Source organism: Pseudobutyrivibrio ruminis AD2017, assembly GCF_000424305.1.
GTDB classification, from domain to species: domain Bacteria; phylum Bacillota; class Clostridia; order Lachnospirales; family Lachnospiraceae; genus Pseudobutyrivibrio; species Pseudobutyrivibrio ruminis_B.
Map to the genome: position 1 here is coordinate 57672 of NZ_AUJQ01000009.1, position 57671 is coordinate 115342.

At 39.4% G+C, this 57671-nt stretch carries 61 protein-coding genes (2 of these 61 cut by a window edge); 55 read left to right on the plus strand and 6 right to left on the minus strand.

Annotated features, from left to right (window positions below; genetic code table 11):
- The 29 genes from G611_RS0107850 to G611_RS0107990 all read left to right on the plus strand — a co-directional run.
- Nucleotides 1-1078, plus strand: partial view of an aminotransferase class I/II-fold pyridoxal phosphate-dependent enzyme gene (locus tag G611_RS0107850; protein ID WP_028243151.1) — the 3' portion only. 287 nt of this gene lie to the left of the window's left edge; only the last 1078 of its 1365 coding nucleotides appear in the window; its start codon lies off the left edge, out of view; its stop codon occupies nucleotides 1076-1078.
- A 46-nt stretch (nucleotides 1079-1124) separates the two neighbouring features.
- The gene (locus G611_RS0107855) at nucleotides 1125-1718 is read left to right on the plus strand and encodes a guanylate kinase (protein WP_028243152.1); all 594 of its coding nucleotides are present in this window, start codon (nucleotides 1125-1127) and stop codon (nucleotides 1716-1718) included.
- A 1-nt stretch (nucleotide 1719) separates the two neighbouring features.
- Nucleotides 1720-2160, plus strand: coding sequence for a YaaR family protein (locus G611_RS0107860; protein ID WP_028243153.1), 441 nt, complete (start codon nucleotides 1720-1722; stop codon nucleotides 2158-2160).
- 20 nt (nucleotides 2161-2180) lie between these two features.
- Complete coding sequence (locus G611_RS0107865; protein WP_028243154.1) at nucleotides 2181-3215, plus strand: ATP-binding protein; 1035 nt, start codon at nucleotides 2181-2183, stop codon at nucleotides 3213-3215.
- The gene (locus tag G611_RS0107870) at nucleotides 3212-4090 is read left to right on the plus strand and encodes a PSP1 domain-containing protein (RefSeq protein ID WP_028243155.1); all 879 of its coding nucleotides are present in this window, start codon (nucleotides 3212-3214) and stop codon (nucleotides 4088-4090) included. The genes G611_RS0107865 and G611_RS0107870 overlap by 4 nt, the downstream gene beginning before the upstream one ends.
- The gene (locus tag G611_RS0107875; RefSeq protein ID WP_028243156.1) at nucleotides 4090-4830 is read left to right on the plus strand and encodes a tRNA1(Val) (adenine(37)-N6)-methyltransferase; all 741 of its coding nucleotides are present in this window, start codon (nucleotides 4090-4092) and stop codon (nucleotides 4828-4830) included. Before G611_RS0107870 ends, G611_RS0107875 begins: the two co-directional genes overlap by 1 nt.
- A gap of 15 nt (nucleotides 4831-4845) precedes the next feature.
- On the plus strand, nucleotides 4846-5688 hold the full coding sequence (gene rsmI, locus G611_RS0107880) for a 16S rRNA (cytidine(1402)-2'-O)-methyltransferase (protein ID WP_028243157.1): 843 nt from the start codon (nucleotides 4846-4848) through the stop codon (nucleotides 5686-5688).
- A 10-nt stretch (nucleotides 5689-5698) separates the two neighbouring features.
- A complete protein-coding gene (locus G611_RS0107885; RefSeq protein WP_028243158.1) occupies nucleotides 5699-6157 on the plus strand; it encodes a divergent PAP2 family protein in 459 nt (152 codons plus the stop codon).
- A gap of 63 nt (nucleotides 6158-6220) precedes the next feature.
- Nucleotides 6221-6979, plus strand: coding sequence for an NAD-dependent protein deacylase (locus G611_RS0107890; RefSeq protein ID WP_155942272.1), 759 nt, complete (start codon nucleotides 6221-6223; stop codon nucleotides 6977-6979).
- 165 nt (nucleotides 6980-7144) lie between these two features.
- On the plus strand, nucleotides 7145-7435 hold the full coding sequence (gene rpsF / locus G611_RS0107895) for a 30S ribosomal protein S6 (protein ID WP_028234188.1): 291 nt from the start codon (nucleotides 7145-7147) through the stop codon (nucleotides 7433-7435).
- Nucleotides 7436-7459: 24 nt separating this feature from the next.
- Complete coding sequence (locus tag G611_RS0107900; RefSeq protein WP_028243160.1) at nucleotides 7460-7909, plus strand: single-stranded DNA-binding protein; 450 nt, start codon at nucleotides 7460-7462, stop codon at nucleotides 7907-7909.
- A gap of 46 nt (nucleotides 7910-7955) precedes the next feature.
- On the plus strand, nucleotides 7956-8210 hold the full coding sequence (gene rpsR / locus G611_RS0107905) for a 30S ribosomal protein S18 (protein WP_028243161.1): 255 nt from the start codon (nucleotides 7956-7958) through the stop codon (nucleotides 8208-8210).
- A 90-nt stretch (nucleotides 8211-8300) separates the two neighbouring features.
- On the plus strand, nucleotides 8301-8858 hold the full coding sequence (locus G611_RS0107910; RefSeq protein ID WP_036948675.1) for a prolyl-tRNA synthetase associated domain-containing protein: 558 nt from the start codon (nucleotides 8301-8303) through the stop codon (nucleotides 8856-8858).
- Between the two features lie 7 nt (nucleotides 8859-8865).
- Entirely contained in the window at nucleotides 8866-9516 is a 651-nt protein-coding gene (gene sfsA, locus G611_RS0107915; RefSeq protein WP_028243163.1) for a DNA/RNA nuclease SfsA, read from the plus strand.
- Between the two features lie 63 nt (nucleotides 9517-9579).
- Nucleotides 9580-10017: a GatB/YqeY domain-containing protein gene (locus G611_RS0107920; RefSeq protein WP_028243164.1), complete on the plus strand. Its 438-nt coding sequence runs from the start codon at nucleotides 9580-9582 to the stop codon at nucleotides 10015-10017.
- Between the two features lie 90 nt (nucleotides 10018-10107).
- Nucleotides 10108-10377, plus strand: a complete 270-nt coding sequence (locus tag G611_RS0107925) for a DUF1294 domain-containing protein (protein WP_028243165.1) — start codon at nucleotides 10108-10110, stop codon at nucleotides 10375-10377.
- A gap of 79 nt (nucleotides 10378-10456) precedes the next feature.
- Entirely contained in the window at nucleotides 10457-11368 is a 912-nt protein-coding gene (locus G611_RS0107930) for a DMT family transporter (protein ID WP_028243166.1), read from the plus strand.
- Between the two features lie 9 nt (nucleotides 11369-11377).
- Complete coding sequence (locus tag G611_RS14325; RefSeq protein WP_036948677.1) at nucleotides 11378-13837, plus strand: adenosine deaminase; 2460 nt, start codon at nucleotides 11378-11380, stop codon at nucleotides 13835-13837.
- A 223-nt stretch (nucleotides 13838-14060) separates the two neighbouring features.
- Nucleotides 14061-17486 carry a hypothetical protein gene (locus tag G611_RS0107940; protein ID WP_028243167.1) on the plus strand — a complete coding sequence of 1142 codons (3426 nt, stop codon included), beginning with the start codon at nucleotides 14061-14063 and terminating at the stop codon, nucleotides 17484-17486.
- A 75-nt stretch (nucleotides 17487-17561) separates the two neighbouring features.
- The gene (locus tag G611_RS15730; RefSeq protein WP_155942270.1) at nucleotides 17562-17732 is read left to right on the plus strand and encodes a hypothetical protein; all 171 of its coding nucleotides are present in this window, start codon (nucleotides 17562-17564) and stop codon (nucleotides 17730-17732) included.
- Nucleotides 17733-17833: 101 nt separating this feature from the next.
- Nucleotides 17834-18652 (plus strand): LarC family nickel insertion protein, encoded by an 819-nt coding sequence (locus G611_RS14330; RefSeq protein ID WP_036948680.1) that lies wholly within the window; start codon nucleotides 17834-17836, stop codon nucleotides 18650-18652.
- A gap of 84 nt (nucleotides 18653-18736) precedes the next feature.
- Nucleotides 18737-20125: a sensor domain-containing diguanylate cyclase gene (locus G611_RS0107955; RefSeq protein ID WP_028243168.1), complete on the plus strand. Its 1389-nt coding sequence runs from the start codon at nucleotides 18737-18739 to the stop codon at nucleotides 20123-20125.
- Between the two features lie 9 nt (nucleotides 20126-20134).
- Nucleotides 20135-21070 (plus strand): AraC family transcriptional regulator, encoded by a 936-nt coding sequence (locus G611_RS14335; RefSeq protein ID WP_051195164.1) that lies wholly within the window; start codon nucleotides 20135-20137, stop codon nucleotides 21068-21070.
- Nucleotides 21071-21304: 234 nt separating this feature from the next.
- The gene (locus tag G611_RS0107965; RefSeq protein ID WP_028243169.1) at nucleotides 21305-22660 is read left to right on the plus strand and encodes an ABC transporter substrate-binding protein; all 1356 of its coding nucleotides are present in this window, start codon (nucleotides 21305-21307) and stop codon (nucleotides 22658-22660) included.
- Between the two features lie 93 nt (nucleotides 22661-22753).
- Nucleotides 22754-23635, plus strand: coding sequence for a carbohydrate ABC transporter permease (locus G611_RS0107970; RefSeq protein WP_036948720.1), 882 nt, complete (start codon nucleotides 22754-22756; stop codon nucleotides 23633-23635).
- Between the two features lie 16 nt (nucleotides 23636-23651).
- Nucleotides 23652-24464, plus strand: a complete 813-nt coding sequence (locus G611_RS0107975) for a carbohydrate ABC transporter permease (RefSeq protein WP_028243171.1) — start codon at nucleotides 23652-23654, stop codon at nucleotides 24462-24464.
- A 1-nt stretch (nucleotide 24465) separates the two neighbouring features.
- Entirely contained in the window at nucleotides 24466-27483 is a 3018-nt protein-coding gene (locus G611_RS0107980) for a glycoside hydrolase family 2 TIM barrel-domain containing protein (protein ID WP_028243172.1), read from the plus strand.
- A gap of 103 nt (nucleotides 27484-27586) precedes the next feature.
- Nucleotides 27587-28114 (plus strand): DUF6106 family protein, encoded by a 528-nt coding sequence (locus tag G611_RS0107985; RefSeq protein ID WP_028243173.1) that lies wholly within the window; start codon nucleotides 27587-27589, stop codon nucleotides 28112-28114.
- A gap of 10 nt (nucleotides 28115-28124) precedes the next feature.
- On the plus strand, nucleotides 28125-29294 hold the full coding sequence (locus G611_RS0107990; RefSeq protein WP_028243174.1) for a galactokinase: 1170 nt from the start codon (nucleotides 28125-28127) through the stop codon (nucleotides 29292-29294).
- Between the two features lie 14 nt (nucleotides 29295-29308).
- Here the strand turns inward: G611_RS0107990 and G611_RS0107995 are convergent, their stop codons facing one another.
- Entirely contained in the window at nucleotides 29309-30328 is a 1020-nt protein-coding gene (locus G611_RS0107995; RefSeq protein ID WP_028243175.1) for a LacI family DNA-binding transcriptional regulator, read from the minus strand.
- Between the two features lie 188 nt (nucleotides 30329-30516).
- On the opposite strand from G611_RS0107995, the gene G611_RS14340 reads away from it, so the two are divergent.
- On the plus strand, nucleotides 30517-32253 hold the full coding sequence (locus G611_RS14340) for a glycoside hydrolase family 13 protein (RefSeq protein WP_278244507.1): 1737 nt from the start codon (nucleotides 30517-30519) through the stop codon (nucleotides 32251-32253).
- 20 nt (nucleotides 32254-32273) lie between these two features.
- On the opposite strand, the gene G611_RS0108005 is transcribed toward G611_RS14340, so the two are convergent.
- On the minus strand, nucleotides 32274-33170 hold the full coding sequence (locus G611_RS0108005; protein ID WP_028243176.1) for a PucR family transcriptional regulator: 897 nt from the start codon (nucleotides 33168-33170) through the stop codon (nucleotides 32274-32276).
- An 87-nt stretch (nucleotides 33171-33257) separates the two neighbouring features.
- On the minus strand, nucleotides 33258-34364 hold the full coding sequence (locus tag G611_RS0108010) for an ABC transporter ATP-binding protein (protein ID WP_028243177.1): 1107 nt from the start codon (nucleotides 34362-34364) through the stop codon (nucleotides 33258-33260).
- Between the two features lie 275 nt (nucleotides 34365-34639).
- Here G611_RS0108010 and G611_RS0108015 point away from each other — a divergent pair, with 275 nt between their 5' ends.
- The 3 genes from G611_RS0108015 to dnaB are packed head-to-tail and all read left to right on the plus strand — an operon-like array spanning nucleotide 34640 to nucleotide 38507.
- Complete coding sequence (locus G611_RS0108015; protein ID WP_028243178.1) at nucleotides 34640-36697, plus strand: DHH family phosphoesterase; 2058 nt, start codon at nucleotides 34640-34642, stop codon at nucleotides 36695-36697.
- A complete protein-coding gene (gene rplI, locus G611_RS0108020) occupies nucleotides 36694-37140 on the plus strand; it encodes a 50S ribosomal protein L9 (protein ID WP_028243179.1) in 447 nt (148 codons plus the stop codon). The genes G611_RS0108015 and rplI overlap by 4 nt, the downstream gene beginning before the upstream one ends.
- A 17-nt stretch (nucleotides 37141-37157) precedes the next feature.
- Nucleotides 37158-38507: a replicative DNA helicase gene (gene dnaB / locus G611_RS0108025; protein WP_028243180.1), complete on the plus strand. Its 1350-nt coding sequence runs from the start codon at nucleotides 37158-37160 to the stop codon at nucleotides 38505-38507.
- Nucleotides 38508-38581: 74 nt separating this feature from the next.
- Here the strand turns inward: dnaB and G611_RS0108030 are convergent, their stop codons facing one another.
- Nucleotides 38582-38752 (minus strand): DUF362 domain-containing protein, encoded by a 171-nt coding sequence (locus G611_RS0108030; protein WP_028243181.1) that lies wholly within the window; start codon nucleotides 38750-38752, stop codon nucleotides 38582-38584.
- 319 nt (nucleotides 38753-39071) lie between these two features.
- Between G611_RS0108030 and G611_RS0108035 the strand changes: the two genes are divergently transcribed.
- A complete protein-coding gene (locus G611_RS0108035) occupies nucleotides 39072-39278 on the plus strand; it encodes a DUF1858 domain-containing protein (RefSeq protein ID WP_015550586.1) in 207 nt (68 codons plus the stop codon).
- Between the two features lie 46 nt (nucleotides 39279-39324).
- Here G611_RS0108035 and G611_RS0108040 read toward each other — a convergent pair whose 3' ends face one another.
- A complete protein-coding gene (locus tag G611_RS0108040; RefSeq protein ID WP_028243182.1) occupies nucleotides 39325-40074 on the minus strand; it encodes an adaptor protein MecA in 750 nt (249 codons plus the stop codon).
- Between the two features lie 245 nt (nucleotides 40075-40319).
- Between G611_RS0108040 and G611_RS0108045 the strand changes: the two genes are divergently transcribed.
- The 17 genes from G611_RS0108045 (at nucleotide 40320) to G611_RS0108125 (ending at nucleotide 53704) form a co-directional block, all read left to right on the plus strand.
- Entirely contained in the window at nucleotides 40320-41612 is a 1293-nt protein-coding gene (locus G611_RS0108045; protein WP_028243183.1) for a serine/threonine protein kinase, read from the plus strand.
- Nucleotides 41593-42228, plus strand: a complete 636-nt coding sequence (locus G611_RS0108050; protein ID WP_028243184.1) for a hypothetical protein — start codon at nucleotides 41593-41595, stop codon at nucleotides 42226-42228. The genes G611_RS0108045 and G611_RS0108050 overlap by 20 nt, the downstream gene beginning before the upstream one ends.
- A gap of 206 nt (nucleotides 42229-42434) precedes the next feature.
- Entirely contained in the window at nucleotides 42435-44183 is a 1749-nt protein-coding gene (locus G611_RS0108055; RefSeq protein WP_051195166.1) for a glycosyl hydrolase family 18 protein, read from the plus strand.
- A gap of 101 nt (nucleotides 44184-44284) precedes the next feature.
- Nucleotides 44285-45346, plus strand: a complete 1062-nt coding sequence (locus G611_RS0108060) for an L-threonylcarbamoyladenylate synthase (protein WP_028243186.1) — start codon at nucleotides 44285-44287, stop codon at nucleotides 45344-45346.
- Nucleotides 45347-45372: 26 nt separating this feature from the next.
- Nucleotides 45373-45825 carry a phosphotyrosine protein phosphatase gene (locus tag G611_RS0108065; protein ID WP_028243187.1) on the plus strand — a complete coding sequence of 151 codons (453 nt, stop codon included), beginning with the start codon at nucleotides 45373-45375 and terminating at the stop codon, nucleotides 45823-45825.
- 27 nt (nucleotides 45826-45852) lie between these two features.
- Nucleotides 45853-46338 (plus strand): deoxycytidylate deaminase, encoded by a 486-nt coding sequence (locus G611_RS0108070; protein WP_028243188.1) that lies wholly within the window; start codon nucleotides 45853-45855, stop codon nucleotides 46336-46338.
- 40 nt (nucleotides 46339-46378) lie between these two features.
- On the plus strand, nucleotides 46379-46627 hold the full coding sequence (locus tag G611_RS14345) for an AtpZ/AtpI family protein (protein ID WP_036948690.1): 249 nt from the start codon (nucleotides 46379-46381) through the stop codon (nucleotides 46625-46627).
- Nucleotides 46620-47066: a hypothetical protein gene (locus G611_RS14350; RefSeq protein WP_081657008.1), complete on the plus strand. Its 447-nt coding sequence runs from the start codon at nucleotides 46620-46622 to the stop codon at nucleotides 47064-47066. The genes G611_RS14345 and G611_RS14350 overlap by 8 nt, the downstream gene beginning before the upstream one ends.
- Nucleotides 47063-47791, plus strand: coding sequence for a F0F1 ATP synthase subunit A (gene atpB / locus G611_RS0108085; protein ID WP_028243189.1), 729 nt, complete (start codon nucleotides 47063-47065; stop codon nucleotides 47789-47791). Before G611_RS14350 ends, atpB begins: the two co-directional genes overlap by 4 nt.
- 42 nt (nucleotides 47792-47833) lie before the next feature.
- On the plus strand, nucleotides 47834-48091 hold the full coding sequence (atpE, locus tag G611_RS0108090; RefSeq protein ID WP_015550578.1) for an ATP synthase F0 subunit C: 258 nt from the start codon (nucleotides 47834-47836) through the stop codon (nucleotides 48089-48091).
- A 40-nt stretch (nucleotides 48092-48131) separates the two neighbouring features.
- Nucleotides 48132-48647, plus strand: coding sequence for a F0F1 ATP synthase subunit B (atpF, locus tag G611_RS0108095; RefSeq protein ID WP_028243190.1), 516 nt, complete (start codon nucleotides 48132-48134; stop codon nucleotides 48645-48647).
- Nucleotides 48635-49201, plus strand: coding sequence for an ATP synthase F1 subunit delta (atpH, locus tag G611_RS0108100; RefSeq protein WP_028243191.1), 567 nt, complete (start codon nucleotides 48635-48637; stop codon nucleotides 49199-49201). Before atpF ends, atpH begins: the two co-directional genes overlap by 13 nt.
- Nucleotides 49198-50703: a F0F1 ATP synthase subunit alpha gene (gene atpA / locus G611_RS0108105; RefSeq protein ID WP_028243192.1), complete on the plus strand. Its 1506-nt coding sequence runs from the start codon at nucleotides 49198-49200 to the stop codon at nucleotides 50701-50703. Before atpH ends, atpA begins: the two co-directional genes overlap by 4 nt.
- A 15-nt stretch (nucleotides 50704-50718) precedes the next feature.
- A complete protein-coding gene (atpG, locus tag G611_RS0108110; protein ID WP_028243193.1) occupies nucleotides 50719-51585 on the plus strand; it encodes an ATP synthase F1 subunit gamma in 867 nt (288 codons plus the stop codon).
- 25 nt (nucleotides 51586-51610) lie between these two features.
- Nucleotides 51611-53008, plus strand: a complete 1398-nt coding sequence (atpD, locus tag G611_RS0108115) for a F0F1 ATP synthase subunit beta (RefSeq protein ID WP_028243194.1) — start codon at nucleotides 51611-51613, stop codon at nucleotides 53006-53008.
- A gap of 12 nt (nucleotides 53009-53020) precedes the next feature.
- Nucleotides 53021-53428, plus strand: a complete 408-nt coding sequence (atpC, locus tag G611_RS0108120) for an ATP synthase F1 subunit epsilon (protein WP_028243195.1) — start codon at nucleotides 53021-53023, stop codon at nucleotides 53426-53428.
- A 45-nt stretch (nucleotides 53429-53473) separates the two neighbouring features.
- The gene (locus tag G611_RS0108125; protein WP_028243196.1) at nucleotides 53474-53704 is read left to right on the plus strand and encodes a hypothetical protein; all 231 of its coding nucleotides are present in this window, start codon (nucleotides 53474-53476) and stop codon (nucleotides 53702-53704) included.
- Between the two features lie 406 nt (nucleotides 53705-54110).
- On the opposite strand, the gene G611_RS15345 is transcribed toward G611_RS0108125, so the two are convergent.
- Nucleotides 54111-54860 (minus strand): hypothetical protein, encoded by a 750-nt coding sequence (locus tag G611_RS15345; protein ID WP_051195167.1) that lies wholly within the window; start codon nucleotides 54858-54860, stop codon nucleotides 54111-54113.
- 189 nt (nucleotides 54861-55049) lie between these two features.
- On the opposite strand from G611_RS15345, the gene G611_RS14360 reads away from it, so the two are divergent.
- The 4 genes from G611_RS14360 to G611_RS0108150 all read left to right on the plus strand — a co-directional run.
- Nucleotides 55050-55517, plus strand: coding sequence for an NUDIX hydrolase (locus tag G611_RS14360; RefSeq protein ID WP_036948694.1), 468 nt, complete (start codon nucleotides 55050-55052; stop codon nucleotides 55515-55517).
- A 21-nt stretch (nucleotides 55518-55538) separates the two neighbouring features.
- On the plus strand, nucleotides 55539-56042 hold the full coding sequence (locus G611_RS0108140) for a GreA/GreB family elongation factor (RefSeq protein WP_028243197.1): 504 nt from the start codon (nucleotides 55539-55541) through the stop codon (nucleotides 56040-56042).
- 268 nt (nucleotides 56043-56310) lie between these two features.
- A complete protein-coding gene (locus tag G611_RS0108145; protein WP_242824272.1) occupies nucleotides 56311-57402 on the plus strand; it encodes a sensor histidine kinase in 1092 nt (363 codons plus the stop codon).
- A gap of 3 nt (nucleotides 57403-57405) precedes the next feature.
- A protein-coding gene (locus G611_RS0108150) for a LytR/AlgR family response regulator transcription factor (RefSeq protein WP_028243199.1) crosses the window boundary here: on the plus strand, nucleotides 57406-57671 show its start. Its footprint extends 439 nt past the window's final position; the window shows 266 of its 705 coding nt (coding positions 1-266); its start codon is at nucleotides 57406-57408; its stop codon lies off the right edge, out of view.

Sequence of the window (57671 nt, forward strand, 5' to 3'; positions counted from 1 at the left end):
AAATTCCCATAAAAGTGTGTATAACGCAGCAACTCTAAGACATCTTCAGGTTGGATACATATATCCTAAGGTAGATGAAAATGGAATTTATGCGGCAGCAACCTTAGAAGAAATTCAGTTAGCTGTTGATAAGGCTAACAAACCTGTGTCAGCAGTAGTGATAACCTCACCAACCTATGAAGGATATTATTGTGAGGTTGAAAAGATAGCAGATTATTGCCATGAAAATAATATCATCCTTATTGTGGATGAAGCCCACGGAGCTCATCTTGGATTTCATCATGAGTTTCCACATCAAAGCGCGCAAGCTGCTGATATAACAATCACCAGTTTACATAAGACTCTGCCATCTCTTACACAGACAGCGGCAATGCTAGTAAATAAAACCAGGGTTGATGTTAGAAAAATAAGAGAGGCTTTGGATATTTTTGAAACCAGCTCTCCTAGCTATGTACTTATGGATTCAATAAGTAGATGCATAGATATAATGGAAAAATCCACAGATTACTTTGAGGAATACGTGGATAACCTGACGGATTTTTATAAGATAAGTGGAAAGCTTAAGCACATAAAAATCATAGATGAAAATAGCCAGCTTAAGGATAAGGGCAAGCTTGTAATATCAACAAAAAATGCAGGCATTACAGGAGTAGAACTGGCAAAGATTTTAAGAGAAAAATATGAATTAGAGACAGAACTTTCAAGCTTTTCATATCTGCTTGCCATGACTAGTATTATGGATTCAAAAGAGGGCTTTGAAAGATTAAAAAAAGCTCTAATAGAAATAGATGAAAATCTTGCTGATGGGGAGATTTGTGTACCAATCACAAAAGTCATGAAGCCTAATAAGAAGCTAGAGCTTTGGGAGGCAAAGAATGCCAAAAGTGAAGAGCTTGAAATAGAAAAAGCATCAGGTAGAATCAGCACATCAATGGTATGCCTATATCCACCGGGAGCACCAGTGATTGTTCCAGGTGAGGAAATAACAGAAGAGGCTGTAAGTATAATCATAAGCTCCATGAATGAAGGAATCCATGTAACAGGGTTAAATAATGGGCGAATCTGCGTTGTCAAATAGTAGACCGTGAATTATACTTGAGTTAGAAAATAGTAAAGAGGACATTATGGGAAGTATATATTGCATCATGGGCAAAAGCTCATCAGGTAAGGACACAATATTCAAGCTTTTGCTGGGAAGGGACGATTTACAATTGAAGCGAATCGTTTCCTATACAACAAGACCAATCAGAAGCAACGAAAAACCAGGTGAAGAATATAATTACGTTTCGTTAGAAGAAAAGGATGCTCTTGTAGCATCAGGTAAGGTAATTGAACTGCGTAAATACGATACAGTACATGGACCTTGGTTTTATTTCACAGTAGACGACGGGAAAATCGATTTAGAAAAAGATGATTATCTTGTAATAGGCACAGTTGAAAGCTTTGTAAAAATAAGGGATTACTACGGTAGTGACAAAGTTATGCCGATATATATAGAAGTAGATGATGGTCTTCGACTATCAAGAGCTCTTGATAGAGAACGCCAGCAGGCACAGCCAAAATACGAGGAAATGTGTAGACGATTTTTAGCAGACCAGCAGGATTTTTCTGAAGAAAATCTTAAGGCTGCCAAGATAACAACATTGTTTAATAACGACGAGGATAGTCAGAATACAAGCGAAAAAATCGCTCAGTTCATAAAGAACAGAAGGGGTTAGTATGGATATTCGAGTAAGCGATGTAAGTCAGGTACAACCTACAGAGGGTGTGAAGCAGTCGGCGCCAGTGGACGATACTTTTAAGTTTACGTTGGCGGCAGCTATTGATGATGCTGATTTACAGGAAAAGCTCACCAATCTATTGAATGATATAACAACCCAGGGCAAGCTATTGTCGGAGCATATGGATATCAGAGATATGAAACGATACCGCGGACTGGTAAAGGATTTCCTTAATGAAGTGGTAAATCGTAGCCACAAATTTTCAAGAGAAAACTTCCTTGATAGACGTGGACGTCATAGAGTATACGGCATGATAAAGCTTGTTGATGAACAGATGGATGAACTGGCAACAGCACTAGTTCAGGATGAAAAGGACCACATAGATATTTTAAACAAGGTTGATGAAATCAGAGGATTACTACTTGATATTATCACCTAGAAATTGGAGAATTTTGTTAAATGAGTTTTGCAGAAATCGTAGGACAGGAGGATGCTAAAAAGCTTCTGAAAAATGCAGTAATGTCAGGCAATCACAGCCACGCCTATATCCTTAGCGGGGAGAAGGGCTCAGGAAAGATGATGCTTGCAGAAGCTTTTGCCACTATGCTTCAGTGCGAAAATCCTTCAGATGATGCTTGTATGGAATGCCATAGCTGCAAGCAGTCTTTGTCTAGAAACAATCCAGACATCATCTATGTCACACGAGAAGAAGGCAAAGCAAATATAGGTGTAGACGTTGTACGTGAGAAAATCGTAAACGACGTTGATATTAAGCCATACAGCAATAAATATAAAATCTATATAGTAGATGAAGCAGAGCGCATGAATCAGCAGGCTCAAAATGCAATTCTAAAGACAATCGAAGAGCCTCCTGAGTATGCTATCATCATTCTGCTTACAGCAAATCATAATGCATTCCTTCAGACTATTCTTTCTAGATGTGTTCTAATCCAAATGAAATCCGTGGATACAGAAAGCATAAAAAACATTCTTAAGAATAAATACGAAACTGTAGATTATCAGGCAAACATGGTGGCATCCTTTGCACAGGGCAATGTTGGAAAGGCCATAGCGCTTGCAACTGATTCCAGCTTTAACGATGTGAAAAATCGTGTTGTGTCTTTGTGTAAAAAGGCAAGCAAAATGGAAGAGGTCCAGATTGCTGATGAAGTTAAGGCTATCAAAGAGGAAAACGACGCTGATAAAAAGAATGACAATCCAGATAAGTTCGAAGGTTTTATGGACCAAATGCTAGATTTAATCACCCTTTGGTTCAAAGATGTGCTATTATATAAAGCGACAATGAACGATAATCTTATGCTATTTAAAGAGGATTCGTTTGATATACATCAGCAGGCTAATGACTGCACATACCATGGCTTGAACAATATTATCGATGCAATTGCTGCAACTCGAGCCAGATTAAATGCTAATGTCAATTTCGAATTGACGATTATGCTTCTCATAAATGCAATTAAGGAGAATACTAGATGATAAAGGTAATAGGTGTCCGCTTCAGAGGGGGCGGAAAGGTATATTATTTTGATCCAAATGGCGTTGATTTTAAGCGCGAGGATCAGGTTATAGTAGAGACAGTTCGCGGAGTTGAAATCGGAACAGTTTTACTTGTAGATAAGGAAATTTCCGATGATGAGGTTCCAGGACCAATCAAGAAAATCATTCGTAAGGCCACAAATGATGATGTGAAGAAGGCCGAGAAGAATATCGAAAAAGAAAAAGAGGCCATGAAGATTTGCGAGGAGAAAATCGCAAAGAGAGAGCTTGAAATGAAGCTTGTTGGCGCTGAATATACATTTGATAATAATAAGCTTATCTTTTATTTTACAGCTGATGGCCGTATCGATTTTAGAGAGCTTGTTAAGGACCTTGCTGCAGTGTTCCACACACGTATCGAGCTTCGTCAGATTGGTGTTCGTGATGAGACAAAGCTTATGGGCGGAATCGGAATCTGCGGAAGAGAGCTTTGCTGCAAAAGTTGGCTTGGAGATTTTGTTCCAGTTTCCATCAAGATGGCTAAGGAGCAGAACCTGTCTCTTAATCCAACAAAGATTTCGGGAGTATGCGGTAGACTTATGTGCTGCCTTAAGAATGAGCAGGAGACTTACGAATACCTAAATAGTCGATTACCAGGTATTAACGATACAGTAACAACCCCTGAAGGAATCAAGGGAACAGTTCAGTCAGTTAACGTACTTAGACAGACTGTTAGAGTTCTTTTCGAGGATGGAGACTTAAAGGAAGTTAAGGATTACCCTACAACAGAGCTTAAGTTTAAGCCTAGAAAGCGAAAGGTACAGGTATCTAAGGAAGAGGCTAAGGAGCTAGCTGACTTGGAGGATAGAGATTAATGGATAGTCTGATACGCGAAGATGAGCGTTTAGATGACTTGCAAATAAAAGGATATAAAATTATACAGCATCCTGACAAATTCTGTTTTGGCATGGATGCTGTCTTGCTATCAGGATTTGCTACAGTTAACGAAGGAGAAAGAGCCTTAGACTTAGGCACAGGCACGGGAATCCTTCCTATATTATTGGAAGCAAAGAATACGGGTGAGCATTATACAGGTCTTGAGATTCAGCCTGAAAGCGCTGAAATGGCAAGACGCTCAGTTTTATATAACGATTTGCAGGACAGAATTGATATAATAGAAGGTGATATTAAGGAGGCCAGCAAGATATTTGGCAAGGCTTCCATGGAAGTGGTTACCAGCAACCCACCTTACATGACAAATCACCATGGGCTGAAAAATCCTAACGACGCCAAGGCCATAGCAAGACATGAGCTGCTTTGTTCGCTAGATGATGTGGTTAGAGAATCAGCTGCAGTTTTAAAACCAAAGGGTCGATGCTATTTCGTGCATCGTCCATCAAGGCTTGTGGAAATATTCGAAGCCATGCGAAAATATAGAATCGAGCCAAAGCGTATGAGACTTGTGTATCCATACGTTAATAAAGAGCCAAACATGGTGCTCATAGAGGGCGTCAGAGGCGGCAGACCACAGCTTACAGTGGAATCTCCATTAATAGTGTACGATGCACCAGGCAAGTATACTAAGGAAATATTAGAGATATACGGAATGAAATAAAAGTATGAGGTAAAAATGAGCGGAACAGTTTATTTAGTTGCAACTCCAATCGGAAACCTTGAGGATATGACTTTTCGCGCGGTGAGAATCCTTAAAGAGGTAGATTTGATTGCGGCAGAAGATACTAGAAATTCAATAAAGCTATTAAATCATTTTGAGATAGATACACCAATGACCAGCTACCATGAATTCAATAAGGTAGATAAAGCAATCACTCTTATTGAAAAGCTTAAAGAAGGACAAAACATTGCGGTCATTACTGATGCAGGAACTCCTGGCGTATCTGACCCAGGCGAAGAGCTGGTAAAGATGTGTTACGAGGAAGGAATTGAGGTTACATCGGTTCCTGGCCCAGCTGCATGTATCACTGCAGTAACAATGTCCGGACAGGCCTGCAGACGCTTTGCATTTGAGGCATTTTTACCAAAAGACAAAAAAGAACGTCGAAGAGTTCTTGAAGAGACAAAGAATGAAACTAGAACAATCATCATTTATGAGGCGCCACATCATCTGATTGGTACCCTTAAGGAGCTTAGAGACGTCCTTGGTGAGGATAGAGGAATTACCCTTTGTAGAGAACTTACCAAAAAGCATGAGGAAAAAGAAAAGACTACAATTGGCGGAGCACTTAAGTCTTATGAAACTAAAGAGCCAAGAGGAGAATACGTGCTAGTTATCGCTGGCAAGTCAAAGGCCGAGGTAATAGAAGAAGCAAGAGCAGCTTTTGATGAAATGTCCATTGAAGAACACATGCAGATGTATTTAGACCAGGGCATGGATAAGAAAGAAGCTATGAAGGCAGTTGCAAAGGATAGGGGAGTTAGCAAGCGTGATATTTATAATGCGCTTCTAGATTAAAGGAGAAATAATGAATTTTATCGCAGATTTATTTACAAATAAGATTTTTATTGCGCCAGCATCAGCCTGGTTCTTAGCTCAAATATTAAAGGTCATTATTGATACTGTAAAATCAGGCTTCTGTAAGGAGCGTTTAATCGGCGGCGGTGGAATGCCTAGCTCACATGCTGCTACAGTAACAGGACTTGTTGTTATAACAGGAGCAATATATGGAGGCGGCTCATTTGAACTTGTAATGGCTCTGTTTTTCGCATTTATTGTTATATATGATGCGAGAGGTGTTCGCTATGAAACTCAGCGTCAGGGTATAGCATTAAATAATCTTAATGATGAAAGAAAAGAAGAAGGCAAGCAGCCACTTGATATTATCAAGTTCAAGGAAAAGCTTGGACATACTATTCCAGAGCTTGTGGCTGGCATGGTTCTTGGCGTTATTTGCGCTGTGATTGTGTATCATTTACCATTCTAGAAGTGGTTTATAGATAATAGATTTGCATAAGAGAAGGGAAAGGGGGAAGAAGTGTTGGAAAATATGGAAAGCATAAAAGCACTAAAAGAGATGATAGATGAATCGTCTAAAATAGTGTTTTTCGGCGGCGCTGGAGTATCAACAGAAAGCGGTATTCCAGATTTTCGTAGTAAAGATGGTCTTTATAATCAGCATGATGTCAGGTTTGATATGTATCAGCCAGAGTATTTGCTTAGCCATTCTTGTTTGATGCGTGAGCCTAAGGTTTATTTCGAATTCCATCGTCAGAAGATGGACACTAGAAATATCGAGCCGAACAATGCCCACAAATATCTTGCCAAGCTGGAAGAGACAGGAAAGCTGATAGGTGTAGTTACTCAAAACATCGATGGTCTACATCAAAAAGCGGGAAGCAAAAACGTCTACGAGATTCACGGTAGTGCACTTAGAAATTACTGTATGAATTGCGGAACCAGCTATCCGGTAGATTTTATCTTCGATTCAGAGGATGAAATTCCAAAATGTGATTATTGTGGCGGCACAGTTCGTGCAGACATTACATTATATGAAGAGGGATTGCCAGAGGACCAGGTTGAAGGCGCAATCAGTGCTATTTCATCAGCAGATATGTTAATAATTGGTGGCACATCTCTTACTGTTTATCCTGCGGCATCATTTGTTAATTATTTCAGAGGTAAGTATTTGGTAATCATTAATCAGAGTGATTTGGCCGTTAGAAAGGCAGAAAACACATTGATTATCCGAGAGCGAATCGGAGAAGTGTTTACTGAGCTTGCAAAGCTACAGGGTATTGAATTGTAGCTACAAAGTTAATTAGAAAAAATTATTAAATAAATACTATTAAAGCCTTGAAAAACGCATCGGTTCATGTTAATATCTTAATTCGTGGTATAAAATTTATTATATCCTTGCTAGGCTATTAAATAATTAGTAGTTTGGCCAATAGACCAAAAGGAGGTAGAAAGCATGAACAAGTATGAATTAGCACTCGTTGTTAATGCGAAGATCGAAGACGATGCAAGAACTGCCACAGTTGAAAAGGCAAAGGAGTACATCACTCGCTTTGGTGGACAGATCACAGACGTCGATGATTGGGGCAAGAAGAGACTTGCTTATGATATTCAGAAGATGAATGAAGGTTTCTATTACTTCATCCATTTCGATGCTGAGGCAGGCGTTCCTGCACAGATCGAAGAGAATGTTCGCATCATGGACAACGTTCTTCGTTTCTTATGCGTTAGAGCTGACGAGGCTTAATAGTGTAAGACAAGGAGATTAATTATGAATAAAGTTATTCTTATGGGACGTCTCACAAGAGACCCTGAGGTTCGTTACGGTGGAGCAAACAATAGCGCTGTTGCAAGATTTTCACTTGCTGTAGATCGTAGATTCAAGCGTGATGGAGATGAGCAGACAGCTGATTTTATTAACTGTGTTGCATTTGGCAAGACAGCTGAGTTCCTTGAAAAGTATGCTCGCAAGGGCACAAAGTTCGTAGTTGAAGGTCGTATTCAGACAGGTAGCTACACTAACAAGGAAGGTCAGAAGGTTTACACTACTGATGTAGTTTGCGAGAATGTCGAGTTCGCAGAGAGCAAGAATTCTCAGAGTAATGGTGGTGCAGTAAACGGCGGCTTTGACGGTGGCAGCAACTTCACACCAAGCTCTGATGCAGGCGACGGATTTATGAACATCCCTGATGGAATTGACGAGGAATTACCGTTCAACTAAGTCAAGGCAACGAAAGCCTTGGCTAACATCTATAGGAGGTTAAATCATGGCTTTTAATAAGACAAGCGATGGTCAGCAGAGAAGAAGACCAATGCATAGAAGAAAGAAAGTCTGTGTTTTCTGTGGTAAAGATAACGTTATCGACTACAAGGATACAGCAAAGCTTAAGAAGTACATTTCTGAGCGTGGAAAGATTCTTCCACGTCGTATCACAGGCACATGTGCTAAGCACCAGAGAGCTCTTACAGTAGCTATCAAGCGTGCTCGTCACGTTGCACTTATGCCATACGTACAGGATTAATAAGTTTTCAAGGACCAAGTTCATTTGAACTTGGTCTTTTTTTATTTAATTATGTTATAGTATTAGCTATAAATAATTAGGGAGGCAACAATGTCAATAAACACAGAGTTACAGGATGGGCGCCCTGCAGATACTGAGGGCCGATTAGATAGAGAAATACGTGTATATGATTATTTAGATAATCTTGGGATAAATTACAAGCGCGTGGACCATGATGCTGCGGATACTATGGAGGCTTGCGCGGAGGTTGATAAGATTCTTGGTACACTTATGTGCAAGAATTTGTTTCTTTGCAACAGGCAAAAGACTAACTTTTATTTGCTGCTTATGCCGGGTGATAAGAAGTTTAAAACTAAGGAATTATCAAAACAAATAAATTCTGCAAGACTTTCATTCGCAGAGGCTGAGGATATGGTAAAGTATTTGGATATTGAGCCAGGTTCAGTTAGTGTAATGGGACTTATGAATGATAAGGACCATGTAGTGCAGCTTTTGATAGATGAGGATGTGAAAAATAGCGAATATATCGGCTGCCATCCATGCGTAAATACTTCTAGCTTAAAGATAACAACTAAGGATATTTTCGAGGTATTTCTTCCAGCGGTAGGCTATGAACCAAGAATAGTTACATTAGTTGGAGAGGATTAAGCGTCCTATGAGATATAGCAATATTGTAGAAGCCAAATTCATATCAAGGCCTAATCGCTTTATAGCGCAGGTGGAAATTGATGGGCATGCAGTAACTGTGCACGTTAAAAATACTGGTCGTTGCAAGGAACTACTTTTACCAGGAAGGACTGTATACCTTGAAAAAGCAACAAATCCAGACCGAAAGACACCTTATGACCTGATAGCAGTAGACACGCCAATAGGAATAATCAATATAGATTCTCAGGCGCCAAATGCAGTGGTGAAGGAGTGGCTTGAAAAGCAGGATTATGATTATATCGACCCAGAGCATAAATACGGGGAATCCCGAATAGATTTCTTCATGAAAAAGGGTGAAGAAGAGTATTTGCTGGAGGTAAAGGGCTGCACCCTGATAAAGGATGGGGTAGGCTATTTCCCAGATGCTCCAACTGAGCGAGGCGTGAAGCACTTAAGAGAGCTGGCAAAGGCTACAAAATTAGGGTATAAGGCCATGATAGCTTTTGTAATTCAGGTTGATGGGGTTACAGAAGTTCGCCCTAATATAGAGACTCATCCTGAATTCGGCATAGCCCTTAATGAGGCAAGGGACGCAGGGGTAGAAGTGCTATTCTTGCAGTGTCATGTAGAAAAAGATTTATTAGAAATTATAAATTAGATGCAGTACACATAGAATGTGGTAAAATATTTTCAAAATGATTATGGAAAGAAGGGTATTATAATGCAATTTGAAACATTACAAAAAGATATGGTTGCAGCAATGAAGGCTAGAGACAAGGCTAGAAAGGATGCTATTTCATCACTTGTATCGGATGTTAAGAAGGCCGCAATTGATGCTGGAACACGCGATAACATCGCTGATGAATTGGTAGATCAGGTTATCCTTAAATCGCTTAAGACAGCTAAGGAGCAGCTTGATACATGCCCAGCTGATAGAACAGACCTTAAAGAGGAGTATCAGTTCAGATATGATGTAATTAAGGAGTACGCTCCTGCAATGATGTCTGATGATGAAATCAGAGCATTCTTAAATGAGAATTTTGCAGAGGTAATTGCAACAAAGAATAAGGGTGCAATCATGAAAGAGGTTATGCCTGCACTTAAGGGCAAGGCTGATGGTAAGGCTATCAACATGATTGTTGCTGAATTATGTAAATAAAGCGCGCAAAATAATAGAAATTGTGTAAAAGACATGAATGTAAAGGGCGTCAGGTGGATAACTTGGCGTCTTTTTGTTAAAGGGTGGATAATGGATAGATTTCTTTTAATATATTTGATAATAGCTAATATAGTAGGCTTCTTAATAATGGGCGAGGACAAAAGAAGAGCTATTAAAGGAATGTGGCGAATACCCGAGAAAACTTTATTCTTATGCAGCCTTGTGGGCGGAAGCATAGGAACATGGGCAGGAATGTACACGTTTCATCACAAGACAAAGCATTGGTATTTTGTGATTGGAATGCCAGCTATTTTAATTTTGCATTTGGTGATTGCATGCAGAATGTGGATGATTGGATAGGCAAAATGAGACGGAATTTTTGAATGTGGCATTGCTTCTTGCCTATAAAAAGAGTAATAGATTTAGAAAGTAAGTAATAATGAAAGCAAAAAGAGATTATATTGGAATAATGTTAACTATACTGGGAGCCTCATGCTGGGGGCTTTCAGGTTCTGTAGGACAGTATTTGTTTGATGTTCAGCAGATGGATAGCCAGTGGTTGGTGCCAATAAGATTAGGTTTATCAGGCTTAGTACTGATGGTGTACTGCCTGGTTAAATATAAAAAAGAGGTCCTTAAACCTTGGGTGACACCAGGTAGGGCAAAGTACATGTTAGTTTACGGATTTTTAGGTGTAAGCTGCTGTCAGTTTTTGTACTTCCTAACGATTGAATTATCAAATGCAGCTATAGGCACAATCCTACAGGATTTAGCACCAATATTTATATTATTAGTCACATGTATTCACGGTAAAAGATTTCCAAAGGCAGGAGAAATCTGCTCCATCGTTCTTGCAATCCTAGGCGTATTTTTCCTTACAACACATGGAAATATGGAAAACATTTCGGTGCCAACATCGGCCTTGCTTGCAGGTATAGCCAGTGCAGTTGGAGTAATGATATACAACGTGCTTGCCCCAAGGGTAACTGGTGACATGCCAGTAGTAATCGCTCAGGCCTGGTCCTTTTTAATGGGCGGGTTGGCAGGATTTTTGATATTTAGAGTTTGGCAGATTCACTACGTCCCAAATATATATGGCATTCTTGGAATTATATTCGTAGTATTGGTAGGAAATATCGGCGCCTTCACCTTATACATAAGTGGTGTCAAAAGAATCGGCCCACAAAAAGCTATCCTTTACAGCTTTGCAGAGCCTATAACAGCTGCTATAATAGCAACAACTATATTGGGCAGCAAGTTCACAGCATACGATGCGCTGGGCTTCGGATTGATATTTTTAATGCTATGCAGTATAACATTTGTAAATAGCAATAGTAAAAACGCCAGTTAAGGAGATGAAATGACATATTTAACCTGTTTCTTTTTAGATAACGAAAAAGACATCATCGTAAACCTATACAAGGATTTGGATAGGCTATTTTATGTGCTGAAAACACCAAATCACAGTACAGGTAATCTGATACGTAATATTGCTAAAACATGCCAACTGCCATTATCTGAAGATGAGAATGGTATGCTGATTATAAATGGCGAAGTGCCTTGTTTTATAGATGGAAATAATCAGGAAAGCTATATATTTAAGCTTGGCGATACTGAAATTGCCAGCATTTACCCAGACGGAAGCGTTGATGTAAAGGCTACCATTCCAGCTATTGCAAAGACACTGATGAGCCAGACTAAGAATTTTAAGCTAGAGCCAGAAAAGACTATATTCAAAACCTTTATCAGAAAGGATTTGAAGTTTAAGGCAGACTTACACACTCACATGAATGGTAATCTTACTGGAGATATCTTAATAGCCTTAGGTATAGCTCACCAGATAAGATATCCATTGTATTATGTTAAAAAACTGGAGCTTGAGCTTACAAAGGAACAGTGGGAAGTAGTTAACGCCCAAAGAGAAAAGGTAGCCCGCCAGTTTGTATCTTCTGACCTGAAGGGAAAGTACCTGGACAGAAGAATCAACGACAATACCTTTATAAATTTCGCTGATTTAATCTTAAACAATCTGGATAATGCAGAGCTTAATATCGTTAAAATAAGAAATTCCCTGGCAGTAATCAAGGACGGTCAGGCTGTATTCACTAATCTTGAAAAGGTTTACCTGTATAGATACGTATTCTGTAAGGGTAAGGAAAGTGAAGAAAAGATAGATTTAACAAAGGTTGATTTTATCCCTGATGAGGATGTTAGAAATGCAGTAAAACAGATGCTTAGAGATAAGGAAAACCCAGCATACTGCAATAACACCATCTTCCAGGATAAGCTGCTTTGGATTGCCAGAAGCTATAAGAAGCAGGGTGTATCTTACGCAGAAATCAGTGATACCACCCTTGTAAAGAAATACGAATCTATCGAAATGCTAAGACAGGTTCATGAGGTAATGCCTCATATCTATAAAGAAACAGGGGTTATGATTAGATTTTTGGCAGCAATGCGTCGAATCCCTCTTACTATTGTAAAGGATGCGGTTACACCAGCTAACTATTTGGAGCAGAACCTTGAGGTACTGAAGGCAACAGCCTTAGACCCATACGTTGCAGGCTGTGACTTCGTTGGTGAGGAAATCAACGATATTATCACCTTAAAGCCTGCTTTCAAGGAGATTGTAAAGATTGCAAAGGCTGACCCTACATTTGTAATACGAGTTCACGCTGGCGAAAACGACAGCCAAAAGGATAACATTGCTCATTCAATTGCATGTGTTAAGGAATCATTAGAGCCAGGTCAGAAGATGCCTAAAATGCGTCTTGGACATGGTCTATATACCTACAGCCCTACATCGAAAAAGGGAAAGGAAGCCCTTAAGGAGCTGAAGGATAACAACATTGTATTGGAATTCCAGATTACCAGTAATGTGCGCCTTAACAACCTAAATACCCTTGAAAATCATCCATTGAAGCAGTACTTAAAGCAGGGAATTCGATGCGTTCAGGGTACAGATGGAGCCGCACTTTACGGTACAAGCTCAATAGATGAGCAGCTTTCTTTGGCGAAGATGCTTGGTCTTACAGATGATGAGTTAAGACAGATGCGCGATGCCGAAGCAAATATCATAAAAGAAAGCCAAATAGCATATTCTACTAAGAAGGCAGCTTTCACAAAGCTGTTAGCTGGCAGGGATATGGAAGAAGTGCTGCTTGAGAAGATGGAAGCAGTAAAAATATCAAATCATGTGGGTTCAAAGAAGGCTAAGCTTAACGCCAACACTGAATTGAAGGACCAGATAGAGGAGATTACCTGGGATAGACTTCCAGTTGTACTTCTTGGAGGAAGCTTTAACACAGAAAGCAGAACCACAAAAATCAGTGCAAATGCAACAAAGCAGTTAGATGAGCTGATGGAATATTTAAATCCAGAGGAAGTATGCTTTGTAGTAGGACATAAGCTTTCTGGTTATGAAAAATATATACTAGATAACAATAAGAAGGGATTTAGAGTATATTCCTTTGTACCATCCCTGATAACTAAAAAGGAAGCAGAACGAATAAAAGCAGCTGATGTAAAGGTTAGAGTTTCCATAGAATCTGAGGGAATGGGACTGTACAAGAGTATTAACTACGAGATTTTTGAGCGTCGCCCATCTATGGTGGTGGCTTTTGATGGAAACAGCGCAGCTGCCAACCTGATTCAGGAAGCCAAAAATGGTAAGGGACGCTCGGCTATATTCGTATGGGCTCATTCAAAGAACCTGATGCAAAAGGCTAATTCATTGCATGGATATGTATTTTCTTTTGATAGCGATAATCCTATAAATAAGGTTATCGATTCAATGAAAAACACAATTGAAAATCAATAAGCTTTGAAAAGGCTTGCTACTTGATTTGGTAGCAAGTCTTTTTTTGTTACCAAAATGTAATATAAAATAGTTATATTAAATACTTTTTGCCAGAAAATAGCAATTTTTGCCAAAAAGTTGAATGGCTATAAAGTTGAATGCTATTATCTACGAAACAAAAGATGTAATTAATAGAAAATGGTTAATATCTTAGGTACGGGGAAATTCGAAAGGAGTATTTACAATGATGAGAAAGAAAGTTATTACTACTTTAGCATTAGGTTTAGGCGCTGGAATGGTAATGCAGCCAATGGCTGTTGCAGCTCAGGAAGTAAATATTACAAATCAGGAAGAAAAGAATGAAGAAAATCAGGTTGGATTAAATAATAGCATTTCAGATACAGTTAATGAGGCTGGTGAAGCAGTAGAAGCAATTGAAAAGGCAAAAGTATCTGCTGAAAGCGCAAAGGAAGTTGTAGAGGGGCTTGAGAAAGCAGCATCAGCTGAAGCAGAAGTAGCTAAGAATGCATCAGAAGAAGCAGCAAAGGATGCATCATCAGCAACAGAAGCAGCAGATACTGTTGAAACACTTGCTGAAGCTACATATACATCAGAGGCGGAAGCACAGGCAGCAAAGGATGAAGCTAAGAAAGCTCTTGATGCGGCTACAAAGGCAGCAGAAGATGCAGAACTTCAGGCAACTAAGGCAAATAAGGCATATGAAGCAGCAGAAATGGATAAGGATGTTGCAGATGAAAAGGTAAAGGATGCTCAGAAGAAGTACGATGAAGCAGTTACAGCAGTAGAAAAGGCAGAAAAAGAGCTAGTGGCTATAGTTGAAAAGTACAGTATTGGCGAAGCAGATGAGCAAGGAAATCCAGTATATAATGGTGATGTTGCCAACGCTGTAGAAGCAGCAACAAAGGCAGTAGAGGCAGCTAAGGCAGCTTTAGTAAGTGCTCAGGAAAATTTAAAGACAGCAGAAGAAGAGCAGCAGATTGCAAAAGACCAGGAAACAAAGGCTAAGGATGCAGCCTGTAAAGCAGAGCAGGCAGTAGAAGCAGCTCAGGAAGATGTAAAAGAGAAGGAAAAGAACGTAGAGAATGCAGCTGCAAATATAGATAAACTTGAACAGGACAAGGTTGCTAAGGAGCAGCAGATTGAGAATCTTCAGGACGAGATAGATAAGCAGCAGGGTATTATTGAAAACGCTGTAAAGACTATCGAAGCTGAGCAGGATATCATTGAAAAGGCAGAAAATGACAAAAAGATAGCAGAAGCTAACAAGAAGGCAGCAGAAATAGAAAGAGATGCTGCAATTAATGAGATAACAAATGCTAAGAATGATTTAGAAAAAGTAAAAGATAATTATGGCGAAGATTCTGAAGAATATAAGGCTATCTTAGACAAAATCAATGAGCTTGAAGGAAAGATTACAGAATTAGAGAATAAGATGTCAGAAGCTGACGGTAAGATTGTAGAGGCAAATGATGCTAAAAGTGCCGCAGTAGAAGCTAAGAATCAGGCTGAATTGGCTAAGACATCAGCAGAAGCTGATGCAGCTTATAAGAGTGCAAAATTAGCAGATATGCAGGCCGAAGAGGGTGAGGCTAAGCGCTTAAGCGATGAGGCTAATGCAAAGATTAAAGACTTACAGGATAAGATTGACGTGGCTCAGAAGAAAACAGAAGCTGCAAACCAGAAGCTTGAGGATGCAAAGGAAAAATTAGTAGAAGCTCAGAGCGAGTATGCAGCTTTTGAAGACATTGAAGATACAATGGAAAATGTTGAGAGAGAGGAGAAGAAGAGCAGATCTCTTAGTGTAAATACAAAAATAGTTGAAGAATTAATTAAATACTACATTTATACAACAAATAAGGATTTAACTGCTGATGAAATCAGCTTTTTGGTTGATACAAGTAACATAAACTGGAAAAAGAATAGCATTACAGCATACAACAATAAAACTGGTGAAGCTCTTGGATTTTTTAACTTTGAAACATTAGACAAGTATGGAAACCATATCATGTTTTTTTATGGAGAGACAGCAGATATCTCAATCATTAGCAAGCCAACTGCAACATCAGCAGATGTAAATAATGTTCTTTTTACAGAAAAGGATTTTATTAATGGAAATACAGAGTATCAGCTGGCTACTCAGGCAGCTCGTGATGCAGTATCAGCTGCAGAAAAAGCAGCATTTGATGCAAATGCTAAGCAGAAGGAAGAACAGCAGGCTCTTAACGAATATATCAACCAGAACAAGCAGGCATATGAGAACGCAAAGCAGGCAGCTAAGGATTACGAAGCTGCAAAGGAAAAGACAAATCAGGCTGAAAAGATTCTTGAAGCAGCAAATGCAGAAGTAACAAGACTTGAGAATGAAATTTTAAAGCAGCAAGGAATTATCGATAATGCAGATTCTACAATCAGTGCACAAAATAGCATCATTAATAATGCTAGTGATGATAAGAAAACAGCTGAGAACACATTAAATGATCTTAATGTGGCTAAGAAGGCAGCTGAGGATGCAGTTGGTAAGGCTCAGAAGGATTTTGATGAAGTTGTTGAAAAGCATGGAGAGAATTCTGAGGAAGCAAAGCAGATTAGAGAAAAGCTTGAAAGCTTTAAGAAAGAAATCGAAGGTTTAAATAATAAGATAGAGGCTGCAAGCGGCAAGCTTGAAAAGGCAAAAGAGGCTAAGGAGGCAGCAGAAGTTGCTAAGAATAAGGCCATAGAAGACAAAACAAAGGCAGAATCTGAATTAGAAGCTATAAAGGGCGATTTAGCAGATGCTATAGATGCTAAGGATAAAGCAGACAAAGCTCTAACAAAGGCAATTGAATCATTAGATAAGGCTAAAGTTGACAAGAAGGTAGCAGATGAAAAGCTTAATGAAGCAACTGGGGAAGTATTAAATGATACATCAAAGGTTGACGCATTAAATAAGGCTGTGATGGCAGCACAGGATAAGCTTAAAGCAGTAGAAGCTGCATACAACAAAGTTATTGCAGCTGCACAGACAATCCAGAAGCTTCAGTCTGAAAGTGGTTACACATCAGCAGCTCTTATCGATGCAAAGGCAGAGTTTGAGAAGGTTGTTAAGGATTATGAGGCCGCAAAGGAAGCGGCAGAAGCTGCTAATAAGAGCGTTGAAATCGCAAAGGCAGCTGTAGAACGCGCAACACAGGCAACAGACAACAAAGGATTCAACATTGTTAGACCAAATCCAACTTCTAGCCCAGCTGGTGGAACAACATATACTACAAGAACAACAACTATAGTAGCAACAGCAGAGCCTGTAGTAATCGTTGATGAAGAAGTTCCAGCAGTAGGTAACATTGCTACAACACTTTCAGCGCCATCAGAAAGAAAGGTTATTAAGACTACACCAATCAATCCAGAGGACGATTCTGATGTAACAATTATCGACGAGGAAACACCACTTGCAGGTGAGAAAATCGAAGATGATACAGATAAGGACAGTAAGGAAAATATAAGAATCGTAGATGAAGAAACAGCTAAGGGACTTACAGTAGATGACGAGCACAGATTTACAAAGCCATGGTGGTTATTGTTATTAATCATCATTGCTGTAATTGGAGGCACAACAACAATTATCGCGAAGAAGATGAATGCCGAAGAGGTTAAGGAAGACAAGAATAATTAACCAAAAAGCCCTTATTAATACATCGAATCTTCAAAAAGATTTGGTACACTGTCTCCACAGTAAGCGAGGTGGGGTATGGATTTTAATTTTGAAGATGAGAGCAAACCTTATTCATCTGATGATGCTTTTGAAGATTTGGAAAAGATAAGGAATATTCTTCATGAAGCTCAGAAGAATATTAATAAGGATAAGCTGAAATCAACTCCTATCGATTTGAGTATACAAATTAATATTGATGATAAATAAAAGGCTGAGAAATCAGCCTTTTATTTTGTTAGTATATTGTCCAAAATGGATATTTTAGATATATTTAAAGCATGAAATTATAAAAATAGGAGAATATGAAGATGGGGAAAACACTTTATTTAGAATGCAATTCAGGAATTAGTGGAGACATGACAGTAGGGGCATTAATAGACCTTGGAGCTGATAAAGAGGTTTTAAATAAAGTGCTTTCAACTGTTAATGTAGAAGGTTTTGAAATTAAATATAGCAGAGTAAAGCGTGCTGGACTTGATTGTCAGGATTTTGATGTAGTGCTTGATAAGGAACATGATGGACATGACCACGATATGGAATATCTTTACGGGCACACTCATGAGCATGAAGAGCACCATGAACATCATCACGAGCACCATCACGACAATCATCATGAACACAGGGGATTAAAGGAAATCACAGAAATAATTGACAGTGCAGCCATGACAGATAACGCTAGAAGTATCGCAAAACATATCTTTGAAATCCTAGCAGATGCAGAATCTAAGGCACACGGCGTGCCAGTTAATGAGGTTCATTTCCATGAGGTTGGTGCAGTAGATTCCATAGTGGATGTTATTTCAATAGCTGTATGTATAGATAATCTAGATGTAGATAAAGTAATCGTTCCAAAGCTGTATGAAGGCCATGGCACAGTTAGATGCCAGCATGGAATACTTCCAGTGCCTGTTCCAGCGGTAACAAATATAGTGGCAGACCACAAAATCAGCCTGGAAATAATAGATGTTAAGGGAGAGCTTGTGACGCCAACAGGTGCAGCTACAGTTGCAGCAATTAGAACAGATGAGACATTGCCAAAGGAGTTCAAAATTAAAAAGGTTGGCATGGGAAGTGGCAAAAGAGACTATGGTTTAGCAGGCTTTGTTAGAGCCATGATTATAGAATGAGAGAGGCCCAAAAGCCTTGTAATTTTGGGGTTTAAATAATATATTATATTTAGGGGAGATGTATGAAACGGGAGGTTATTAGAGTTGGCAGACAAAAAAATTGGGTCAATTAAAGAAGAGTTAAATGATTTTTCTGCAGGAGATATCTTGCATATGCTTAAGGAATTACCTGATGCATGTTGCCTTTTTAAGGTAATAACAGATCCTTTTGGAACAGTGCAGGATATGCAGTTTTTGTTTGTAAATGAGAAATACTCGTCGCTGGTAGGAAAGCCATCAGCTGAGCTGATTGGAGCAACATATTACAGTACAGTAAGCAACAGGGATGAGGACTGGATTAGACTTACATATCAGGCTGCTTTTATGCGTCAGTCTGTTATAAATAGAACATTTAATACACAGTTTAATAAATGGTTTGAATTTTGGGCTGTTCCCGTGTATAGAAAGGGATTTTGCGCCTTCATCATCCATGATGTTACCGCAGAAAAGCGTAAAGAAGAGACACGAGAAATTGTTACTAATTCAAACAATATAATCATAGAATGTGCCAAAGTGCTTTCTACATACGATTTCAAAAAAGGAATCAGAGCCGTGTTAAAGAGCTTAGGTTCTGTCTTAAAGGCTGATAGAGTATACTTGGTGGAATCAAAAAGAGGGGAACCTGGTGATTTCTATGAATGGATGGATAGACAAAGCGGAAGAGGTCTTCCTGGCAAAAAGGAATTCGAGAAATACGACATCTTTACAATATGGAGCAAGCAGCTTCAGGAAAATAAGGTGGCTATAGTAGAGGATTCTGTAGCGGTTCGTGCTATTAGCGAGGAGATATACGAGGATGTTTTGGCAGGAAACATCAGTCGCTATGCTGTTGCAGCCTTAAATGATAAGAAGGATGTTATTGGATATCTCATAGTAGATAATTACGTTCCAAATTTGGATGTTAATCTTAGAGAGGTTATGGAATCTGTTTCAATCTTCATATCTGAAGAGCTGAGAAACTATAATCTTGCCCATGAAATGATGTACATGAGTACCCATGATGTTCTCACAGATTTGGGTAATAGACAGGCGTTTAGTTCTACTCTCAAGATGATAGAGGGAATGAATGTGTCTGTTGGGATATGTTACGTAGATATAAATGGTCTAAAGGAAGTTAATGATACAAAGGGGCATGACGCCGGAGACGAATTAATAAAAGAGGTGGCAAACTCAGTATCTTCCGTATATAAAAAGAAATATTGCTACAGAATCGGTGGAGATGAATTTATAGCAATGATTCCACAGATAGACGCTGAATATTTTAGCGAGCTAACAGATAAATTAAGGAAAAAGGGAAAGAAAATACCTATGGCAATAGGTGCTATTTGGCAGGATAATGCGGAAAACATTGAGGCAATGATTATTTCCGCAGATCAGCTGATGTACAGCGATAAGGCGATGTATTATCAGGATAGCAAGGACCGTAGGCACTAGAGAAATTTTATGGCAAAACAAAAGAAGCAGATTGAATATAGATATTATGAAATACCAGATGGACATTATGTAATGGCTCTTCTTGGAGAGACTTGGGTTCGAAGCTATGGGGCGGAGCAGGAGAATCTGCTTCATTTCCACAACTATATGGAAATAGGCTATTGCTACTGGGGAAATGGCCAGCTTACTATTGAGGAATCCACTGTTCCATACAAGGGTGGGTTGATAACCATAATTCCTGAAAATATACCTCATGAAACAAAGAGCTACAATGAGGGAATATGTAAATGGGAGTATCTATACATCGATTTGGAGCGCTTTATTCGTAACGAGATGCAGTTTAAGCGAATGCTTCCTGAAGAGGTAATTAAGAAGCTTAATAGTCACGGTTATGTTATTCAGTGGAACCAGAACAAGGTTATGACCAACATAATCAAGAATATTATTGAGGAATACAGGGAGACAAAGCCATACTACAAGGAGGCTGTAAAAGGTTACCTAAGAGCCTTTGTGGTAGAGCTACTAAGGATTAACGAGGATATGAGTTCATCCTTAACCCTGGAGGAAAAGCGATTAAACAGCTACATTGAAAAGAGCGTTAATTATATTGCTGAGCATTATGCAGAAGAGATAAAAATGTCTGACGTGGCAAGCGAATGTGGATTGTCAGAAAGCCATTTTAGGCGTATTTTCGAGGAAAGCATGAGTATGAAGCCTTTGGATTATCTGAATATGGTTCGTATAGATAAGGCCTGCGAGATAATCCAAAACAAGGATTATGCCATGGAAGAGGTAGGATTCAGGGTAGGTTATCAGACCCCATCCACCTTCAACAGAAACTTTAAAAAGCTGACTGGAAAGACTCCATATCAGTGGAAAAAGGAAGAAAATATCTTAGGAATATCAAAAAAGAATTATCAAATCAGTGCTAAGAAAGGATGGTAGATTCGTCAAGAATCTACCATCCTTTCTTCATAGTTTCTACAAATTTTCGTGGAAAAACAATTATTTAACAATCTCAAATAGTCGAATTTGCACATTTCTAGCGCAAATATATAAGACCACCTGTTGCGCAAAACTAGTATTATGACCATATGAGGGGCGGGTACAAAACATATTATTGTGCAATATGCACAACGTACTCGCAAAATTTTTTACAAACAGTAAGGAGAATGGAGAATGAAGAGAAAGTTACTTTCACTCATGCTTGTTGGCACAATGGCTGCATCAATGGTAGCTTGCGGAAGCAGTGCTGACACAACAGACAACGCATCTAAGGATGCAGCAGATGGAGCTGCTACAGAAGCAGTTCAGTCAGATGACGAGAACACATTAACAGTTTATGCTTGGGATGAAAACTTCAACATTCCAGCACTTAAGGCAGCTGAGAAGGATTATCAGGATGTTAATCCAGATTTCAAGCTTGAGGTTATAACACAGTCACAGTCTTCAGATGTTGAGCAGGCAGTAACACTTGCAGCAGAAGCTGGTGACTATAGCACATTACCAGATATCGTGCTTTTCCAGGATCACTATTTCCAGCAGTACGTTACAAACTATCCAGATGCATGGCAGGATGCCAGCGATGCTGATTGCGATTGGAACGGACTTGGAGCTGAGAAGCTTTCATACTCTACAATCGATGGCAAGCACTATGGTTTCCCTGTAGATGCAGGTACAGCAATCTTCGCTTACAGAACAGACCTTCTTGAGCAGGCAGGCTACACAATCGATGATGTAACAGGTATTACTTGGGACGAATTCGATAAGATTGGTAAAGATGTTCAGGCTAAGACAGGTAAGTACCTCCTTTGCATGGATGGTTCAGGAAACGATTTATTCTACATGATGCTTCAGGAAGAAGGCGTTTCCCAGTTCAAAGACGGAAAGCCATACATCAAGGATAACGAAACACTTGTAAAGGTATTCAATGTTGTTGCACAGCTTGCAAAGGATAACGTTCTTTACCTTGCAAATGATTGGTCTGATTATACAGATCAGGCAATCCAGGGCGACATGGTTGCTGGTGTATTCAATGGTAACTGGATTATCCCAACAATGAAGCAGGTTTCTGAGAACTCAGGAAAGTGGGAAATCGTTCCAGCTCCAACACTTACAGGTAAGCCAGGATACGCTTCAAACGGTGGTTCTTCACTTTATATCACAGCTAACTGCAAGAAGGTAGACCTTGCTAAGGATTTCTTAGCTTACACATTTGGTGGTCGTTCAGCTGAAGACGGACAGTCTACAACATACGATGAGGCACTTCTTAACGGTGGTGTTATCGGAACATGTGCAGCAGCTGCAGAGTCAGATGTATATCAGCAGGGTGTTGATTTCTTCAACGGACAGCCAATCTACGCTGACATCGTAGAGTACACACAGAACGTAGCAACAGTAGAGCAGTCAGATTACCACTATCAGGCTAGAACACACCTTGGTACTGCACTTCAGAACGTTCTTGATAACGGATACACAACAGAGCAGGCTCTTGAGGAGGCTGAATCAAATCTTAAATTTGATATGGGACTTTAATTCAATTAGATAATGTATTTAATGGGAAGTGGTTCACCCCACTTCCCATTTTTAAAAGAAAGGGTAGACATCGTGGAGAAGAAGAAAAAGGGAATGACACTTGCAAAAAAGCAATTAGCAGCTGGCTGGTTGTTCCTTACACCAGCTACAATACTTATTTTTATAATGAGTTTTTATCCAATCGTACAGGCTTTTATCACATCATTTAAGAGTGGAAAGGGCGTTAATATCAAGTTCGCAGATCCACTAACATACAATTACCAACGAATGCTACAGGATGTAATTTTCAAAACATCGATGAAAAATACATTCCTTTATTTAATAGTAGAGGTTCCTGTTATGTTAATTTTGGCTATCTTATTAGCACAGCTTCTTAACAACAAGGACCTTAAGTTTAAAGGTATTTTTAGAACATGCATATTCTTACCATGTGCAACATCTCTTGTATCATACTCATTGATTTTCAAGTCAATGTTTGCTACACAGGGTCTTATCAACACAGTTCTTCAGAATATTGGTCTTACACATGAGAATATCAATTTCCTTGGAACAGCATCAACAGCAAGAGCAATTATCATCATTGCCCTTATCTGGAGATGGACAGGATATAACATGGTATTTTACCTTGCTGGTCTTCAGAACATTGAATATTCAGTATATGAGGCAGCTAAAATCGATGGTGCAAACGGATGGAAGACATTCTGGTACATCACAGTGCCACTTCTTAAGCCAACAATCGTTATGACAGCAATCATGTCTATTAACGGTACATTACAGCTCTTCGATGAGTCAGTAAACTTAACAAGTGGTGGACCTGCAAACTCAACAATCACAATGTCTCACTACATTTACAACCAGGCATTTGGACAGGGTGTAGGAAACCTAGGATACACATCAGCAATGTCATTTGTAGTATTTATAATGGTTGCAATACTTGCATTTATCAATCTGAAAGTAGGTGATACACGTGACTAAGAAGAAAAACAGATCAATGATTCAGCGCAGACTGATTCCTACATACATTTTCTTAATTATTTGCTCATTCATTTCGGTATTTCCACTTTACTGGATGATTGCAGCAGCAACAAATGCTTCAATTAACGTGGCAAGAGGTTCTATAGGATTTGGAAACCAATTGTTTGTTAACTTTGAGCATTTGAAAACAGCAGTACAGGGCACACTTTGGAGTAGTATGGGAAATTCCTTCCTTTACTCAATCGTGCAGACAATAGTAACACTTTTCGTATGTTCAATAGCAGGATATGGATTTGAGCTATATCATGACAAGGGAAAGGATAAATTATTTGGAATCCTTCTTCTTGCAATGATGGTACCAGCTGTAGCAACAATGGTTCCTTTGTACGGACTTGTATCAAAGGCAAAGCTCCTTAATACAGTATGGGCTTTCATCCTTCCTGGTATTTCAACACCATTTATGATTATGATGTTCAGACAGAATTCTCGTAACTTCCCACCTGACATCATGGAGGCAGCCAGAATTGATGGACTTGCTGAATGGAAAATCTTCTTCAAGATGTATGTACCTATTCAGAAATCAATCTATGCGGCAGCTGCAGTTATTACATTTATGAATGCTTGGAACGCATATATGTGGCCAAAGGTAGTAATGAGCGACAACCGTGCTCAGACAATGCCAATGTTCATTGCAAATATTTCAAGCGGTTACACAGTAGATTACGGTATGACAATGCTAGGCGTATTATTCTGCTCACTTCCTACAATGATAGTATTCTTCGTACTTCAGAAGCAGTTTGCAGAAGGAATTACAGGATCGGTAAAATAAGATGAAAAATTTCGACTATGAAATTGTAAAGGACCCAAGAATATTTGAACAAAACAGGTTAAAGGCTCATTCAGACCATGAATATTACGACAGTGAAGCCTATGCTTATGGAGAAAAATCCAGCTTTAAATATTCCCTAAACGGCACATGGAAGTTTGAATTTGCCAAAAACTATGAGTGCTGTGATAAGGATTTTTATGAGGATTCAAGGAATTGTAGAGGGTGGGACGATATTAAAGTCCCAGCCCACATACAGCTTGAAGGCTACGACAAGATAATGTACGTAAATACCCAGTATCCATGGGATGGCCATGAAGCTATTGAGCCAGGAGAGATTCCTACCATGGAAAACCCTGTGGGGAATTACGTGAAGTACTTCACACTTCCTAAAAACATGGAAGATGGCCCTGTTTATATATCATTTCAGGGTGTAGAAAGCGGCTTCGCATTATGGCTAAACGGTGGATATGTTGGCTACAGCGAGGACTCTTTTACACCAAGTGAGTTTGATCTTACTCCTTATATTCGTAAGGGTGAGAACAAGCTGGCAGTTCAGGTATTCAAATGGACTTCTGGAAGCTGGTGTGAAGACCAGGATTTCTTTAGATTTTCCGGTATCTTCAGAGAGGTTTATTTATACACGGTTCCTAAGACTCATATTAGAGATTTGCGAATACAGACACTTCTTGATGATGATTACAAGGATGCAACCTTAGTAATCGACATGGATGTTGTGGGAAGCGGCCTTGTTCAGATGACACTTTCAGATGATGATGCTGATATCCTCAGCAAAATGGCACTTGAGGAAGGCATGAATCACATGGAGGTTCATGTGAGGGAGCCAGAGCTGTGGAGCGCAGAAAATCCTTATCTTTTTGACCTTCAGCTTAACGTATTTGGTGAAACGGGTCGCCTGTCTGAGGTTATTAAGGAAAAGGTTGGATTTAGACGCTTCGAGATGAAGGATGGCATGATGCATATTAACGGGAAACGCATCGTGTTTAAGGGGGTTAATCGCCACGAATTTTCTTCATCCACAGGCCGTGTTCTGTCAGAGGAAGATATCTTAAAGGATATAATCACAATCAAGCAGAACAACATAAATGCAATTCGTACAAGCCACTATCCTAACCAGACATACTTCTACAGATTATGCGATATTTTTGGTTTATATGTTATAGATGAAACAAACTTAGAGACTCATGGAACATGGCAGACACCAATCCAAATTATGAAGGTAAAAGATGACAGCTACGCTGTTCCTGGCGATAGACCAGAGTTTACAGACAATATAATCGACAGAGCCCACAGTATGTTTGAACGAGATAAGAATCATCCATGTATTCTTATATGGTCTCTTGGAAATGAAAGCTATGGCGGCATCAATCTTCGCAAGATGCAAGAAAAAATTCATGAGTGGGATAGCACTCGTTTGGTTCATTATGAGGGAGTATTTAATGATAGACGTGTAGATTTGTCAGATATGGAATCTACCATGTATGTGCCAGTTAAGGCTATCAAGGAGTGGTTGAAGGACCACAAGGATAAGCCTTATATCAACTGCGAATATATGCATGCCATGGGTAATAGCTGTGGCGCAATGAGCAAGTATACAGAGCTTGCATACGAGGAGCCTTTATTCCAGGGCGGTTTTATCTGGGATTACATTGATCAGGCTATCACAATAAAGGATAATCGCGGTATCAAATTTGAAGGCTACGGTGGTGATTTTGATGATAGACCAAACGATGGCAGCTTCTCAGGGGATGGCATCTGCTATAGCAAAAACAGAGAGCCGAGCCCAAAGATGCAGGAGGTAAAACACGATTATCAGAACATAAAAATTACCTTCGAAGGTAATAAGGCGATAATTGAAAACCGAAATCTGTTTACAGATACAAACGAATATATAGCTATTCTAACAATAGAGCGATTAGGTGATTTAATTGCAGAGGAGGAGCTCACTATTGATTGTCCACCTCTTTCTACTACAGAGTACGAGCTAGAACTTGATTTACCAAGAGATGACGAATATATAATCACGATTTCATTTGTGCTTAAAGAGGACACTTTATGGGCTAAGAGAGGTCATGAAGTGGCTTATGGACAGACCACAGTAGGCAGATTTACATTTGAGCGCGGACAGGCGCAGAAGCTTACTGTTACACAAGGCTTCCATAACCTTGGAGTAAAGGGCGATGATTTTGAGGTATTGTTCGTTGGCGTAAAGGGCTTAAGCTCATATAAATATCACGGCAGGGAGCTATTAAAGCGCTTTGTAATGCCAAACTTCTGGCGCCCAATGACAGAAAATGATTTGGCTAATCAGTTGCCATTCAGAGCAGGCCAGTGGAAGCTTGCCAGCAAATATATTGCTACAAATCGCATGGATGATGGAATTAACGAGGTTCCACATGTAAAAGCTTCTGAGGACAGCGTAAAGGTGGTATACACATATCATCTGGCTACAAGGCCAGCTGGCAAGTGTGAGGTAGAATATATCGTTCATTCTGATGGTTTGGTAGATTGTACACTTCGCCTTCCAGCATCAACAGAAATAGGTGAATTGCCAGAGCTTTCAATGGCATTTGCACTTGATAGCAGCTTAGAAAACCTGGAATGGTACGGAAGAGGACCAGAGGAAACCTACAACGATAAATGCCACGCAAAGCTAGGAATATTTAGAAATAAGGTAGCTGACAACATGGCCAAATACTTAGTTCCTCAGGAATGTGGAAATCATGAGGATGTACGCTATGCAAAGCTTACGGATGAAAGAGGAAATGGAGTACTGTTTTTGGCTGAGGGTAATGGTTTTTCAGCATTGCCATACACAGTGCATGAAATCGACGAGGCAATGCACCCTACAGAGCTTCCTCCATCTCATTTCACGCATGTGAGAGTAGGTAAGCAAATGGGCATCGCAGGAGACGATACATGGGGCTCAAAAACACATCCAGAATTCATGCTTGATAACAGTAAGGACATGACGATTTCCTTTAGTTTTAGGGGTATTTAAGGCATAATTTATATGGTATAATGAATGTCGGCTGCAAAGGTGTGGCCGGCATTTTTTTAAAGCAAATACTTGCTTAAACTAGAAGGAAAGTTGAGGGATAATTATGTTTGAATCAAATGACACATTCGTAGAAGAGGCAGTAAAAGTAATTGAGACAGCTCAGGATAAAACAAAGAAAACAGCTGCTTCAATAATTACATTACTATTATTAGTTAGTCTTGTTACCTATTCACGAGGGTTTTTGACAATTATTATGGCGATTTTGCTCATTGCTATGGCTATATATACGATAATATTATACTCGAACAAAAACATAGAATATGAATATGACTACACAAATGGTAGCCTTGAAATCGCTAAAATCATTAACAACGAGAAGAGAAAAAAGGTTGTTACTATTGAATCAAGCGAAGTAAAGATGGTTGCAGCAACAGATACTAATGAATCACTTAAATACGACCATGTTCAGCTTAAAACTTATGATTGCAGCGCCCATGATTCAGAGCAAAAAGATTACATCTTAGTGGCTCACAGCGAGGCAAAAGGCAACGATTTTAAAGTAATATTCACACCTTCCGACAAATTGCTCAAAGCAATGGCTAAATACAACAAACACGATATATACATTTAAGGAGAATTAAATGAACGTACAAGAACTAAAGCAAATATTCGAATCAAAATTCGGCGAAGCTGGCGATATCCGAACATATTTCGCTCCAGGCCGTGTAAATCTTATCGGTGAACACACAGATTACAATGGTGGTCACGTATTTCCATGCGCACTTACAATTGGAACATACGCAGTAGCAAGAAAGCGCGAGGATAAGGTAATTAAGCTTTACTCAGCAAACATCGAAAGAGTAGGAGTTATTGAAAGCTCACTTGATGATCTTACAAACAAGGATGAGTACAACTGGGCAAACTATCCACTTGGTGTTGTTTGGGCCTTAATTGAGAAGGGTGCAGAAATTAAATCAGGATTTGAAATGGTAGTTTGGGGCAATATTCCCAACGGTTCAGGCCTTTCATCATCTGCTTCACTTGAGGTACTTACAGGCACAATGCTTAACGATATGTTTGGCCTTAACAAGACAATGATTGATTTAGCCCTTATCGGACAGTATTCAGAGAACAACTTCAATGGATGTAACTGTGGTATAATGGACCAATTTGCGGTAGCAATGGGACAAAAAGACCACGCCATTTTCCTTGACTGTGCAGATTTATCCTATAAATATGCCAGCGTAAAGCTTGATGGAGCCAAGATTGTTATCACAAATTCTAAGGTAAAGCACTCACTTGTAGACAGCGCATATAACGACAGAAGAAATGAGAGCGCTCAGGCACTTGCTGATCTTCAGACAGTATGCGGCATCAGCACTCTTGGTGAGCTTACAGACGAGGAATTCGAAAAATACGGTTCAGCTATCAAGGATGAGGTTAACTACCGCAGAGCAAAGCACGCCGTAGCTGAGAACCAGCGTACAATCAAGGCTGTTGATGCACTTAATGCTAACGATATCGAAACATTTGGAAAGCTCATGAACGCTAGCCACATTTCACTTCGTGACGATTACGAAGTATCATGTGAAGAGGTAGATTTCCTTGTAGAAACAGAGTGGTCAGTTCCAGGTGTAATCGGTGCCCGCATCACAGGCGGCGGCTTCGGAGGCTGTACAGTAGCAATCGTAAAGGATGAGGCTGTTGAGAACTTTAAAGAAACAGTAGGCAAAGCCTACAAAGAAAAATACGATCTAGATGCTGAATTCTACGTAGTAGATATCGGCGATGGCGCAAAGAGAATTGCATAAACCAAAGGGGCTTTTTACAGCCCCTTTTTTGTTGTCAATCCTTGCTTTAAGATAGGTAAGGTAGAATAACCCTGCGTTAGTAACAGAGGATTATCAATTTTACGTATGAGGGTTTGAGCGGCTTGGAATCCTAAATCAAACATATCAATGTCGACTACAGTAGGCTTAGGCTCGATAATGTTTGCGTAGGGATAGCTATCAAATGTGATAAAGGCAATATCATTAGGAACATCAAGCTTCAAATCTAAAATTCCTGCGGAAACTCCAAAAGCAATGGTGTTATTTTCACATATAATAGCCTGTGTTTTAGGATTATCGGTAAGTATTTCTTTGGTTAAGCTTCTAGCGTTAGAAATATTAGAGGAAATACTATATATATTTTCGGCCTTCAAATGTAAGCCATGGTTGATAAATGCTTTCTTAACACCCTTTAAGCGTTGATTTGAAATAAAATCAGTTCTTTTTTCTCCAATGAAAACAATATTCATGTACCCACATTCAAGCAAATGCTCTGCAGCACATTGGCCAGCTAAAACGTGATTTGTATCAATCCAACAAAGCTGATTATCCATGCTTGGACTACCGATAATCACATGAGGAAAATTTGAATCGATGATATATTTAGCAGTTTCCTCAGTCACAGCGGAACCATGTACAAGTATTCCATCTGCACAGCCCGATTGTATGGCTTGAATAACAGGGGATTCCTGTCCATCCTTCATTGATATATCCATAAGACTTAATGTGTAATCAAGGTCAGACAAGGCACTATAGGAGCCGTCCATGATTTCAAACATGTGAGGATTAAGATATGGCTCATTTTTCTTCATTGATGTAAGAAAAATAATGTTTTTAGTATTCTGTTTTGCAAAACTCACAGCCCTGGAATTTGGGGTGTAGTTCAGCTTTCTAATGGTTTCTTGCACTCTGTTAATAGTATCCTGTGAGATAGAACCCTTCCCATTAATGATTTTCGATACAGTAGAGATGGAAACCCCAGCTTCGTTTGCAACATCTTTTATAGTTACACTCATAAACCCTCCCGTAAAAAATGCACAAATTAAAAAAATAAGGATAGCGTTTTCCTACAAAAGGAAAAGAAAATATCCTAATAAACATTGAAAATACATGTCTTGTGAATTAAATTTTATGTCATGAAAGATAAATAATCAACGAGTAAGGAAAAAAGTTTCCTAAAATATATGCGAAAGGAATATGTATTTTGATATTAAGTGGTATAAGTCATGCACCTTTATCTAAGGATGCGTACATGGTTGCAGAAGATAGTCTTGTAGTATCGATAAAAGCAGCAAAGGGAGATTTAGCAAAAGTAGATTTATATTTTGGCGACAGAGTATGTCAGAAGGATCCAATAGATGTATTCAAAGTTAAGATGGAGCTTGTAGCTTCAGATATGGTAAACGATTACTTTGAATGTGAGATAAAGACAGATTATACAAGGGTATGCTATTACTTTGAGCTTACAGATTTTGCAGGTGAGAAGCTATTTTTTGATGAATATGGTTTCTCACAGAGCATAAGTACTAACAGAACTCAATATTTCCAATTCCCTTATCTAAGAAAGGAGGATATGATTTCAATTCCTGAATGGGTAAATGGAATTGTTATGTATCATATCTTTCCAGATAGCTTTGCAGATGGAAAAAGAAGTATATCTTGTGAAGAAAAAAATATACAGGAGGGCGATATCCAGTATCACTCAAATTTAGGTGGAACCATTAAGGGCATTGAGGAAAATCTAGATTATATTGCTTCACTAGGAGCAAATTGCATATATATAAATCCTATATTTAAGGCAAATTCATATCACAAGTATGACACTGTAGACTATATGGATATTGATCCATGTTTTGGCACAATTGAGGATTTTAAGAAGCTTGTAAAAGCCTGTCATAGCAAGGATATTAAGGTGATATTAGACGGCGTATTCAATCATTGCGGCCCAGATTTCTTTGCCTTTAAGGATGTTCTAAAAAATGGAGAGAAATCAAAATATGTAGATTGGTTTTATAAGCTGAGATTTCCAATCGAGACAAAGCCTATTCCGAACTACGAAGCATTTGCATACGTGGCAGCTATGCCTAAGCTGAATACAGGAAATCCAGAGGTGGAAAAATACTGCTGTGATGTGGGCAGATTCTGGATTAGAGAATGTGGAATTGATGGATGGAGAATGGATGTAGCCAATGAAATCAACCATGATTTCTTTAGGGCCTTCAGAAAGGCTATAAAAGAGGAAAATCCAGATAGCTTTTTGATTGGGGAAATCTGGGAGGATTCTACTATATGGCTCCAAGGTGACCAGTTTGATTCAACTATGAACTATACCTTTACAAATATCTGCAAGGATTTCTTCGGAACAGAAGAAATAAGCGTATCAACCTTTGACGCCAGAATTCATAAGATGAATCGCAGATATCCAAGGCAGGTAGCACTGGCGCAAATGAATTTTTTGGATACACATGATGTGCAGCGCTTTAAATCGGCCTGCAATTCGGATGAAGAAAGGCTGAAGTTGGCCCTTGCCTACATGGTATGTGCTGTTGGTATCCCATCAGTATTTTATGGAGATGAAAAGGGAATCGAGGGTACAACAGAGCCAGAATATCGCAGCCCAATGGCATGGGATAAGCAAACAGAGCTGGAAGATTATTATAGACAGTTATTGCAAGTCCGACGAAGCACTAAAGCCCTTCAAAAGGGAAACTATAAAACAGTCCTATGTGATGATGAAAAGAAGCTGTACATGTTTTCAAGGACTTATGAAGACGAAACAGCACTCATCATTTTTAATATGGGAAATAATGCGGAAGAGGTATCAATTCCAAATTATTTAAATCAAGGCTGGATAAATGCTTTATCAGGAAAGGAGGAAGCAGAAAAACAAATAGGTGTTGAGAGAAGAACAGCTTTGATATTAATTAAAAAAGGGAACTAGTTAACAGTAAAGAGCCACCATTACTTGGTGGCTCTTATATAATTGTAAAGCATTAGCGAGAGCTTTACAGTAATCGCATCTGAGAATTTTCTTACATCATATCCAGTTAAATCAGCGAATTTATCCAGGCGATAGATAAGAGTATTACGGTGAATAAACATCTTGCGGCTGGTTTCGGCTAATGATAAATCATTGTCGAAAAATGCTTCTAAAAGGTTCAAAGTTTCCACGTCAAGACCGGATAAAATGTCGAAATTGATATGGTTGTTTAAATATGTCTCAACCTCATCGGCAGGTATATTGTAAAGCAATCTGCCTAGCCCAAGGGTGCTGTATGAATAAATATGACCTGAGCTGTTAAAGATATTGCCGATGTGCATGGCAATAACAACGTCTTTGTAGGAAGAAGGTAAATCTGTAAATTTATCAGTAGGTAAATCATAAGAAACCTTAAAAGACATAAAGGCTTCTGATTCTAGCATGTCCAAGAATTCCATACAGTATTGATTAATTTCCTCAGAATCTGGCTCTTTTTCAAAGTGTACAATAAGTGCAATGTGCTTTGAATCAATCTGAACCAGTGCATCCTGCGAATCAGGAAGCAAGCTCTTTAATAAAGATACAGCCTCCTTTGAATAATCAGTCTGGCTTTCCAGATAGAAAACCATGCGAACAGCATTTTCATCAATGTGGAAGCGATGAATGTAGGCTGCAGCGTCCGAATAAGAAAGCTCTCTGGTAAGGAAAGCCCTGTAGAAGGAGCTTTTAGAATCAAGCACATTGAATCTAACAACCATTTCCTTAAGCTTATTTATAGTTTCATCATCTGAAAGTTCAGAATCAGATATTTCAAAATTAATTCCAGTAGCCTTTGATAATTGCTCTAATAATTTTTGCTTTTTCTCTTCAAAATTCATTTCAATACCCCAATAAAAAGATAGCAACATTATAGCATAAAAAAACTGGATGCGAGTGCATCCAGTCTTTTTTTATATGGCTAAGTATTAGTTAGCAATTGTAAGCTCTGTATCCTTATCGAAGAAGTGAGCCTTCTCCATATCAAGAGCAAACTTAACTGTGTCGCCACCTCTAGCTGTTGTACGTGGGTCAACTCTTGCTGTAACCTGAGTTCCAGCATAATCGAAGTATAAGTAAACTTCTGCACCAAGAAGCTCGTATACAGAAATCTTAGCTTCGATAACTGAAGCAGACTGTGTATCAACGAAGATCTGTGAATCATGTATATCTTCTGGACGGATACCAAGGATTACAGACTTGTTAGCATAACCAGCATCCTTAAGTGTCTTTGTCTTTGCTGGTGGAATCTGAAGGCTAGAACCGTTAACCTGGATAGCTGAGCAATCAGCGTTAAGTGTTCCCTCAAGGAAGTTCATCTGAGGTGATCCGATGAATCCAGCAACGAAGAGGTTGCATGGCTTCTGGTAAAGGTTAGCTGGTGTATCGATCTGCTGAACAACACCGTCCTTCATAACTACGATTCTTGTACCAAGTGTCATAGCCTCTGTCTGATCATGTGTAACGTAGATCATTGTTGCTCCAAGTGAATCATGAAGCTTAGAAATCTCTGTTCTCATCTGAACACGAAGCTTAGCATCAAGGTTTGAAAGAGGCTCATCCATAAGGAATACCTTAGGGTTACGAACGATTGCACGACCCATAGCAACACGCTGTCTCTGACCACCTGAAAGAGCCTTTGGCTTTCTGTCAAGAAGCTTCTCAAGGTCAAGGATTCTAGCTGCCTCACGTACCTTCTTGTCGATTTCATCCTTTGGTACCTTACGTAACTTAAGACCAAATGCCATGTTATCGTAAACTGTCATATGTGGGTAAAGAGCGTAGTTCTGGAATACCATTGCGATATCTCTGTCCTTAGGCTCTACGTCGTTCATTACCTTACCGTCGATGATAAGCTCACCATCTGAAATCTCCTCAAGTCCAGCAATCATACGAAGTGTTGTAGACTTACCACAACCTGAAGGTCCTACAAAGATGATGAATTCCTGATCCTTGATGTCAAGGTTGAAATCCTTAACAGCGTGGAAGCCATTAGGATATCTCTTGTTAATGTTTTTTAATTGAATGTCTGCCATTGTAAAAATCCTCTCTTTTGTTTAAATCTATTTGGGAATCTCCCTTTAACTATCTACGATTATAAAAAATGGAGAAATTGTGAACAATGTTAGAATAACCAAAAATAACAAAATCCTTTCGTTATTTTGACAAGCCTATGTCAAAACTGCACAAATATAGAGTGCTGAAATTGAGCATTTACACTATAGTTAAAGATATAATGTATATAAAAGAATGGTTAGTGTGGTATAATACATTGGAGTATATATATTAATAACATAGGGAGATTGTTATTATGGAAGAGAGTAAATATAATAAGCGTTTAAAACGATATCTAAGATTCCCTCTGTACATGCTTATTATCTTTTTAATAGGCTGTATCGTGGTAAGCTTTGTAGATACAAAAATAGCAGGAATAATGACTTCATTCGTCTTTTTATATGGAATCATTTGCTACATATATTACAGGGCTAATCTTAAATCTTTCAAAAACACAATTGTAGATTATGCTGTTCACTATGGAACTGTTCAAAAGGAGCTCATTAAGAACTTCCGCTTGCCTTACGTTTTGTTGGATTCAACAGGCAAAATTATATGGATGAACGAAGAGTTTACAGACCTGGTGGACAAAAGCAAAACTTATAACAAATCAATAACAGGTATATTTTCAGAAATTACCCGTGAAGGCATAGATCATGCTAAGGATGATAACTTTGATCTTCATATTGAATATAATGATAGAAAATATTTGGCATGCTTGCAGAGATTAGACATGAGAGAGCCTCTTTCTGGTGGAAACATTCCAGTCGAGATGGAAGAATCTCAGGATGGAATGGTAGCCATCATTCTTTTTGATGAGACAGATATTCAGGCTACCAAGGCAAAGATTAACGACCAGTCAATGGTCATGGCTCTTCTATATGTAGATAACTATGATGAAGTTTTTGATCAGGTAGAAAATGCTAAACGTTCAATGCTTTTAGCTTTATTGGATAGAAAGATTAACAAGTATTTTGGCGAGGCAAATGCCATCGTTAGACGTCTTGAAAAAGACAAATATTTAATCGTTTTCCAGCACAAATATTTACAGCAGTTTGAAGAGGATAAGTTCTCACTTGTTGAAGATATCACCACTCTTAAGATGGGCAACGATAAAGAAATCACTATCAGTATCGGTGTTGGTCTTGGCAGTGATAATTACACACAAAAGGCTCAATATGCACACGTGGCAATAGATTTGGCATTGGCCAGAGGTGGTTGCCAGGTTGTTGTTAAGAACGGCCAGAATGTTTCTTATTATGGTACACACGGTAAGGAAGTGGAACGTACCACACGTGTTAAAGCAAGAGTTAAGGCTCAGGCTCTCAGGGAATTAATGGAAACCAGAGAGCGAATCATCGTTATGGGCCACAATTTATCAGATGCAGATTGCTTAGGTGCATCTGTAGGCGTATACTGCGCAGGCCGCGAAATCGGCAAGCCAGTAAACATCGTAATCGACACAATTACAAGTTCTATGCGACCAGTGGTTGAGTCCTTTACTGAAAGAGAAGAATATCCTGATGATATGTTTATCACCAGCGAGCAGGCGCTTAATTTGTGCAATGACAACACACTTATCATGGTTGTGGATACAAACCGACCAAGCTACGTGGAATGTCCAGGACTTCTTGCAAAGAACAAAAATATAGTAGTAATCGACCATCACAGACAGGTGGAGGAAACAATTGAAAACCCAATTCTTTCCTACATCGAGCCTTATGCATCATCTGCTAGTGAGATGATTGCTGAAGTTTTGCAGTATTTTGCAGACAAAATCAACATCAACCCAACAGAGGCTGATTGTATTTATGCTGGTATCCTTATTGATACTAACAACTTTATGACAAAAACTGGTGTCCGTACATTTGAAGCAGCAGCTTTCCTTCGCCGTAATGGTGCCGAGGTTACTCGTGTTAGAAAGATGCTTCGTGAAAATATGGAAACCTACAAGGCACGTGCTGAAATCGTTAGAAACGCAAGAGTTTACAGAGATGCATTTGCTATTGCAGAATGCGAACCAGATGGAAATCTTGAAAGTCCTACAGTTGTTGGCGCACAGGCAGCCAATGAGCTTTTAAATATCGTAGGAATAAAGGCTTCCTTTGTTCTTACAAAGTTTATGGACAAGATTTTCATAAGCTCTCGTTCAATCGATGAGATAGATGTACAAAGAATTATGGCACGTCTAGGCGGTGGTGGCCATGTAAATATTGCCGGCGCCCAAATCCAAAACAGAACATTAGAAGAGGTTCGCGAGGACCTTGAAGTTACAATAGATAAAATGCTAGAAGAAGGAGAAATCAGACTATGAAAGTAATATTACTTGCTGATGTAAAATCACTTGGTAAGAAGGGGGAGGTAGTAGAAGTTAGCGAAGGCTATGCAAGAAACATGTTGTTCAAGAAAAAGCTTGGTGTTGAGGCTACGAACGCAGCGCTTAACGACCTTAAGCTTCAGAATAAGCACGATGAAAAGGTAGCTCAGGAAAACTATGAGGCCGCTTTGGCATTTGAAAAGGAAATTGCTGAGTGGAAGGTTGAGACCAAAATCAAAACAGGAGAAGGCGGACGTACCTTCGGTTCAGTATCTACAAAGGAAATCGCTGAAGCAGCTAAGAAGCAGTACGGCAAGGAAATCGATAAAAAGAAAATCGTCCTTGAGGATCCAATCAGAGCCCTTGGTACATACGAGGTTAAGGTTAAGCTTCATCCAAAGGTAACAGCTACACTGCGCGTTCATGTGTCAGAACTATAATATTAGGGGAATAATTAATGGAAGACGTAATCAAACGACAAATGCCTAATTCTCTAGAGGCAGAGCAGTCTGTTATTGGTTCGATGATTGTAGATAGGGACGTTATTGTGGAATGTTCAGAGATCCTTATTAAGGATGATTTCTATCACCAACAGTACGGAATGCTTTTTGAAGCCATTGTTGAGCTTTACAACGCTGGCGAGCCTGTAGATGAGGTAACATTGCAGAACAAGCTTAAGGAAAAGGGAGTTCCACCAGAATTTGCCTCCTTGGAGTTCATACAGGAATTGGTATTGGGCGTTCCTACAACAGTAAACGCCAAAAGCTATGCCAATATCGTAAAGGATAAGGCAGTACTTCGAAATATCATTAAGGTAAATCAGAATATCGAGAACATGTGCTTTGAAGGTTCAGAAGAGGTTGATACCATCCTTAATCAGACTGAGCATGACATATTCGCCCTGGTTCAGAACCGTGGAAACACAGACTATGTGCCAATCAAGCAGGTTGTTATGAATGCCATTGCAAAGATTGAGCAGGCATCAAAGCAACGAGGCGTAGTTACTGGTATTCCAACAGGCTTCATTGATTTGGACAGACAGACTGCAGGCTTGCAGCCATCTGACCTTATTCTTATTGCGGCCCGTCCATCAATGGGTAAAACAGCCTTCGTTCTTAACCTGGCACAGCATATCACTATCCATGAGCATTTATGCGCAGCCATATTCTCACTGGAAATGTCAAAGGAGCAGCTGGTTAACCGTCTATTCGCCTTGGAATCAAGGGTGGATGCCCAGAAGCTTCGTACCGGTAATCTGCAGGAAGCAGATTGGGAAAACCTTATCGAAGGTGCTGGTAAAATCGGTAATTCAAAGCTTATTATCGATGATACACCAGGTATCTCAATTGGAGAGCTTCGTAGTAAATGTAGAAAATTCAAGATGGAATTTGGTCTTTCCATTATTATCATCGACTACTTGCAGTTGATGTCAGGTAATGGAAAATCAGAAAGTAGACAGCAGGAAATCTCAGAGATTTCTCGTTCGCTAAAGGGCCTTGCCAGAGAGCTGAATGTACCAGTTATTGCACTGTCACAGCTTTCCCGTGCCGTTGAGCAGCGTCCAGATCATCGTCCAATGATGTCTGACCTTCGTGAATCCGGTGCCATCGAGCAGGATGCCGACGTGGTTATGTTCATCTACCGTGATGATTACTATAACCACGATACAGAACTTAAGAATGTATCAGAAATCATCGTAGCTAAGCAACGTAACGGTCCTATCGGAACCATCGAGCTTACTTGGTTACCTGAATACACTCGTTTCGCAAATCGCGACCGTAGCCAGTATTCAAATCATGATGAATAAAGTAATAAAAAAAGAGCATCGCGAAAGCGATGCTCTTTTTAACCGGTTTTCTTGATTAAGTTATTACTTAATGATTAGCCCTGAGCGATAGCGCCTGTTGGGCAAACACCTGCACAAGTACCACAATCAACACATGCACCTGCATCGATGTTGAACTGTGAATCTCCCTGAGAGATAGCTCCTACTGGGCACTCAGGCTCGCATGTACCACATGATACACATGAATCAGAAATTACGTATGCCATAATAAAATTCCTCCTTAAATATAATTAATAAAAATTATCAATTACGAGTTGATGTCCTTATAATACATCTAAATTGTGTCTAAATCAAGGACAAAATTAAATTTTTAAAAATATAGCTAAAATCAAGGGGGAGAGCAGTTCACACAAACTAACTTCTGTTGATTTAGGCTAACATAAGTTTAAATTGTGTACACAACTTAGTTGTAAACAAACTAACCTATTTATTAACTATGTATTAACAATACCTATAATCAATTGCGAAAAATCGAAATACATGGTATCATCAATTGAAATCAAATCAAGAAAGGAAGTATTTGAAATGGCAAGAGTATCAAAGGCAACAATGATTGGTGAGCTTCTTCAGATCGATGCTGACGTAGCACCTATTTTACTTAATATCGGCATGCACTGTCTCGGATGTCCATCATCTCAGATGGAAACAATTGAGGAGGCAGCTATGGTACACGGTATCGATGCTGATGATCTTGTAGAAGAGATTAATACATTCTTAGATTCAAAGGCTTAATGAGCAAATAAAAAGAACCAGAAGCTTCTGGTTCTTTTTTGTTTGCTTAAATTGTGGCGAGCTTTTGAATTGCATCGCCCTCAGCCATTATTTCGTAATGCTCTGACATGTATTGGCTTGTGCCAACTACATAGTTCTGTTGGTTGCTGTATTCTGATAAGATATTGCAAACCTTATTGTAGGTCTCGGCTGAGTCTTCAGACTTGCTAACTACTAAATAGTATTTGTTGTCAAATGGACTCTTGTAGAGAGAATTCTTTCCAGTGTAAAAACCTGCTAGAACATCTGATAATCTAATGACATCATCAAGATTGTCAAAAACAAACATCTTAGTAATGTCTACAGGTAAGCCTTCCTTGGCTGCTGCTTCTGGTGAAGCGGCTATAGCCTTCTGAGCCTTTTCTATTAGGCTGTTAAAGATATTTAAAATGTCATCAGCTGCTGATTCGTTGAATGGTTTAGCTGGTGCATTGGTAACATCCATATCATCATCATCGAAATCGTCATCATCTTCAGAGAATCTGGAAAAACGTGTATCTAACTCATCAGGATTCTCTACCTTAGTAACAAGTAGAATAATGGATTCGGATGAAAGTGGTATAGCTTCTATCATAAGCGGAATATCTTCTGCTTCGAAACCGTACTGGTATGCAGCCTGTTCCATAAGCTCTCTAAAAAGCTCTCTGGCTTTGGCTGAGCCGTAAGCAAGCTCTGATAGCTTGATGTGGCGGCTGATTAAATCTTCTCTCGAAAGAGTGCATCTGATCTGGTTCTCGTTGATTCTTTCAATCTTCATAAAAATCACCTCCCGAATCGAAATAAGATGCGTCTTAAGCAAATTTCTTATTCGAATTATATATATATTATATCGGAATGTAAAGGAGAGAAGCTATAGAAATCGTGATAAAAATATTAAATTTTTATAAAATTACACCGTTATATAAAAGTGATAAAAAATAAATTAGGGGTTGCAATGTAATTTTATATGTGATATAAACTTATCTGCAAGATGCCTTTCCGAAAGGAAGGAGCTGATGTAATATGATACCTGATGGTATTTCAGACAGGTACGACATAGTTCAGATACTGCAAGAAACAGCAGCTACAGCAGTATTAATTGTCAATTACAAAAAGATAGGAGCATTAAGGATTCTTAAGGCTATTCACAGGGCACATCCTAATGCACACAGCATCCTATCCGAAGCACATCTTTTACAAGGGATTAAATCATCCCAAATACCCACCATTATAAGCGTAGAAGATACAGATGAAATGTATTATTTGGTTGAGGAATATGTAGAGGGTCAATCTCTGCGGGAGTATCTGTTAGATACAACAATCACCAAGGAAACGCTATTAAATATTGCTATAAGTCTATGCAATGTTATAGAGGCTTTGCATAATGCCGATGGAGGACCAATTCTTTATCGAGATATGAAGCCTGAGCATGTAATATTGCAGAATGATACTGTACGTCTAATTGATTTTGGCATTGCAGTTAGGAAATCTGAAGCAGCAAAGGCAAGGCCCCTAGGCACTATTAATTGGGCTGCACCAGAACAACTGAAGGCTGGTCCTTTAGATGAGCGATGCGATGTTTTTGGCGTAGGCAAGATTTTGGAATATATGCTAAATAACAGTTTTGAAAAAGATGATTATAGATTAAGAAAACTGGTAAGTCAGGCGACTGATGAAGATATACAAAATAGAATCAAATCTATCACAATATTAAAAAATCGATTGCTTGAATTGCAGGGAAAAACAAATAAAAAATATGCGGATAAAAGGGATCTTTGCAAAAAAATAGCAGTAGTGGGCACGTCTCACGCTGTAGGTGCAACAAGAATAGCCATAAATATGTGTAGGTTTTTGAACAAAAAGGGAACTGATGCATATTACAAGGATGAAAAGGGCAATAACGTTCATAACCTAATGGAAAATTTTGATGGTGCAAAAATAAAGGATGGAATTTTATACCACGATAATTTCAGAGGCATTCTTAATTATGGAGAAGCCGTTGAAACACAAAAGCCTCCTAAAGGTGTATACCTAATTGATTGTGGGGTAGATATGGAAGCAGCCTTAGATTGCGATAAGATTATCGTAATTGCTGGCGGAGCTTTGTGGCAAAAGCAGTGTTTCCCGGATTGGATAGGTGATAAAACCGTAACATTAATAGGAAATATGTCGGGAAAGCTAAGTATGATAAAGCTAGCCAAAAGCCTTAAAAAGAAGGTTTATATGTATCCACATTCTACAAGCATCATGGGATTATCCAAAGAAGAGGAAAGGATTATCCAAAAGATATTGCAGGATGAAAAACTTTGCTATTAAACTATTTCGACGTAAAATGTCGACAAAAAATTTAAAATTTACAAAACAAAACAAAAAGATCGTAGGAGTAATTGGCGCATCACCAAAAATGGGAGTAACCCATTTATCCTTAAGCATTGCAAATTTCTTATGTTCAGCCTTAAAGAAGAAGACTTTATATATAGAACTTTGTGATGATAGTCAGTTGCTTGCGGTTGTGGGCGATAGGCAGATTAACTTTGATGATCATACGGGATTTTTGTACAAGGGGGTTACCTATGTGCTTGCCTGTGATGTGGATGAAGCCATGCAACTAATAGATAGCTGGGAAGGATTTATAGTAGTTGATTTTGCTAGTTACTCAAAAACTAATAGCATTGTTTTTCAAAGATGCGATACAAGGATATTGATTGGTTCGATGACGCCATGGTGCCAGCGTAATGTGTACCAAATTGCAACTAAACTGAAAGGAGATTGTATGGAAGATATTTCATATATTAATTTAAAAAACGACAAATCCGAACGGGTTTTAATAAAAAAAGAATTTAAGTGGAATGCTTTCGTCAGACCAATCATTGATAATCCTTTTCGATTAAAGGAAAGTGACTTTGAACCTTTGATTCAAATTATAAAGTAGCTGCCAAAATTTTATTTCCTAGAGATTTCAATATCGTCAACGGAATCAATTAAAAAGATTAGACAATATATTTTTTTATGATAGGAATGAATTTTTTAGAGGGCGTTAAGCCCTCTTTTTGGCGTAGTGAAATATTGGGCGAAAAGTGGAATTTATACCGTTATTTTGGTATACTTTAACGGAATATAGATATAAGGGAGATGCTTATGAGCTATCGACATAATACACATAACAGAAGAAGAAAAAAGAGATATAGAGTACCTAGAGGCTACATATATATAGCAATAGGTTTGATGCTTTTTGCAGTATTAATTGTGGGAGTTTACGCAATTAAGAAATACACACCAACCAAGGAGCATGTTGAACTGAGCCAATACTTCACATTAACCCACGAAGCGGAAGCGGCAGTGGTACTTAACAGTGAATACATGGAGCCTGCTGAGGATTTGTCTCATGGCTACGCTATGGTAGACAGCGGTAAGGTTTATTTTGAGCTTGGATTTGTAAAGGATTATTTAGATGATGGATATGTTTACGATCCATCTGAAATAACTCTTAGATACGCAACCGACTCTGAAATATACACAGCTACACTTGGAAGCAACAGCTATCTTGTGGACAAGTCCAACAATTCATTGGATAACAACATAGTAATCGCAAAGGATGATACAGTGTTTATCTTGGCTGATTACATGCAGCTTCTTACAGATTTCCAGTATACATATTTTGAAAATCCAGATAGAGTTGTGGTAGAACCAGCTGGCTTTAAAAAGCAGACAGCTACAGCAAAGGGTAAGACACAGATAAGAATCTTAAATGGCCCAAAGAGCCCTATCTTGGAAGATGTAACAAAGGGTGAAAACATTACAGTAGTCAGAGATACAGGCAAATGGAGCTTTGTTGTATCTGAAAACGGTGTTTTGGGCTACATGAAAAACAACAAGATTTCAGATCAGAAGGAAGTAACCGTTGAGGCAACACTTCCTGAAAGAACCTATAATCACATCAACACAGGTAAAGAAATATCTTTGTTGTGGCACCAGGTAACATCACAGGCTGCAAACGCCGATGTTGCAAGTGTGTTGGCAGATTCAGGCAAGGTAAATGTAATCTCTCCAACATGGTTTCATTTGAACGATAACAAAGGTGGAATTGCTTCAATTGCAAGCAGTAGCTACGTAAGCACTTGCCATGCAGCAGGTGTTCAGGTATGGGGACTTATCAGTAACCTTGAAGATGAAAGTGTTGATACAACAACAGTTTTAAACACAACTAGTGCAAGAGATACTCTTGTAAATAACCTGATTGCACAGGCAATCACATACGGATTAGACGGTATAAACATTGATATTGAACAGTTGGCTGGTGCAGCTTCAGATGGTTACATTCAGTTCATCAAGGAGCTTTCAATCAAATGTGAAAAGAACGATATCATATTGTCAGTAGATAATTATGTGCCAACAGCATCTTCTGCTGGCTACAACCGCAAGGAACAGGCTAAATATGCTGACTATGTAATCATCATGGGTTATGATGAGCACTACAATGGTAGCGAGGAAGCAGGTTCAGTTGCATCTGTTGGCTGGGTTGAACAGGGTGTAAAGGATACACTTGAGGAGGTTCCAGCTAACCAGGTTGTTCTTGGAATGCCTTTCTACTGTAGAGTTTGGGAAGTTGCAGAAGATGGCGCACTTTCAAGCAAAACATACGGTTTAAATGCAATTCAAAGTTACCTTAAGACTAACGGAGTCTCAACAACATGGGACGACGCGACAGGCCAGTATTATGGCGAATACGTAAAAGAGAACACAACATACAAGGTATGGGTAGAGGATGAAGCTTCACTAGAGGAGAAGCTTAAGGTTATGGATAATTATGGATTAGCTGGCGGCGCATTTTGGAAGAAAGGTTTTGATAACACAGCCGCATGGAACGTAATAGCAAAATATTTATAATCATGTAATTGGTTAAAAGACACAGAAAAATCACGGTTTTTAAAGTTTTGTGACGTTTTAAAGGGTTTGTGTTATAAAGTAAAAGTGTTATAATTTTGAGTATGATTACTAGGATTATGGATGTATCAACTGAGCCTTTGAATATGGAATATATTAAAGAGGCATCAGAGATATTAAGAAACGGCGGATTGGTAGCTTTTCCAACCGAAACAGTATATGGATTAGGTGGAGATGCTACAGATAAAGAGGCATCGCGAAAGATATATGCAGCGAAGGGTCGTCCATCGGATAACCCACTTATTGTGCACATCGCGAAGTTCTCACAATTAGAGGCTATATCAACTGATTTACCTGAAAATGCTAAAAAGCTTGCGGACGCTTTTTGGCCAGGACCACTTACAATGGTAGTTAACAAAAACGAAGTTGTTCCTTATGAAACAACAGGTGGTCTTGATACAGTAGCAGTAAGAATGCCAAACAATCCAATTGCACTTGCACTTATAGAAGAAAGCGGATGTATGATAGCAGCACCAAGCGCTAATACATCTGGCCGTCCAAGCCCTACAAAGGCAAGCCATGTATATGAGGATTTGTCTGGCAAAATTGAAGCCATATTAGATGGCGGTTCAGTGGACATAGGTCTTGAATCTACAATCGTAGATTTGACAGAGGATGTGGTGACAATCCTTCGCCCAGGCTATATCAATATGGATATGCTAAGAGAGGTGGTAGGAGAGGTCAGAATGGACCCAGGCATTGTTTACAATGACAAGGGAACCACATCAGGTGCTAGGCCAAAGGCGCCTGGCATGAGATATAAGCACTATGCACCAAAAGGAGACTTAACTATTATCTCAGGGGAAGAAGATGTAGTAGTTTCCACAATTAATCAAATGACAAAAGAAGCTCTTGCCAAGGGACAGCGAGTAGGTGTTATCGCTACATCTGAATCAGCGGATAGATATTCAGATGGCCACGTACTTGTTATTGGAGACAGAGCAGATGAAGGAAGCATAGCTCATAATCTATACGCCATCCTTCGTCAGTTTGATGAGATTGGTGTAGATGTAATCTATTCAGAAAGCTTTGCTACTCCTAAGATGGGACAGGCAATTATGAACAGATTGCTTAAGGCTGCAGGCCAAAAGACAATAGAAGTATAGTGGTATAGCAGTCAGGAGATAATGGAATGAAAGAAATTAATAGAGTGATTTTTGCTTCGGGAAGCGGAACCTCTAGGGCGCCAATGGCTGCGGCAATATTCCACAGTATTGAGCACACAAGGCCTATTATTTGTGAGGCTAGAGGCTTGATTGTTCAGTTTCCAGAGCCGCTTAATCAGAAGGCTGAAGCAATACTTATCAGTAATGGAACCACGCTGAAGGATTATTCTTCCAAGCAATTGATGGATTCGGATTTCTCCGAAAACACTCTTGTAATAACTATGGAGGAAAGCCAGAGGCAAAAAATATTAAATGAATATACGAATGCCAATGAGGAAAACACTCGCCTTTTAAATGAGCTTGTTGGGGACGAGCTTGAGGTGATGGATCCTTATGGTGGTTCAGTACAGACATATGGGCTGTGCTACGAAGTCTTAAAGGCATCAATAGAGAAGTTAATGAGGGTTATTTCTGCATAAATTATATAGGTATTGGAGGACAAGACCATGAGTGACAAGAGACTTGATTACATTAGCTGGGATGAATACTTTATGGGCGTAGCAGTATTATCGGGTATGAGATCTAAAGACCCTAACACACAGGTTGGAGCTTGTATTGTAAGCCAGGATAATAAGATATTATCCATGGGTTACAATGGTTTTCCAAATGGTTGTTCAGATGATGAGTTTCCTTGGGCAAGAGTAGGAGACCCTCTGGAGAATAAATATTTCTATACAACACACAGCGAATTGAACGCTATCTTGAACTACAGAGGTGGTTCATTAGAAGGTTCAAAGTTGTATGTATCTCTTTTTCCATGTAATGAATGTGCCAAGGCTATTATTCAGTCAGGCATAAAAACAATAATATATGACAGTGATAAGTACGAGAATACTCCTTCTGTAATAGCATCAAAAAGAATGCTTAAGGCAGCAGGTGTAGAGTTCCACCAGTATCAGCATACTGGTAGAGAAATAAAGTTCAACGTATAAACCAGATTAGATACTATAAGTAGCCAGATAGGAGCAAGCAGTGAGGGACAAGAAAAAGGCGAAAGGCGATGTGGCAAATTCTTTAGTAATGGTGCTACAGCTAGGGATAAACATAATAGTACCAATCCTTTTATGTACGGTAATTGGTGTTGCACTATCTAATTATTTTGGTACCAAGGGATTTGCAATTGGGGGCATTCTCATTGGTGTGGTAGCAGCATGTAATGGGGCATACCGTTACCTAAGAGGATATTTAAAACGATTCGAGTCGAAGGAAAAGCATGATTAATTGGATGAAAAGACTAAATCAAGCTTTGCCAGGCTTGGTTTTGGGAATACTAATATATGGCGGATTAATCGAAATCGTGGGGGTATGGTTTGTTAAGGACAAGATCAGATATACCACAGGATTAATCAGTGGAATCGGCTGTGCGATATTTATGGCCATACACATAGCCATGATTATCGAAGAATCAGTACGAATTGGTGAAGGGCATGAAAAATATCTGTCCTTTAAATCGGTGCTGAGGTATTTGATTGTATGTGCAGTGATGATTCTTATGATGGTGTTTAAACTTGGAAACATGTTTACAGCACTCATCGGTATTTTAGGGCTCAAGGTTAGTGCTTATGCGCAGCCTTTGCTAAATAAAATTCTCGGTAATAACAATTTAAATACAGCCGAGGGGATTAACAACGAACTAAATACGAAGGAGGTGAAAGTGTGACAGAAGGAATTTTACTGGCCTCAAGCGATACTGTGGACATGATAAAAGGCCTGTACAAGTACGAAGTATTTGGACAGGAGGTATGGCTTACCACTTCTCATGTTTGCATCCTTATCGTTTGGCTTTCATTGGTGATTTTCTCTATCATTGCCAATCGCAAGCTAAAGAATGCCACTGAAGTTCCTGATACCTTCCAAAGCATCTTGGAGCTGATTGTTTCGCTTTTAGATGGAATAGTGGAAGGAAGTATGGGTAAGCACGCACCAGTGTTTGCAAACTGGATATGCACGATATTCTGTTTCATCTTAGTATCGAACCTATCTGGTTTGGTTGGCCTAAGACCACCAACCGCCGATTACGGTACTACACTTGCGCTTGCATTAATTACCTTTGTTTGCATTCATGTAGTTAAGATTAGGCATCAGAGTGCAAAGGATATTTGGATTGACAAATGTTCTCCTTTGCCACCATGGTTGCCAATTTGGTTACCAATCAATGTTATTTCTGACATTGCGGTGCCAATTTCAATGTCATTACGTTTGTTTGCAAACGTTCTTTCAGGAACTATCATTATGGGTCTTGTGTATGGATTGCTAGGAAAGTTCGCCATTGTTTGGCCTGCAGCACTTCATGTGTACTTTGATATTTTTTCAGGTGCAATCCAGACCTATGTATTCTGTATGTTGACAATGACATACATTGCGCAAAGTTATGGGGATACTTAATTGCCCTGACAAACAAAAATCACTTTTAGGAGGAAACAACTTATGAACATTTCAGGTACAGATTTAATTAAAGCTTGTTCAGCAATCGGTGCTGGTCTTGCAGTTATCGCTGGTATTGGTCCTGGTATTGGACAAGGTATCGCAGCTGGTCACGGTGCAGCAGCCGTAGGACGTAACCCAGGAGCACAGGGACAGATCATGTCTACTATGTTACTTGGTCAGGCCGTTGCCGAGACAACAGGTCTTTACGGACTCGTTATTGCCCTTCTGTTACTCTTTGTACAGCCATTAGTTGGTTAATCATTATCGGGAAGAAATAAATAAAAAGGAGGGCTAAAAGTTGGAAAGACTATTTGATTTAGACTTTCAGTTAGTAAACGATGCAGTGCTTTTAGCCATAGCAGTATTCTTCCTATTCCTTATAATGTCAAATCTTTTGTTCAATCCAGCAAGAAAGCTTTTGCAGGATAGAAAGGATGGCATTGCAAGGGACATCGCAGATGCTAAGAAAGATAAGGAAGAGGCAGAAAAGCTAAAGGCAGAGTACGAGGCAAAGCTTAAGGATATCAACAAAGAGCGTGATGCAATCCTGGCTGAAGCAAGACAAAAGGCCTTGAAGAATGAAACCAAAATTATTAGCGACGCTAAGGAAGAAGCCGCAGCTATCATCATTCGTGCAAACGAGGAGGCTGAGCTTGAGAAGAAGAAGGTTGCTGATGAGGTTAAGCAGGAAATGATCAGCGTTGCAGCTGTTATGGCTAGCAAGGTTGTAGCTGCTAACATCGATACAACTATTCAGAACACCTTAGTCGAGCAGACTCTTAAGGAAATGGGTGAAAACACATGGCTAAATTAGTCTCAAACGTATATGGTGATGCATTGTTTGAGCTAGCCGTGGAATCAGGGAAGGTCGATGACTTTTTAAATGAGGCAGAGGCTGTCATAGAGGTCCTTGAGACTAATGACGGATTTTCTCAGATGATGAATCATCCAAAAATCAATAAAGAAGAAAAGCTTCAAATCATCGACAATGTATTCAAAGGTAAGGTAAGCGATGAGCTGGTAGGTCTCCTTAGACAGCTTGAGGAGAAGGACCATTCAAAGGATATGGTGGCAGTGCTTAATTACTTCATTGAGAAGGTTTACGATTACAAGAAAATCGGCAGAGCAACTGTTACAACACCAACAGAGCTTACTGAGACACAGAAGTCAGATGTCGAGAAGCGTTTGCTTCAAACTACCGACTATGGTTCATTTGTAATGACATACAAGGTAGACCCTGAATTAATCGGGGGTATGGTAATTCGCATTAAGGATAGAGTCGTTGATAGTTCTATCAAGACTCAGATTAGTAAATTAACTCACGAGTTATCAAATATTCAATTGAAAGTAGGTGAATGCGCTCCATGAATTTAAAACCAGAAGAGATTAGCTCGGTTATTAAAGAGCAGATGAAACGCTATGCAGCGCAGCTTGATGTTTCGGACGTAGGAACCGTAATTCAGGTTGCCGATGGAATTGCACGTATTCACGGATTACAGAATGCTATGCAGGGCGAACTTCTAGAGTTCCCTGGAGAAGTATACGGCATGGTATTGAACCTTGAGGAGGACAACGTTGGTTGCGTTCTTTTAGGAAACGACAAGAATATCAATGAAGGCGACACAGTAAAGACAACTGGTCGTGTCGTTGAGGTTCCAGTTGGTGACGCAATGCTTGGACGTGTAGTAAATGCATTAGGCCAGCCTATTGATGGCAAGGGACCTATCGATAGCACAAAATTCCGTCCTATTGAGCGTGTTGCTTCAGGCGTTATCTCTCGTAAATCCGTAGATACTCCACTTCAGACAGGTATCAAGGCTATCGATTCCATGATTCCTATCGGACGTGGACAGCGTGAGCTTATTATCGGTGATAGACAGACTGGTAAGACTGCTATCGCAATCGATACAATCATTAATCAGAAGGGGCAGGGCGTAAAATGTATTTACGTAGCTATCGGTCAGAAGGCTTCTACCGTAGCAGCCCTTGTTAAAACATTAGAGGAATACGGTGCTATGAGCTGGACAACAGTAGTTGCAGCTACAGCATCAGAGCTTGCACCACTTCAGTATATCGCTCCTTACTCAGGCTGCGCTATCGGTGAAGAGTGGATGGAGAACGGAGAGGATGTACTTATCATTTATGATGATTTGAGTAAGCATGCTACTGCATACCGTACACTCTCATTACTTCTTCGTCGTCCACCAGGACGTGAAGCTTACCCAGGTGATGTCTTCTACTTACACTCAAGATTACTTGAGCGTGCAGCTAGACTTTCAGACAAGCTTGGCGGCGGTTCACTTACCGCACTTCCAATCATTGAGACACAGGCAGGTGATGTATCTGCATACATCCCTACAAATGTTATCTCAATCACAGATGGTCAGATTTATCTTGAGACAGAAGCCTTCAACGCAGGTTTCAGACCAGCCGTTAACGCAGGTCTTTCAGTATCCCGTGTAGGTGGTTCTGCTCAGATTAAAGCTATGAAGAAAATCGCAGCTCCTATCCGTGTAGAGCTTGCTCAGTACAGAGAGCTTGCAGCTTTCGCACAGTTCGGCTCAGAACTTGATGCTGATACAGCTGAAAAGCTTGCACAAGGTGAGCGTATCAAAGAGATGTTAAAGCAGCCACAGTACGCACCAATGCCAGTAGAGTATCAGATTATGATTATCTACGCAGCAACAAAGAAGTACTTGCTTGACATTCCAACAGCCGATGTCCTTAAGTTTGAAAAGGCATTGTTTGATTTGGTTGATACAAAGTATCCAGAGATTCCAGAAAGCATCCGCACAACAAAGGTGCTTGAAGGCGAGATGGAAGAAAAGCTAATTAAGGCTATCGAGGAGTGTAAGAAGACTTACAAGTAAGGAGGGTGATCTGTTATGGCCTCAATGAGAGACATAAAAAGAAGAAAACAGAGTGTTAGTAGCACTCAGCAGATCACTAAGGCCATGAAGCTTGTATCTACAGTAAAGCTACAGAAGGCCAGAAGTAAGGCAGAACAGACAACACCTTACTTCAATGCAATGTATAACACTATTTGTGGAATGCTTGCAAAGGCTGGCACAGTAAACAATAAATACCTTAGAGATAATGGTTCTAAAAAGATTGGCGTTATCGTCATCACTTCTAACCGTGGTCTTGCAGGTGGTTACAATTCAAACATTGTAAAGATGATTACTGGCAGCGACATGGATCCTTCTGATGTAAAGCTTTATGTTATAGGACACAAGGGTGGTGAGAGCCTTGCCCACAAGGGATACGAAGTGGTTAAGGACTATTCTCCAGTAATGGAGGCACCAACCTATGCAGATGCAATCGCCATCTGCAATGATGTTCTAACTGATTATGCAAGTGGTGATATAGGACAGATTTATCTTGTATATACACACTTCAAAAACACAGTTAGCCAGATTCCAAAGCTAATGAAGCTGCTTCCAGCAGAGGTTGATGAGGCAGATGTTGAGGCTGCAAAGTCTACTTCAGCAGAGGCTCTTATGAATTTTGAGCCAAACGAAGAAGAGGCTTTAGAGCTAATCATTCCAAAATATGTCACATCACTTGTATATGGCGCATTAGTTGAGGCTGTTGCTTCAGAAAATGGTGCCAGAATGCAGGCCATGGATTCAGCTACAAATAATGCTGAGGAAATCATTAGTGATCTATCATTAAAATACAATCGTGCCCGCCAGGGATCAATTACTCAGGAATTGACCGAGATTATCGCTGGTGCAGAGGCGCTTTCTTAAGAAAAAAGCAGATAGGAGTGAAAAAATGGCAAATAATATTGGTAAAATCACTCAGATTATCGGTGCGGTACTTGATGTAAAGTTTGGAGAGGATTCTCTACCAGAAATCAACGATGCTCTTGAAATTACCAGAGCAAACGGTGAGAAACTGGTTGTCGAGGTTGCACAGCATTTGGGTGACGATACAGTTCGTTGTATTGCCATGGGTCCTACAGACGGATTAGTACGTGGAATGGATGTAGTAGCTACAGGAGCACCAATTTCGGTTCCTGTTGGTGAGGCTACACTTGGTCGTATTTTCAACGTACTTGGTGAAGCTATTGATGAGCAACCAGCACCTACAGGTGTTGAGAAGATGCCTATCCATAGGAAAGCACCTACGTTTGAGGAGCAGGCAACATCAACAGAAATGCTTGAGACAGGTATTAAGGTCGTTGACCTTCTTTGCCCATATCAGAAAGGTGGAAAGATTGGTTTGTTCGGTGGTGCCGGTGTAGGTAAAACCGTACTTATTCAGGAGCTTATCCACAACATCGCTACTGAGCACGGTGGATATTCAGTATTCACAGGTGTAGGTGAGCGTACTCGTGAAGGTAATGACCTTTACTACGAAATGAAGGAGTCAGGCGTTATCGACAAAACCTGCATGGTTTTCGGTCAGATGAACGAGCCACCTGGAGCCAGAATGAGAGTTGGTCTTACTGGACTTACAATGGCTGAGTACTTCAGAGATAAGGGTGGAAAGGACGTGCTTCTTTTCATCGATAACATCTTCCGTTTTACTCAGGCTGGTTCCGAGGTTTCGGCCTTACTTGGTCGTATGCCTTCAGCCGTTGGTTATCAGCCAACACTTCAGACAGAGATGGGCGCTCTTCAGGAGCGAATCACATCTACAAAGAACGGTTCAATAACATCAGTTCAGGCCGTATACGTGCCTGCCGACGATTTGACTGACCCAGCTCCAGCTACAACATTCGCACACTTGGATGCTACCACAGTTCTTGAGCGTTCTATCGCCGAGCTTGGTATTTATCCAGCGGTAGACCCACTTGGTTCTACATCTCGTATCCTTGACCCACGTATCGTTGGTCAGGAGCACTTCGAGGTTGCCCGTGGTGTACAGGAGATTCTTCAGAAATATAAGGAATTACAGGATATCATCGCAATCCTTGGTATGGATGAGCTTTCAGAAGAGGATAAGCTTGTAGTTAACCGTGCTCGTAAGATTCAGAGATTCTTGTCACAGCCATTCTTCGTAGCTGGTCAGTTTACCGGTCTCGAAGGAAAGTATGTGCCAATCGCTGAGACAGTACGTGGCTTCAAGGAAATCCTAGAAGGTAAGCATGATGACATCCCAGAGAGCTACTTCCTTAACGCTGGTACAATCGACGAGGTTCGTGCCAAGATGAACGAGAACAAATAGGAGGTGGCATAGATGGCAGATAACACCTTTAAGGTATCAATCATCACGCCAGAGCGTAGCTTTTACGAGGGAGAAGCTACAATGGTTGAATTTAATACTGCCTGTGGTGAGATTGGCGTTCTGCCAAAACATATACCACTCACCACAGTAATCGCGCCAGGTATCTGTACTATCACAGAGGCCGATGGTGTGAAAAAAGCAGCTGTACATGCGGGCCTCGCTGAGATCCTCCCAGATAAGGTGACATTGCTTGCCGAGATTGCTGAGTGGCCAGACGAGATAGATGTAGAGCGTGCTAAAAAGGCTGAAGAAAGAGCTAAAAATCGTTTAGCACAAAAGGATGCCAGTCTTGATGTGCTAAGAGCGGAGATTGCGCTAAAGAAAGCGCTAGTTAGACAAGAAATACATCAAAATCATTAAGGGTAGCTGTTAGAGCCCATAATGTTTGGCGGGGGAGGTAATACTATGCTCGATGCTGATACAAAACGAGATATTGAAGATTTAAAAATTCAATTGAAGAAGTTTGAGGATGAGGAGGCACAGCTCATGAAAGAGCTTGAGACCTTACGTGCCCGAAAGACAGAGGTCAAAGACAAACTCAAGGTCCTCAGCAATGACGATAAGTATCAGCAGGATATGCTGAATATGGTGTACCAGCAGCGACATGGCGCTGCCGCCCAAAAGCCAAAAGAATAAATGCTCTAGTATTGCTAGAGAACCGTGAAATCATGGCGCCGCATACGTTGCGGCGCCTTATTTTATTTGTATATATGGCTATGAGGGTCTTTGTGATATAGATTTAGCTAGGGGTGTTTGGGTAGTTTGGGCGCGAGTCAATGTATTTGCTAGTGCCGCTGAGTAGACGCGCCCAAAATTGAACCATCTTTAGTGGTTATTTGGGCGGAGAATAATGTAATTATAAGCTTTGATGAAGACATCCGCCCAAGAAAAAGCATGATATAGCCAAATTTGTGGGCGGCCAAAACGATTCTATAAGCTTCGTAAAGAAAATCCGCCCAAATTCAAGGATTTTCAAGAAATAATTGGGCGGATGATACGATATCACTGGGCTCGTAGGATTACTCCGCCCAACAATATCTATTTAATTTAGTAGAAAACTTACGGCAGCCACAGCCTCATTGTAGCTAAATGGTTTCGCCTTTGATTCAAAGGTTGTTATTAGGTTTTTACCTTGGAAAATGCCATAGCTATAATATACCCTAAGTTTTTTGAAGGCTGCCAAAGCGTAGTCTTCGTTATCCATTAAACCAAAGTGTTCCCAGTAGAAAACTTCTCCAGTTATAGGATGCTTAAATGTGAAATCAGGATAGAAAGCTCTATTACCTATTATCAATTCACATTCATAGCGATAAGCAATATTATTTTCAGAAAGAACCATATCAATAAATACTTCTGATTTAGAACGTACCTTTTTACCAGAGGGGCAAGGAAAAGATAGCTGTTCAGGATGACTAGGATTTGTATTATATTTTTCTTTAGACCAGTTATTTTCAGGAAGATTGTTATTATCAAAGTTTAAGAGTTCACAAATCCTTGGATTTGACTTGTATTTAAAAAGATTATATTCATTTTCAGGTGAATGGCTCAATAAGAGTTCTATAGATGATAGTCGCTCTTTTAGAGTAGCCAATTCTAATTGCATAAGCTTTTTATGAGCAAGATTCTTTGCAAGAACTATTTCGGAAGAGGGAATATAATCAGTTTTGTTATTTAAGCGTCGATAGAATTTGGTATATTTTCCATTAGACCTAAATAGTAAATCCCCATCAGGTAAAGTACTTATTCTATTTTCTAAATCATGGATTTTGTCTGAAATAGAATGATATTGCACATTTAAATAATTTGTAATATAAATCACTCCTTAATATTAAGGATAGGAAATGAATTGATTAAAAAAATTAGACTAATATATGTTAACAGCATCATATAGTGATGTCAAGCTAAGACTTTAAAAAGATAGTTAAAACCATTAGAATAAGACATAGGTTGTAAAAATACAAAAGTTAAAGAGGATATAAAAATGAATTATATAGGCGATTTGAGAAAAGTGATTGGTCACGATACCATAATGACTGTAGGCTGTGGCGTGTTAGTGGAAAATGAAAAGGGCCAGGTGCTATTGCAAAAGCGAAGCGATAATGGTCAGTGGTGTGTGCCGGGAGGCGCATTAGAGCTTGGGGAGACATATAAGGAAGCTGCAGCAAGAGAACTTAGGGAAGAGGTTGGTATAGAAGTTAAGGAGCTTCAGCTGTTTGGCCTGTACTCAGGTGATGATAGGATGATTACATATCCAAACCAGGATGTTGTCTATTCACTTGCAGTGATTTTTAAGACAAATAAGTACACGGGAACTATCTCAGATGAGGATTCCGAGGTGCTTGAACATAGATTTTTTGACCCACAGGATATTCCAAAGGATTTGTTTGCACCTGATGCAAGACCAATAACAGATTGGGCTAAGGGAAAAACTCAAGTTGTAGTAGAATAGTTGTAAATGGAGGTAACACAAATGGGAGAGAGACTTACAAAAGGTGATATAGAAAAGATTCAGGCAGAGATAGATGAGCGTAAGCTTGTGCTTCGTCCAAAGCTTCTAGAGGAAGTTAAGGAGACAAGGGCCCAGGGAGATTTGTCCGAGAACTTCGAGTACCATGAGGCAAAGCGTGCCAAGAACATGAACGATAGCCGTATTCGTTACTTAGAGAAGATGCTAAAGTTTGCTGAGGTAGTAGATGATAGCAGTGCCGATGACGAAGTAGGAATCAATAACACAGTTACAATTTACATCCCAGAAGACGATTGTGAGGAAACTTATAAGCTTGTAACAAGCATTCGTGGTAACTCACTTAAAGGGCTAATTTCCATAGAATCACCACTTGGAGCCGCAATACGTGGTAAACATGTGGGCGATAGAGTCATGGTAAAAGTAAATGATAATTATTCCTACGAAGTAGAGATTAGGTTGATAGATAAATCAACAACAGACGAGGATGACCAGATAAAAAGATATTAATATTATACGGGATACAGATTTTTGAGAGTGCTAGCAGGGTTATTTTAGACTAGCACTCTATTATTTTGAGGTAATTATGATTGTTGTAGTAGATAGCTTGGTAAATTATTTGATATACATATTTCTTATACACTTTTGCTGGAGGATTCACTTTAGAAAAAAGATATGGTGCATAGCGTCATCAGTGGCAATAAGTGTAGTATCAGGAATAATAGCGAATATATACGGGGATTCTCTTATATTTTATTTGCTATGTAGTGTAGTGGCAATGCTATTGTTATTTGAATATAAAATACCAAATCTCATACTGATAACCTTAGGACTGACATGGTTCATGGGGATGATGGATACTTATTCACTAAACATTCTTCGCATATTGACTGGAAAATATGCTCGCACCGAAACTATAGAATGGTGGCAGCTTACAGCCTATCTAATCTCATTTGCTATAGAGTTTTGTATGTATTACTTTGTGCTAAAACGAAATGGGGTTTACCTAAAGAGTCTAAAGAAGCGGTATTTAGTAGGTCTATTGCTTTTGACACTTATATTTGAGCTTGTTGTAACATACGTTTTTTCGGTGCTTTATGGCAACATTAATGAACATGAATGGTACATCCATATTAGATTTGCATTGTGCCTGATAGGAGCCATATATTCAATATACATTACGCTACAGCTGGCTGTGAGTAATTACCAATACGAAAAACAAAACAATCAATTAGCAAAGGCATTAAAGATACAGCAAGATCAATATCAGTATCAGAAGGATACCAACAAGAATCTAAGAAAATTTCGTCATGACCTAATCAATCATATTGGAGCCATGCAGGAGTTGCTTGCCAAGGAACAATACAATAATGCCAAGGATTATATAGAAAAGACTTGGAAAGTAACAGAATCCCTGGCTACTAAGATTAATACAGGCGACGATTATGTGGATGCGATTTTAAACTATTATGCATATTGCTGTGAGAAGAAAGATATAGATTTTTCATTGACAGGAAAGTTGATTAGGCCATTAGACATTGATGTGCTTGATTGTACTACCCTGCTTGGAAATTCACTGCAGAATGCTTTGGAGGCAGCTGAAAAACTGGGCGCAGGATTTGTAAAAGTAGAGTTAATAGACCACGCAGATGAGGTATTTATCTCAGTGTACAATTCATGCCAAGATATAGAGTTTTCTAGTGTCACTGATATCGAGACTACAAAGCCTGATAAAAAGAATCATGGATTTGGTCTTAAAAACATAGCGTCAATTGTTGATAAGTACAAGGGTGAATACTATATAACTGTGGATAAAGCACCTGCTGGAAACGTCTTTAAGCTTGATATTTCCCTTCCACGAAGAGGTTAGAAAATGATAATAGGAATTGTTGATGATGAAGCCCTATGGGCTGAAAAGATAAAAGAGTATATTGAAGAATACCTGGCGCTTGTAGATGTGAAAGATTACAGGATTAATATGTATGCAGATGAAAAGTCCCTGCTACCTGAGGTAGATAATATTGACCTGCTATTTTTAGATGTTGAGCTTGCAGATGGTAAGAATGGCTTTGATATTGCAGAGCATATACAACAATTGGACTGCGATATGAAGATATGCTTTCTGACATCCCATATTGA

Coding starts and splice junctions, on each gene's coding strand:
- G611_RS0107855 (WP_028243152.1), top strand. CDS start 1,125: ATGGGAAGTATATATTGCATCATGGGCAAAAGCTCATCAGGTAAGGAC.
- G611_RS0107860 (WP_028243153.1), top strand. CDS start 1,720: ATGGATATTCGAGTAAGCGATGTAAGTCAGGTACAACCTACAGAGGGT.
- G611_RS0107865 (WP_028243154.1), top strand. CDS start 2,181: ATGAGTTTTGCAGAAATCGTAGGACAGGAGGATGCTAAAAAGCTTCTG.
- G611_RS0107870 (WP_028243155.1), top strand. CDS start 3,212: ATGATAAAGGTAATAGGTGTCCGCTTCAGAGGGGGCGGAAAGGTATAT.
- G611_RS0107875 (WP_028243156.1), top strand. CDS start 4,090: ATGGATAGTCTGATACGCGAAGATGAGCGTTTAGATGACTTGCAAATA.
- rsmI (WP_028243157.1), top strand. CDS start 4,846: ATGAGCGGAACAGTTTATTTAGTTGCAACTCCAATCGGAAACCTTGAG.
- G611_RS0107885 (WP_028243158.1), top strand. CDS start 5,699: ATGAATTTTATCGCAGATTTATTTACAAATAAGATTTTTATTGCGCCA.
- G611_RS0107890 (WP_155942272.1), top strand. CDS start 6,221: ATGGAAAGCATAAAAGCACTAAAAGAGATGATAGATGAATCGTCTAAA.
- rpsF (WP_028234188.1), top strand. CDS start 7,145: ATGAACAAGTATGAATTAGCACTCGTTGTTAATGCGAAGATCGAAGAC.
- G611_RS0107900 (WP_028243160.1), top strand. CDS start 7,460: ATGAATAAAGTTATTCTTATGGGACGTCTCACAAGAGACCCTGAGGTT.
- rpsR (WP_028243161.1), top strand. CDS start 7,956: ATGGCTTTTAATAAGACAAGCGATGGTCAGCAGAGAAGAAGACCAATG.
- G611_RS0107910 (WP_036948675.1), top strand. CDS start 8,301: ATGTCAATAAACACAGAGTTACAGGATGGGCGCCCTGCAGATACTGAG.
- sfsA (WP_028243163.1), top strand. CDS start 8,866: ATGAGATATAGCAATATTGTAGAAGCCAAATTCATATCAAGGCCTAAT.
- G611_RS0107920 (WP_028243164.1), top strand. CDS start 9,580: ATGCAATTTGAAACATTACAAAAAGATATGGTTGCAGCAATGAAGGCT.
- G611_RS0107925 (WP_028243165.1), top strand. CDS start 10,108: ATGGATAGATTTCTTTTAATATATTTGATAATAGCTAATATAGTAGGC.
- G611_RS0107930 (WP_028243166.1), top strand. CDS start 10,457: ATGAAAGCAAAAAGAGATTATATTGGAATAATGTTAACTATACTGGGA.
- G611_RS14325 (WP_036948677.1), top strand. CDS start 11,378: ATGACATATTTAACCTGTTTCTTTTTAGATAACGAAAAAGACATCATC.
- G611_RS0107940 (WP_028243167.1), top strand. CDS start 14,061: ATGATGAGAAAGAAAGTTATTACTACTTTAGCATTAGGTTTAGGCGCT.
- G611_RS15730 (WP_155942270.1), top strand. CDS start 17,562: ATGGATTTTAATTTTGAAGATGAGAGCAAACCTTATTCATCTGATGAT.
- G611_RS14330 (WP_036948680.1), top strand. CDS start 17,834: ATGGGGAAAACACTTTATTTAGAATGCAATTCAGGAATTAGTGGAGAC.
- G611_RS14335 (WP_051195164.1), top strand. CDS start 20,135: ATGGCAAAACAAAAGAAGCAGATTGAATATAGATATTATGAAATACCA.
- G611_RS0107965 (WP_028243169.1), top strand. CDS start 21,305: ATGAAGAGAAAGTTACTTTCACTCATGCTTGTTGGCACAATGGCTGCA.
- G611_RS0107970 (WP_036948720.1), top strand. CDS start 22,754: ATGACACTTGCAAAAAAGCAATTAGCAGCTGGCTGGTTGTTCCTTACA.
- G611_RS0107975 (WP_028243171.1), top strand. CDS start 23,652: ATGATTCAGCGCAGACTGATTCCTACATACATTTTCTTAATTATTTGC.
- G611_RS0107980 (WP_028243172.1), top strand. CDS start 24,466: ATGAAAAATTTCGACTATGAAATTGTAAAGGACCCAAGAATATTTGAA.
- G611_RS0107985 (WP_028243173.1), top strand. CDS start 27,587: ATGTTTGAATCAAATGACACATTCGTAGAAGAGGCAGTAAAAGTAATT.
- G611_RS0107990 (WP_028243174.1), top strand. CDS start 28,125: ATGAACGTACAAGAACTAAAGCAAATATTCGAATCAAAATTCGGCGAA.
- G611_RS0107995 (WP_028243175.1), bottom strand. CDS start 30,328: ATGAGTGTAACTATAAAAGATGTTGCAAACGAAGCTGGGGTTTCCATC.
- G611_RS0108005 (WP_028243176.1), bottom strand. CDS start 33,170: ATGAATTTTGAAGAGAAAAAGCAAAAATTATTAGAGCAATTATCAAAG.
- G611_RS0108010 (WP_028243177.1), bottom strand. CDS start 34,364: ATGGCAGACATTCAATTAAAAAACATTAACAAGAGATATCCTAATGGC.
- G611_RS0108015 (WP_028243178.1), top strand. CDS start 34,640: ATGGAAGAGAGTAAATATAATAAGCGTTTAAAACGATATCTAAGATTC.
- rplI (WP_028243179.1), top strand. CDS start 36,694: ATGAAAGTAATATTACTTGCTGATGTAAAATCACTTGGTAAGAAGGGG.
- dnaB (WP_028243180.1), top strand. CDS start 37,158: ATGGAAGACGTAATCAAACGACAAATGCCTAATTCTCTAGAGGCAGAG.
- G611_RS0108030 (WP_028243181.1), bottom strand. CDS start 38,752: ATGGCATACGTAATTTCTGATTCATGTGTATCATGTGGTACATGCGAG.
- G611_RS0108035 (WP_015550586.1), top strand. CDS start 39,072: ATGGCAAGAGTATCAAAGGCAACAATGATTGGTGAGCTTCTTCAGATC.
- G611_RS0108040 (WP_028243182.1), bottom strand. CDS start 40,074: ATGAAGATTGAAAGAATCAACGAGAACCAGATCAGATGCACTCTTTCG.
- G611_RS0108045 (WP_028243183.1), top strand. CDS start 40,320: ATGATACCTGATGGTATTTCAGACAGGTACGACATAGTTCAGATACTG.
- G611_RS0108050 (WP_028243184.1), top strand. CDS start 41,593: ATGAAAAACTTTGCTATTAAACTATTTCGACGTAAAATGTCGACAAAA.
- G611_RS0108055 (WP_051195166.1), top strand. CDS start 42,435: ATGAGCTATCGACATAATACACATAACAGAAGAAGAAAAAAGAGATAT.
- G611_RS0108060 (WP_028243186.1), top strand. CDS start 44,285: ATGATTACTAGGATTATGGATGTATCAACTGAGCCTTTGAATATGGAA.
- G611_RS0108065 (WP_028243187.1), top strand. CDS start 45,373: ATGAAAGAAATTAATAGAGTGATTTTTGCTTCGGGAAGCGGAACCTCT.
- G611_RS0108070 (WP_028243188.1), top strand. CDS start 45,853: ATGAGTGACAAGAGACTTGATTACATTAGCTGGGATGAATACTTTATG.
- G611_RS14350 (WP_081657008.1), top strand. CDS start 46,620: ATGATTAATTGGATGAAAAGACTAAATCAAGCTTTGCCAGGCTTGGTT.
- atpE (WP_015550578.1), top strand. CDS start 47,834: ATGAACATTTCAGGTACAGATTTAATTAAAGCTTGTTCAGCAATCGGT.
- atpH (WP_028243191.1), top strand. CDS start 48,635: ATGGCTAAATTAGTCTCAAACGTATATGGTGATGCATTGTTTGAGCTA.
- atpA (WP_028243192.1), top strand. CDS start 49,198: ATGAATTTAAAACCAGAAGAGATTAGCTCGGTTATTAAAGAGCAGATG.
- atpG (WP_028243193.1), top strand. CDS start 50,719: ATGGCCTCAATGAGAGACATAAAAAGAAGAAAACAGAGTGTTAGTAGC.
- atpD (WP_028243194.1), top strand. CDS start 51,611: ATGGCAAATAATATTGGTAAAATCACTCAGATTATCGGTGCGGTACTT.
- atpC (WP_028243195.1), top strand. CDS start 53,021: ATGGCAGATAACACCTTTAAGGTATCAATCATCACGCCAGAGCGTAGC.
- G611_RS0108125 (WP_028243196.1), top strand. CDS start 53,474: ATGCTCGATGCTGATACAAAACGAGATATTGAAGATTTAAAAATTCAA.
- G611_RS14360 (WP_036948694.1), top strand. CDS start 55,050: ATGAATTATATAGGCGATTTGAGAAAAGTGATTGGTCACGATACCATA.
- G611_RS0108140 (WP_028243197.1), top strand. CDS start 55,539: ATGGGAGAGAGACTTACAAAAGGTGATATAGAAAAGATTCAGGCAGAG.
- G611_RS0108145 (WP_242824272.1), top strand. CDS start 56,311: ATGCTATTGTTATTTGAATATAAAATACCAAATCTCATACTGATAACC.